The sequence below is a fragment of the Methylophaga sp. UBA2012 genome (genome assembly GCF_002335235.1).
GTDB lineage: Bacteria > Pseudomonadota > Gammaproteobacteria > Nitrosococcales > Methylophagaceae > Methylophaga > Methylophaga thalassica.
In genome coordinates this window covers 1-57,671 of record NZ_DDCG01000008.1, presented here as the reverse complement: position 1 = coordinate 57,671, position 57,671 = coordinate 1, and the positions used below count along the sequence as shown (strand labels likewise).

The following is a 57,671-nucleotide window of genomic DNA, read 5'->3' as shown; positions in this document are numbered from 1 at the left end:
AGTCCTCAACCCTTTGTGGTACTTACCATTTCGTTTCTGGCCTGGCTGAATTACCGCGGCGTGTTTATGACGCTGACGCTGAATTTTGTCATTACCTTGTTTGCCTTTCTGGCGATTTTGGCCTTATTCATTGGGGCTGATCCGCTTAACCCAGGGCATATTCTGAAACACAGTGATCTGTTAACAGAATTACCGTATGGCTGGATTGGGGTCGTCGCTGCATTGCAGTTTGGCATGTGGTATTACCTCGGTATTGAGGGCACATGTCAGGCAGCGGAAGAGGTGAGAAGTGCTGGTCGGGCGATTCCACTGGGCACGATTGGTGGCATTTTGACCTTATTAGTGGCAGCGACACTGACCTGGTATATCTCGACGGGTCTGATGCCATGGCAATATTTAGGTCAGGCGACCACGCCGTTATATGACGCTGCTTCGATTATTGGTAATCCGGTATTACAGGTCGTGTTGTTTATCGGTACCATGTTTGCGGCCATTGCTTCAGCTAATGGCTGTATTAATGATGCGGCGCGTGCCTGGTTTTCCATGGGACGGGATCGCTATATGCCAACCTGGTTTGGAGCGATTCATCCACGCTACCGTACGCCGTTCAGATCAATTATTTTCCTGATTCCCATTGCCGTGTCATTTGCATTCACAGGTTTATTGGATCAAGTAATCACCTTCTCGATTCTGTCAGGCCTGCTGGGTTACACCTTCATGTCTATCAATATGGTCAAGTTCAGAAAAATGTGGCCATTGGATGTGATTAAGCGAGGTTATATTCATCCTTTCCATCCTATTCCGGCTTATACCTTGTTGGGTTTATGTTCGCTGGTCTATTTCGCGACCTTTCTGGGTTACGGTGCGTCGTTACTGTCGATTATGGCGTTTTACATCGTGGCCTCGATCTGGTTTGTGAAACGACGTTATCAGTTCGTGAAGCGGGGTGATCAGTTCACCATGCCCTGGCCACGGCCCAAAGGTTATTAGGAGGAAGCAGCATGAAACATATTTTATGTGCAACGGATGGATCTCATAGTGCGATCAAGGCCGTCGATTTTGCTGTGGATCTGGCGAAATCGGTCAATGCTAATCTGACCTTTATCCATGTGGTCAGACCGACCAGTGACGATATTTCACATAGCTATTTTTGGGATTCGAGCATTCTCGATGCCGCTGATGCGCAAATCCAACAGGAATTACGCGAAGCCATGGTACGTGCCACATCTCAGGGACTAGAGAATGTGTTTTGTATCACGGCAGCGGGTCATGATATTGCTAAAGCCATAGTTGATTATGCTGAGAAACATGAGCATGACCATGTGGTAACAGGATCCGTTGGCCGCAGTGGTATTGCAAAAGTGTTATTAGGATCGATAGCGCAGCATATCGTGCAGCGATCTCACTGTCCGGTGACCGTCGTCAGATAAGCCTTAGTCCCGCAGTACTATCATGGCTGCGGGACTCTTTTTCTGAGGGAAAAGAGGAATATTGAATGAATGTAGATGCTATATACGCCATGATTTTTGTGTTGTTAGGCAGTACTTGCTTGCTGCTTCTATATCGCCATCATCATCGTCATGTCTTGGTATCAAGACAGCAGGTATTTGATGATTGTCATGAGGTTGTTCAGATGACGTCATCAACGCTTGATGGACAAGGATATGCCTCTGTTTTTGCCGATTGGAATAATGCCAGGGTAAAGCTTTCAGTCGAGGTGGATAACCTCACGGCAAGAAAGTTACCAGTGATGTGGATGCATTTAACCTTGTATCGAGCACATAAAGACAGCAGTGGCGCGACACTCGATATTTTAGTCAGACCACAAAATACCGAGAGCTTCAGTCCGTCATGGCAGTGGATAAAACCGGTGATGCCTTTAGCTGGCTGGCCGCAACATGCCCGTTATATGACAAAAACCCAGCCGCCGCCATTAGCAGGGATAGATCAGGATATTAAAGACTTGTTTGCTGATTCTCGCTGCAAAGAGTTACTGATTACCCCGATGGCGATTCGACTTACTTGTTTAGCTAAGCAATCAGACCGCGGCCATTATTTATTACTACGAGCCATTAATTTTGATGACAAACCCATTGAGGCAAGCTTGGTAGCTGGTTTATTACACAAGTTAGATAACTTAGTGACTCACCTGGATGAGGTGCAAGATGAAGCAGCCTAGTCGCTTATTGCAGGGCCCCGTCCATCCCTATCTGGTGCTATTGATTGCCATTGTGTTGCCTGGGGTGGGGCAGGTCGTGAATCACAACCCCATGCGTGGCCTAACGATGCTGTTTTTTATGTTGGTATTAGGTGTGGTGACCTATCAAATGGCCGCACCGGGTATTTCGGTGATAGGCCAGTTCGCTGGTGGAATTTTTATTTATGCATTATCGATTATGGATGCCTATATGTGGGCCAGAATTCGTTGGGAGCAAGCTAATTTCTCTCAATAGGTATGGGTATAACCCCAAGGTAGTAATCCTTCTTTGGAATTTTTTTACCCCTGAAACTAAGCAATACTTAACCTGAAGTTGGTTTTTAGATGAAACCGTTTCTTCATGGTTATCCTCGGACTCTTTGCGATTTGAGACCTTTGGGTGAATGACTGATCAGATTCAGTCATTCACACCATTTTTTCAGTTGATTCAACCGATGTGTGAATCAAAAAAACAAGGATACATAATGAATCTGCCTTTAACACATCGACTTGAAGATGTTCAAAATACGCCAGACAAGCGCCAACTCATCATTGATAAAGTCGGTATCAAGTCACTGCGTTATCCGGTTTTATTCCAATCAACGACCGAAACACCCATACGTGTTGTCGCCGAATTTAATATGTATGTGCATTTAGCTGCCGATGTCAAAGGCACGCATATGTCACGTTTCATCGAATTACTGGAACGCCCTGATTCCGTTTTCAGCCTAAGTAACATGCCTGCGTTTATGACCGATATGCTGGAATTATTAGGCGCGAAACAAGGTCACGTCAGCTTACATTTTCCGTATTTCATCAGCAAAACCGCACCAGTTTCAGGTGTGAAAAGCTTTATGGATTACGACATTACGCTGACAGCCGATTACAAAGACAAACTGGAACTGACCGTCAAAGCTGAGATCCCTGTGACCAGCCTTTGCCCATGTTCTAAAAAGATTTCAGATTATGGTGCGCATAATCAACGTTCACTGGTTACTGTTGAAGCGCGTATTAGTGAAAATATGACGCTGGATGCCCTAATTCAACTGATTGAAGAGCAAGCTTCTAGTCAGCTCTATGGCTTGTTGAAACGTCCAGATGAAAAGTATGTGACCGAATTTGCTTACGACAATCCGAAGTTTGTTGAGGATTTAGTCAGAGATATTGCTGTCGCATTAGCTCAGCAGAGTGATGTGTCGGGTTTTAGAGTAGAATGCGAAAATTTTGAATCCATCCACAACCACTCAGCTTACGCCGTTATTGACCAGTTATAAGGAGTTTTATACTCATGCCAGAATCCACGTTGAAGTCATGTTCTCAAGTATCACACATCGCTACGACTGAGGAGATTATTGAGGACATTCGACAAGGCAAAATGGTCGTCTTAATGGATGATGAAGACCGTGAAAACGAAGGCGACTTGTTGATGGCTGCCAGCCATGTGACATCCGAAGCCATTAATTTCATGGCAATGCATGCTCGCGGCTTAATCTGCCTGACTCTGACTGAGCAACGTTGTGAGCAATTAAATTTACCCTTAATGGTTAAGCAAAATAAAGCCGGTTTTGAAACAAACTTTACTCTGTCAATTGAAGCGGCTGAAGGCGTGACGACAGGTATTTCAACACAAGACCGAGCTGTGACTATTCAAGCTGCAGTCGCGGCTAATGCGACCGCTGATGATATCGTTAGTCCTGGTCATATTTTCCCTGTGATGGCGCGAAGTGGCGGTGTGTTAACACGTGCAGGGCATACCGAAGCAGGGTGTGACTTAGCCGCGATGGCAGGTGAAGAACCTGCTGCTGTTATCTGCGAAATCATGAATGAAGATGGCACCATGGCTCGTTTACCCGACCTGATTGAGTTTGCTAAACAACATGATTTGAAGATTGGCACCATTGCTGATCTTATCGAGTATCGTCATCAGCATGAACAAAATGTGGTTCGTCTGAGCGAGCGTGATATGCACACCATGCTGGGTTCATTCCGTCGTCATGATTATCTGGACAAAACAACAGGCATGAAACATCTGGTACTGGTTTACGGCACACCTGTCGCTGGTGAAGAAACCTTAGTTAGGGTTCACGCGCCGTTTAACACGATGGATCTACTGGATGATGACCGTCACGGTCACACTTGGAGCGTCGCTGAAGCCATGCAGCATATTCAACAAGAGGGCGCAGGTGTTCTCGTGTTACTTCATGGTGATGAAGGTGAATGGGAGCGACTGATTCAGTCAGATCGGAATTATGCTGAAGAGTATGTGCTTAAACACTATGGCGTCGGTGCTCAGATATTAAGAGATTTAGGCGTTACAGAAATGCGTCTGATGACATGGCCGAGAAAATTACCATCGATGAGTGGTTTTGGCTTGAGCGTGACTGATTATGTGTTGCCGGATGATCTTGCTGAAAAGTTAGCGACATCAGCCGTCGTCTGATTACGATGACAGCATCGGCTTCATATTTTTAAATTAACGAATGAAATACAAGGGCTGTTTATGGCTTGGCTAGCATTAGTAGTAGCGGGATTACTGGAAGTCGTCTGGGCGGCGGGATTGAAATACTCAGAAGGTCTGACCAAGTTAGGGCCCAGTCTGCTGGCACTGGTCACCGTTGCTTTGAGTTTGTGGTTATTGGGTGTGGCCATGAAAACATTACCACTAGGCACCGCCTACGGTGTTTGGGTAGGCATCGGTGCGATTGGTACCGTGATTTTCGGTATCGTGTTTTTATCCGAGCCAGCCACGATAGCGCGTATATTCAGTATTTTATTAATTCTATCGGGCATCATTGGGCTGAAAATTTCTCACTAAATATTGGGTGACAGGCTGTTTTATAAACTCACCCAGTGGCGCTTTACCCGCGTTATCCTTAACCATCACAGATACTAGGATGCGTGGTATGTTACTGATTGTTTTGATTGGCAATGGTGTCATCAGATATTAGGTGAGGTTGGGACGGTGGAAAACAACGCGCGGCAGCCGATAACACTTTCTCTCTACAATCGTTTTTCATTACATCGCAGTATCGACTGGACCGGTGCTTTCTGGCTGGCCAGTGGTGTGCCAGCACTGGTGTTATTTTCGATGGGGGCGATTGCCGCCACTGTGGGTAAACCTGCCTGGTTAATCTGGATTGTCTCGATTTCTATTGGGCTTGTTCAAGCTTTCACCTACGCTGAAATTGCCGGCTTATTCCCTCATAAAACCGGCGGTATCTCCGTGCATAGCTCGGTTGCCTGGGCAAATTACAGTAAATGGATAGCCGCCTTATGTATCTGGTGTAACTGGGTCGCATGGGGGCCTGTTCTGGCTATCGGCTCTGCTTTAGCTGCCGGGTATATATTGAATGTCACCTATCCACCAGATGCGGTGATTAATACTTGGCAAATCACTTTGCTGGATCTCAGCTTTCTGAAAGCCGGACTCTGTCTGCGAATTAATGCCGTCTTTATTATCGGTGCAGTGTTGATGGTGTTGGTCTTTGCCATTCAAAACGGCGGCATTTTACGCTCCGCCAAAGCCATGATGATTATTGGTTTATCTGGTCTTGCACCTTTAATGTTGATTGCGATTGTGCCATTGATTACCGGTGATTTGGCGATGGGTAACTTCTACCCATTAGCACCGCTTGCCTATGACACAGATGGCTACGTGGTGCCGGGTGTATGGGATATTAAAGGCTGGTCTTTAGTGGCAGGCGCTTTGTTTATTGCGGCCTGGTCAACCTATGGTTTTGAAACAGCCGTGTGTTACACCCGTGAGTTTAAAGATCCCAGCCGTGATACTTACCGCGCTATTTTATATTCCGGTTTATTGTGTTTATTTGCCTTTGTGCTGATTCCCTTTACTTTTCAGGGCCACATGGGCTTAGGGCAGATGATTGAACCGCAGCACTTTAATGCAGCAGGTGAAGTGATTCAGCCAGCGCAATATGACGGCATGTTAGCCGCGGATATTTATAGTGGCATGGGTATCGCCAATGCGCTTTATGGCATTTTAGGTAATAGCGGCATTATGGTGGATATGTTTGTGGTGATGTTGGTGCTGGCACTAATGTTATCGATTATGACCACGATGTCCGGCTCGTCTCGTACGTTATACCAGGGCTCAATTGATGGTCTATTGCCTAAATACCTGTCACAGGTAAATCAGCACGGTGCACCCACTAGTGCAATGTGGACTAATCTTATCGTTAACCTGATGTTACTCAGTCTGTCTGATTACGTGTTTTTGCTTGCCGCATCTTGCGTCAGTTACATCATTTTTAACTTTCTGACCCTCAATGCCGGTTGGATTCACCGCATCGACAGGCCCAACTGGAAACGCTCATATCGAACCCCAAAAGTCTTATTTATCGCCGGTATCGCCATGGCCTTTTTGAATATTACCTTTATGGCACTGGGAGCTAATATCTGGGGCGGTGGCACATTGATGAGTGGTTTGATTCTGGCCAGTCTGAGCATTCCTCTGTTTTGCTGGCGGCATTACTTAATCGACAAAGGCCAACTACCGTCATCGATGCAAGAAGATATTCAGGCTGGCAACACCACTGAAACTTCCCGTAAAGCAGGCCGATGGCCTTATCTGGTTTTACTGTTCAGCGTGCTACTGGTGGGCGGGATTCAGTTTTTAGTTAGTTAACTATCGGCTCGAAAGATATAAGGCATAAAAATTATTTATCCATTTTGCGCATTCCCTTGATTTCACTGATTTCTAAGTATTTCTATAAAAGCAACTTATATGTTTCATTATGAATTCACTACTCGACCAGATCAAAAAACGCCGTATCGCATTGGAACTCAAGCAGCACGATATGATGCTGCGCGTTGGTATATCGCGCCAGCAATATCAGCGGTTGGAATCCAAAGGCAATCCACGCCTTGATACCCTTGAACTTATTGCCAAGGGGCTTAAAAGTGAATTACTGCTGATACCACAGGAAAAATTAAATGCTGTACTGGCTGTACTGGCTGTACTGGCTGTATTGGCTGTATTGGCTGACGATAACTTGTCACCAACTGGGGCACCAACCGAGCCAAATAAGACGGACAAAGAAAAAAGTAGCTCATTGGCCGATGATCCATGGCAGGGATTACTGGGAGAAAATGAATGAGCACAGACAGCAATGATGAAGTAAACGAAATCAAATTCTCTGACCCTTTTAATTCTGAATTATTTATTTCGTACGTTTTTTACCAAGAAAGAATTATTGGGTCCACGTTTAAGTTCGAATAAGTCAATGGCTTTGAACAAGCTGCTAAGATTCTTAAAGCCATAATTTCGGGTATCAAATGAGGTTTTGTTAGAAATATTTGAGCCTACTGGTCCAAGTGCCGCCCAGCCTTCTTCGTCTTCTGTTGCCTCAATGGCCTGTCTTAGTAAATTAATTAACCTAGTATCCGATTTAATATTCTTCGGTTTAACGGTTGTTTTGGTTTTTTCTTTTTCTTCATCCAGGAAAAGAAACTTAGAGCAGGCGTTTACGAATGCTGCTGGCGTTTTTCTCTCACCAAACCCCAAAACCACCTTTCCTTCAGCTAATGCTCTGGTCACCATCGGCGTAAAATCACAATCCGATGATACAAAACACATTACATCAATTTGCTTGGTATACATCACATCCATTGCATCAATCACCAGTGCAATATCCGACGCATTTTTCCCCTTGGTTAAATCATATTGCTGTATGGGTTGAATGGCATATTCATGTAGCAGATCTTCCCAGGCCTTTAACGTAGGCGACTTCCAATTACCGTAAGCCTTACGGATAGTAACTACACCATAGTTGGCAACCTCGCTCAGGACATCTTCAAACTTACTTGCAGGCGCATTATCAGCATCAATAAATAGTGCTATTTTTTGTTTTAATTCATCCATGTGAGTACCTTAAGATAGTTTTGGTTTATATATAATTCAGTAGGGTCAGATTATCTAATTAGGCCAATGAATGCTCTAAACTTTGTAATTATCAAGTTGGGTATCTCCTTGAGCCCTGCTGGGCTGACTCGTCAATTCTGTCAGTCTCCTTGATTCTGCCTTGATTTCTGTAAGTCCTTTTTCAGTATGAAACCGCAAAGCCCAAAAATACAAAATACAGACAACAGTACAATCCCAAAATCAACAGAACTGGCAGATTCTAGTAAGAGGCTGCTGGTGTATATCATCAATAAGAGGAAAATGAATGAAAAAATAATATATGTAGTAAATCCCCAATATTTTTTCCAGAGAATGCCAATGCCTGATAATGATGACAATGCAGCCATTGCGAATACGAGTATAGTTAACGGCAAGGTATATTCGTTAATGAGCATTGCGTAGAGACTATAAAACCCCCATGCTAGTAAAAGTAGTCCAATTAGTACTGATACGCTTCTTTGATTGATCATATTTTTTCTATTGCTTTAATCTGTAATCAGATGAGTTAACATTATCAATAAAGCATTTTTGAATTATGGATTCATATTTTTAACGTCCTTATAAATTACTGAAAGAAGTAATCAATAGAGGCGGAGTTTTTGATTTGATTGACCTCATTGATTTTTCCTTGTAGTTGTCAAGCTGGCTGACGCCATGATTTAGTCTTGAGTATCTATTTGAATCTCTTCCACAATAAATCCTAGGTTTCCTTTCAATCCAAATAACGTTGCTTTTAGGTTTCCTTCTGGAAATTTATTATACGAATGCTCAGAAATACTGAATCGAAAGAGAGGAATGGGAGGACTATCGATAAGTCGCAACTCGTAATGATAATCACGAAAGAAGCTCCTTCTTCCGTGACGAGTCTTAACTTTGTGAACCTGTGTCTGTTCTTCAAAATCTTGTCCAGTTATTTTGGTTAACTGATAAGGAATGACTGAAGCAAGAAGCATCCAATAAGTAGCAATTAAGAGGATGGGAAGTATCAGTATAGAAGCTAACTTATTTCTTAAAGGCATAGTCTTCACAACTGTCCCGACACTTTGCTTTGCCTTTATTTTTAAAATAATGATTGCTGCACAAAATAACAGGGAAATTGCAAAGGCTATATAGAATGAAAATAAGCTGACTGTTGGATCGGGTATAAAATTGTCCACACAGACAAATTGTATGAACGCAATACAAAACGAACTGAGAAAAATAACTCCTAGGATACGTTGCTCACGAGGAGTGTCTTTTTTCCAAAAGTGTTCTCTATGCTTCATTGTCTATGAGCCAGGATGAACACTCACTCAATGATAATATTGAAGTGTTGTTGAGAGTTAAGGTTGATATGCAGAATTCCTTTTCAGTCTGAAACACGGTGTTACCTCAATCCTTTGTTACTGTATATAAGTTAATCGATATGAGCGTTTTTCAAAATCAAATGCTCCTACCCTATTGATTATTATGTAAATTCACCTACAGCCATGTTTAAACCTACCATGATCAAAAAAATGGCTGAAATAAGATATGAAATTGAGACTATCGCATAGCTCAACTTATTGATATCCATAGAGCTAAATTTAGCCAAAGCGACTATTCCAGACGCCAAAGTGAATGCAACTGCCGATAATGAAACTATTACGAGATGCAGCATAATAGAATCTATGTCTTTGCCTTTTACCTCGGCGGTGTGAATCATAAAATAAACAGCTGCTAGCATGACAGTGGGTATTGCTAATCTTTTATATGACTTTTCCAGCTCACTTAATATCTGATCTACTTTATCCATGTGATATCTCCAAATATTTCATAACTCTGAGTAAAGTAGTGTCTCGACAGAGACGTCCTTTACTTGCGACTTATTAGCTAAAAACTCCGAAACGTACTACTAGAAAATCAATAGGGTCGAAGTGTTTGATTTTACTGACCCATTGATTCTTGGATTGTTGTATTTGTTATTCATACAGGACTTCGGTTAAAAGCTGAGCGAATCAAACCTATACCTGCAACGGCAAAAAGCGCAGAGGCAATGCCGTTTATCCAACGGCTTATGCGCTGATAAATATTCATCACACCGGTAAATGAAAAAACTAAAGAATACATAGCGTTTACTGAGAACCCAACAAAAACGCATACTAAAACACCTGCAATTAAGGCATGTATGTCGTCACCAGCATCCAGACCAACGGAAAGTGCTGCTAACCAAGCAATAACAGTCTTGGGATTAGAGATATTAAGGATGAACCCACGGATAAACCACTTTTTTGCAGTTGGAATATTGCTAGGGTCATTGATGTCCTCTACTTGAGGATTGAAAGCTGACTTTCCTGATAGATAAGCTAACCGCAGCAAATAAAGCCCACCAAAGACTTTAAGAAGCATCAATAGATAGACAGAACTTTGGAGGATGGCCCCCATGCCACTTGCAGCTATCACACCCCAGAATACCAGCCCAAACGATAAGCCTGCACCATAGATTAGGCTTACTTTTCTTCCTCGTCTCATAGCAATTATTGCATTTGAAATATTGGCAGGACCGGGCGTTACAGCAACTACAAAAAAGGAAAGGCCAATCATGAAAAGTGAAAAAGGATCTAACATTTTTTCCTCTCCCTCATGTTCTTCTTCTCCGATTCAATTAACCTTATTAAGTTGGCTGACACCTTGATTCCTTGATTCGTTATGAACTTCTGCAAGGTTACTCAAATCTCCTAGATTCAAGAATTTGAAACCGTTTGGTTCTTCACCATTCTGTGGCATCCATAAGAATCGATATTCTCTTTGATATGCGAATCTAAAATTTTTTGACATCGTAGCGTCAAAATACTCGTTTTTTGCTCTTTCATAAGGATCAAAGTATTGAATAGGATTATGATGAAAGTACCATCCAGGCAACCTAGAAGTTGCGGCATATTCTAGCCGACGCGAAAATTCTTCGACGTTTTTGATAATTAAGCATGCATCTCCATCAAAGGCGGGGAAGAGACCCTGATCCCAGTCACAAGACATGCAAAAAATATAGTAGTTGGGCATAGTAACCATCCTTTCTACATCTCCTGTAATTGGGATGGAAGTTCCATTCTCGGTCGTAATGCGCGTATACCCTCCGGGAAGGTAGTGCTTTTTTGATCTCTCCTCATCTTGTCGAGCAATGTTATGCTCACTAGCTTGAAAATCTGATGCAGGTCTAATTCTGATAATTCCTTGATTAACAATATTATCCAAGTGCTCTCGTTTGTCGTAACGAAAAAGTACATCGCCAGAATTAGGATGTTTTGGCCTAACTATAGAGTCAATCGGCACATTATTAAAGGTAATGTCTAGGGGGACTGAAGATGGCAATTGCAAACCGCGAAGATAGAATTCAAAACGTGTTTGATGTTCTTTTCTAAACCAATACCAAGAACTCAAAAAGCTTTGTATTGGAATAATGTGTTTGTCTTCACTAACTAGAGCTCGCATGTTTTTCAATATATCCGCATACCTAGTGAGCAATGATTCGTCTGGAAGGCGTTCTAAATATCTGTAGGTTTGATACTGAAATTCCCAGAACTCAGCCTCATAACTATGCTGATTATCTTTAAATGATTTTATAGCCTCAGCGTGCGGAAGACGTTGAGGAAGCCGAAGTACGGGAATTTTTGTTACTTCCATGATCCAATTCTAGAGCCGATTATAATGAACAGCTTTTTCCGTTCGTTAAACATTTTAGTTTTGTGTTTGTAAATGTCAGTAAAGATCATATTTTTAGCCTATTCCCTCGGTGACCTAATAAAACTAAACAGGGAGCAGTCACTGTTTTTCATCCTTCCTATGTATTTCATAATTACAAGTTTCCTCAATTTAATCAATTGTTTAAATAACTAAAGTTCATATGCTTTGGTGTGATTAATGGACGAGCACAAACACATTCCCAAAGTATCAAAGCCTAACTTATCCTTGGCTATACTCCCTAAAAAGCAGCTCCCTCTGAGATTCGTACTACCTAGGAAGTAAGTCCTCTTAGTAATTGTTGAGAGGGGCTGTGGAACTGAAAATAGCGTTGCCAATACTCATAAAATAGGGAGAAATATAATGGCACGCGATCCTAAGCACGACATACTTTTTGAGCCAATTCAGATTGGTCCAAAAACATTGCGTAATCGGTTTTATCAGGTTCCCCATTGCATTGGTGCCGGTTCAGATCGACCAGGCTTCCAGGCAGCACATCGTTCGATGAAAGCGGAAGGTGGTTGGGCAGCGATGAATACCGAATACTGTTCAATCCATCCAGAATCAGATGATACCCATCGTCTCTCAGCACGTATCTGGGACGAAGGTGACGTACGTAATTTACGTGCGATGACGGATGAAGTTCATAAATACGGCGCTTTAGCAGGTATCGAAATGTGGTATGGCGCCGCTCATGCACCGAATATGGAAACCCGGGCAACGCCACGTGGCCCAAGCCAGTTTGCCTCAGAATTTGAAACATTAAGCTACTGTAAAGAGATGGATCTTGATGATATCAAGATGGTTCAGCAGTACTACGTGGATGCCGCTTATCGTGCTCGCGATGCTGGCTTTGATATCGTCTATGTGTATGGTGCTCACTCTTATTTGCCACTGCAATTCCTTAATCCGTATTACAACAAACGCACTGACGGCTACGGCGGTTCATTAGAAAACCGTGCTCGTTTCTGGGTGGAAACGCTGGAAAAAGTGCGTAAAGCCGTGGGTGATGATTGTGCGATTGCAACGCGGTTTGCTATCGATACGATTTATGGCCCTGATCAGATTGAGGTTGAAGAAGACGGCGTTAAGTTCATTGAAATGGCCGATGACTTTGTTGACCTGTGGGATATCACGGTAGGTGATATTGCTGAATGGGGTGAAGACGCTGGCCCATCACGTTTCTATCAGCAAGGTCATACGGTGCCTTGGGTTGAGCATGTTAAACGTGTTTCGAAGAAACCGGTTCTGGGTGTAGGCCGTTATACCGATCCAGAAAAAATGACGGAAATCGTCACCAAAGGTGTGGTAGATATTATCGGTTGTGCTCGTCCTTCTATTGCTGATCCATTCTTACCGAAGAAAGTGGAAGAAGGCCGTTATGACGATATTCGTGTCTGTATCGGCTGTAACGTCTGTATTTCGCGTTGGGAAATCGGTGGTCCTCCAATGATTTGTACTCAGAATGCGACGGCTGGTGAAGAGTATCGTCGTGGCTGGCATCCTGAGAAATTTGCTAAAGCAGGTTCTGAAGATTCGGTGCTGGTGGTGGGTGCAGGTCCTTCTGGTTCAGAAGCGGCTCGTGTATTGATGGAACGTGGTTACACCGTTCACTTATACGATAAGGCTGAAAAAGTGGGTGGTCATGTCAATCAGGTTGCCACATTGCCTGGACTGGGTGAGTGGAGTTATCACCGTGATTATCGTGAAACGCAGCTGGATAAGCTGGTCAAGAAAAATAAACATAATGTGATTGCACTGGGTCAGAAACCACTGACCGCTGATGATGTATTGGAATACGGTGCAGATAAAGTGGTTATCGCTACCGGTTCACATTGGAATACGGATGGCACTAACTGTCTGACACATGCACCGATTCCAGGTGCGGATGCCTCTCAACCTGAGCAATTGACACCAGAACAAGTGTTATCGGGTGAGAAGAAAATTGGCAAACGTGTGGTTATTTTGAATGCAGACAGCTATTTCATGGCACCAAGTCTGGCTGAAAAATTAGCCACAGAAGGCCATGAGGTTACTGTTGTTTCAGGTGTTCATCTGGGCAACTACATGCACTTCACTTTGGAATACCCCAACATGATGCGTCGTCTGCATGAGCTGGGTATTGAAGAGATTGGTGATCACTTCTGCACACGTATCGAAAAGAATCGCCTGGAAATCTACAACCTGTGGGGTGATGGTTCCAAACGTAGCTATCGTGGTCCTGGTGTTTTCCCACGTGAAGAAAACAAAACTCACCGTTGGTTGGAATTTGATTCTTTAGTACTGGTTACGGGGCGTTCTTCTGACAATGCTTTGTACAAAGAACTCAAAGAGCGTCAAGCAGAATGGGATGAAAACGGCATCAAAGGTATTTACCTGATTGGTGATGCTGAAGCACCGCGTCTGATTGCTGATGCCACATTTACTGGTCAGCGTATCGCAAGGGAAATCGAGGAAGACAATCCTCAATATCCATTGCCGTACAAACGCGAAACGATTTCTTGGGGCACACCACATATGCCGGGTGGTAACCACGAGATCGAATACAAGATCTAGACCGGAAAAGGAGTGTGCTGTCGATAACGGCAGCACGCTTTTCCAACCTCAGCAATCACTTATTCCTATTCCAAAAAAGCTTGCAGGTGTGTCATGAACGAAGCACAAGAGATTACTCGGATTTTATTTCAAGGTTTTCAGACCTCATCCATTTACCTTTTTTATGCGTTTGGTTATTCCGCAATCGCCGTATTTATTTATGGTTGTTACGTGCAGGTAAGAAAATACCGTCGTGGTAAACCTGATGCAGCCTGGGGCGAGTTTCTGGCGAGATTCGGTGAGATGCTGAAAACCATGCTGACGCACCGTACGATTAAACGTCGTGACAGGGCGGCTGGCAAAGCACATGCAGGTATCTTTTTTGGCTTTGTTTTGCTGTTTCTCGGGACAGCCACCATCACACTTGAATACGATATTTTAGAGCCATTATTTGGCTTTAAATTCTGGTATGGCGACTTTTACCTGTGGTTTTCATTGGTACTCGACATTGCCGGAACAGCCGTTATCGCTGGCGTTTTATACATGATGTATCGCCGAAAATGGCTGAAATTACCTAAACTTGATTACAAACGTCCCGATCGTGAACCGACCGATCCTGACTACGACCGCAGTGCTTATCGTCGTGAAGACTGGGCATTTTTATGGGGCTTTATCATCATTCTGATCACGGGCTTTTTGCTTGAAGCCTCGCGTCTGATTTGGCTGATGAATGATCCCACCGTCTGGGACTACCGCTGGTGGTCACCGATGGGCGCACTGATTGCCAATGTCTTACATGGACTGGGGATGGGGCCGGAAGCGGCAGGGCATTTCCGTACCGGACTCTGGTGGTTCCATGGCTTTATTGCCTTGACCTTTGTGGCGCTGATTCCTTTTACCAAAGTGAAACATATCTTTACGGCATCTGCGTCATTGATGTTTCGTGACCCGATGGCCGGTCGTCGTTTACCGATGGTGCCAGAAGAGCAGGAAGAGATTGGGGTTAAAACCATTACCGATCTGACCTGGAAAAACTTACTGAACCTGGATGCCTGTACCAAATGTGGTCGTTGCCATGAAGCCTGTCCGGCCAATGCGGTAGGAGCGCCATTATCACCACGTGATGTGATTCTGTCATTGCGTGAGTTTGCCAATAACACCTTACAGAAAAAAGCGTTACCGGACGAAGCCGAGCTGGATGTGCATGGTAAAGATATCGGTCAGGTGTTTATGGAAACGCTGTGGTCATGTCGTACCTGTCTGGCCTGTGTGGAAATCTGCCCGGTGGCGGTTGAGCATGTGCCGATTATTGTGCAGATGCGTCGTAAATTAGTGGATGAAGGCAATATGGAGCCGATTCTGCAAAAAACGCTGCAATCCGTGCATAAAAACGGCAACTCGATGGGCGAGTCCAAACGTAAACGGGCGAAATGGACCAAAGATTTACCTTTCGCGATTAAAGATGCCCGTAAAGAGCCGGTGGATGTGATGTGGTTTGTCGGCGACTACGCCTCTTTCGACCCACGTAATCAGGTAGTGACGAAATCGTTTGCCAGATTAATGCGTCAGGCGGGTGTGGATTTTGGTTTGTTATACGAAGCCGAAATGAACGCCGGTAATGATATTCGGCGTGTGGGTGAAGAAGGGCTGTATGAATTTTTGGCAACCTCAAATATCAGCACATTAGAACAATGTGATTTCAAATCGATTGTGACCACCGATCCACATTCATTTAACACCATCCGTAATGAATATCCGGATTTTGGTGGTGAGTTTGAAATTAACCACTACACCACGGTGATTAAACAGTTGTTAGAACAAGGCAAATTGAAGCTGAAAAAACAGCTGGATCTGACGGTGACTTTCCATGATCCATGCCACTTAGGCCGTTATAACAAAGGTTATGACGCCCCTCGTGACATTATCAAAATGCTCGGTTGTGATCTGGTGGAAATGGCACGTAATCGTGATAACTCATTCTGCTGTGGTGCGGGTGGTGGGCGTATCTGGATTCCTGATCCGGTTGGCATCCAAAAACCATCTGAAAACCGGATACATGAAGCTGGTGAGATTGAGGATCTGGACGTGTTTATCGTGTCGTGTCCAAAAGATCTCACCATGTTTGAAGATGCACGTAAAACCGCCGGTTATGAAGGCAAGTTTGAGGTGAAAGAGCTGATTGAGCTAATCACTGAGTGTGTTGAATTTGACGATGAGTCTGTTGATGAAGATGCTGACGCAGCTTAATGATTCGATGCCGGGCTCTGCGGCTGAGTTAATCTCAGTCGCGCTCGACAGTGGCGACATTTACAGCGCGGCTGCGGTGTATGGCTTGGCAGATTTTCATGACAAAAAATTGCTGGCAGAGCTGATAACGGCACAGCGTCGTGATGTACTTAAACTGGCACGCTGGCAGCATACCCCTGCCGATGTGCTGGCTTTGCTGGCTGGCCTTGAAGATGATGCCGTACGTCTACGTCTGGATAAAAATCCGGCGACCCAAACCCAGACCTTAAGCAATTTATACCGTGATGAAGTGGACATCAGCTTCATCACTCTGATTGCCAAACATGCTCACACCAGTGCGGAGGTGTTGTGGCAGATTTTGCATACCACTACGGCAACAGATTTGGTGAGAGCTGTGGTGAAAAATCCGAATGCGGATAGCAAGACTTTAGCCTTGGTTGCAGAAAAGTTTGCTGATCAATTTGATGCTGAACTTGCCAGTCATCCAGCGACATTGGGTGATTTATTAATGACGTTGTATGCGCGTGGTAATGAGTTTGTTCAGGCCGCTGTTGTGGCTCATAAAGCGTGTCCGACCGCTATTTTTACTATTGCCGCGAAACAGGAAAGCAGTCTTATCCTGCGTCATTTAGCGACCAATCCACATATTGATAAACGACTCAGCGCCCGTCTGGCTTTGGATAAGGATTATTCCGTCAGGCGAGCCGCAGCGAGTCATAAAAATCTGCCGGTATGGGTTTTAGAAGAGCTGGTTGAAGATCAGTCGGAATACGTCAGACGCGTGGTAGCCGCCAGAGAAGACCTGACGCCAGAGATGATGAATTGTTTGCTGGCAGATAAGGATCACTGGGTCAGACAATGGCTGGCACTCAACCCAAAACTCACGGAATCACAGTTGTACAGCTTAGCTCAGGATGAGCATAAAGAGGTTCGCCGTGCTGTGGCCAGAAATCCGAAAACCAATTCGGCATTACTGAGCCAACTGGCTACTGATCAAGAAGTCTGGGTACGTGCTGGGGTAGCAAATCAGCCTAATACGCCGGCCAGCACCTTGATCATCCTTGCCGAGATGGACGATATCGACGTGCTTGGTGGTGTCGCCTCCAACCCAAAAACACCGCAGAAAGTACTGCAGCGCTTGAGCTATTCCATCAGTGCTGATGTCAGGCGGGCGGTCATTCTCAACAATAAGGCGATTCGTCAGACCTTACTGCCTCTGCTGGATGACCCGTACTACCTGAATCGCATGATGCTTATCCAAAGCAGAGCACTTAGTGCTGATGACAAATGGACCTTATATGACGATCCGGACCCGGCGGTTCGGTTCAGCCTTTTTACCTGGTTTTCCAGGCAATACCAGCAGTAACTCACTGCAAATAAAGCTGATGTAGACAGCAATTTAGGAGAAATAGCATGAAAATTTTAGTTGCAGTCAAAGAAGTCGCTTCACTTGACGATGACTTTGAAATTCGTGACGACCAATTGGACGTCGATGAGGACTTTCTGCTTTATGACCTGAATGAATGGGATGATTATTCCCTGGAAGAGGCCATGAATATTAAAGAAGCCTCGGATTCAGAAGTGGAAGTGGTGGTGGTGTCTGTTGGTCCCGATCGGGTTGAGGAAAGTCTGCGTAAATGTCTGGCTAAAGGCGCAGACCGAGCTATACGCGTGTGGTCGGATGAAATGGAAGGTTCTGACTCCATCACCGTGGGCCGCATTCTGGCCGCGGTCGCCGAACAAGAAAAACCGGACATGATTTTTGCCGGTGTGCAGTCGTCTGATGATGCGAATGCCTCGACTGGTATTTCTTTATCGTCTTATCTGAATTGGCCTCATGCCGCCGTGGTGGCTGGATTGGACTATACACCCGGCAGCAATAAAGCCGTGGTCAGTCGTGAGCTGGAAGGTGGGATGGCACAGGAAGTAGAGATCAGCTGCCCTGCGGTGCTGACTATTCAACTGGGGATTAATACACCGCGTTATGCCTCTTTACGCGGTATCAAACAAGCCGCTGCCAAACCTATCGAAGAAATCAGCCTGAGTGATTTGGGATTAAGTGCCGAGGATGTCGGTGCCGATGCGAGTTTTGCACGGGTACGTCGTATGTATATTCCTGAAAAAGGTATGGCGACCATGATTGAGGGTACGCCCGCAGAACAGGCTGCAAAACTGGCTGAGATAATTAAAGAATACAGAGGAGAACTCTAATGAAAACGATTTTGGTGATGGCGGAAACCCGCCAGAATGAATTACGCCCGAACTCTCTGGAAGTGATCTCAGCTGCCCAGGAATTACGTCAGGCGGATGACAAGGTCATTGTGGCGGTGACAGGGCAAAATGCCGACAACTACACCAGTGCATTATCGCTGGCAGGTGTTGATGAAGTCGTGGCGGTGAAAACAGCAACAGAAGATTTTGATGCCGATATTCAGGAAGCCGTTGTCTCTGAATTGATGGAACAATACGCGCCATCTGTGGTATTGATGCCGCATTCTGTGGATAGCCTGGGTTACGCACCAACGCTGGCTCGTAAAGGCAATTATGGTTTTGCCAGTGATGTATTCGGGCTGGCTTATGATGGTGACGATCTAGTCGCAACCCGTGCCGCCTACAATCAAAAAGTGAATGTGGAAGTCGATTTTCCCGGCAAAGATTGTGTGCTGCTAACGATTCGTCCAAGTGTGTTTAAACAAGCGGAAGACGCAGGGTCACCGGGGATTTCATCTCTGGATATGACTTCGCTGACCAGTCGTAGTCAAAATTTGCGTTATGTTGAACCGGAAGGCGCAGATGATATTGATATTACGGGTGTGGACTTTATTATGTCTATCGGCCGCGGTATCGCAGAAGAAAATAATGTGGATACCTTCCGTGAATTATCTGAGCTGGCGGGAGCAACATTATGCTGCTCGCGTCCGATTGCTGACTCAGGCTGGTTGCCAAAGTCACGTCAGGTAGGGCAATCTGGCAAGGTAGTCGGTGCTTGCAAGCTGTATGTGGCGATGGGAATTTCCGGCTCAATCCAACATATGGCAGGGATGAAACATGTGCCCAGTATCGTGGCGGTGAACACCGATCCGGGCGCATCGATATTTAATATTGCCAAGTACGGCATTGTGGCGGATATCTTCGATATTGAAGAAGAATTGCGCACACACTTTGAATAACGTTATTTTATTCGGCATCGGGTAAGACTCTGACTTACCCGATGCTATTTATTTATATGAGGAAACAGATTTGGCAGATATACATGGGGCAGGTGTTCGCGACGATATTGACGGCAATGGCTTTCGAGTAGGTATCGTTGTCTCGCGGTTTAACTCTGAGATTTGCACGGCACTGTTAAATGCCTGTGTTGACCAGTTAAAAGCCAGCAACGTTCAGGAACAGGACATTCAGGTATTGTCTGTGCCAGGTGCATTGGAAATTCCGATGGTTTTACATGAACTGGCATTAAAAGGTAATTGTGATGGTCTGGTCGCATTAGGCTGCATCATTCGTGGTGAAACCTATCATTTTGAGATTGTGGCCAATGAGTCAGCACGTGCCTGTACCGATATTCAGATTGGCACAGGAATTCCGCTGGCCAATGCGATTTTGACCACAGAAGATGAGCAACAAGCAAAAGATCGCATGATTATCAAAGGCCGTGAAGCGGCATTAGTGATTATTGAAATGATTCAGACACTAAAGTCTTTGCACGCAGAGTAAATTTTTCTTAATTATTTTATTTATTATCAATGGATTATAAAAGGTAGAGCATAAAAAATCAGATGGTTTTTACCCATTAAGGAGTACTCCATCATGAGAATTTTTATATGCGGCTGATTTCGGTAAGTTTTTTACATTGAATTCGTTCTATGTAACCGGAGTTAGACCATGAATAATCCACTGCCCAAAGAAACTACCACACGGAACTCAGTACTCAATGTTCGCCATAAAGAACTTGGGTCAACACTGGATGGCGAAACATGGAATGGCATGCCCATTCCATGGAGCTACCATTCGGATGTGAATGATGAGGTTGTTGCGGTCCGTACCCGGGCAGGTCTTTATGATGTGTCTGGTCTCAACATTGTTAATGTATCGGGACCAGCCGCATTAAAAATTATCGACAAGCTGGTGACGATTGATGTCACTAAGCTCGAACCAGGTACTTCCCGACTTGCCGGTGAAGTGAATGAAGAAGGTGCGCTGGTCGATGACATCATGGTCATTTGTGATGATAAAGAACATTACCGTTTATCTCATGGCAGTGGCGCCACACAACAAACCTTAGCCGAACTCGCTAAAGGTGAGGATGTCACAGTTGAACAGGATTATGATGTACATATCCTGTCGCTGCAGGGCCCTCGTTCTATCGATATTCTGGATCCGGAACTGGATTTCGACCTCGCCGGATTACCTTATTTCAAACATATCAAGACGACCTTATTCGGTCGTGAAGTGATCCTCGCTCGCGGTGGTTATTCCGGTGAGCGCGGCTACGAAGTTTATTGTTCCGCGGCTGATGCTGTGTACCTGTGGGACATGATTCTGGAAAAAGGTCAGCCCTATGGCTGCATCCCGGCATCATGGGACTCACTGGATCTGACACGCGTTGAAGCGGCCTTACTTTTCTTCCCATTTGATATGCCTGAAGGCGATACCACACCGTGGGAAGTCAATATGGACTGGTGTGTCGATGAAGACAAACCCGGTGATTACATCGGTAAAGAAGCGGTGCTGAAGTTAAAAGGCAGAGAACGCTTCAAACAAATCGGTCTGGAATGTCGCTCAAAGCAAGCGGTAGAGGTCGGTTCTAAATTATTCATTGATGGCAAAGAAGTCGGTGTGGTGACCAGCTCCAGCTACAGCCAATATCTGATGAAGTCACTGGCAATGGCACATATCAAACCGGAATACAGTCAACTTGGCACCACAGTAACAGTGGCCGACGGTGATGAGGTCAAAGCGACCATCGTCAAGATGCCTTTTTATGATCCTATGCGTGTTCGCACTCACCCTGAGTAAATTGAGGAATAGATGATGGAAAAAGGTTACTCAATTACAACCAAACCTATTTACGGCACCTTGGTCTGGCAAAAAAAAGCGACACATCATGTGGTGATCGTTGGCGGTGAAGGTGGTGGTAAAGCCTTGCTGAAGTTATTCCAGCAAATGGTGCCAAAACAACCTTTATCAGTGTTTTATCTGGCTGATGATGCAGCAAGTAACAAGTATGTGAGCATCGTTGAAGAGATGTCAGGTGAGTCAATTACTGTCTGCGACTCACAGGAAGCATTAACGGCGGCGATGAAGACTGAGCTGGACAATTGCTATATGGGCACACAGTTCTACGTTGCTGGTGAAGAAAAACTGATTTGGCCGGTCGCCAAGTTGCTGACTGAATATGGCGTCGATGATCGTAATATTTTTAAAGAACAGACAGGTTCTTTAGCCAGACGCGTGTTCTGCGTGCATTGCGAAACGATTAATGAGGACGTTCACCACAACATTCATCAATGTGTGAACTGTGGCCTGAATTTATTCGTTCGTGATCATTTCTCCCGTCATTGGGGGGCCTATATGGGCTTTATGGTCGATGGTGAAACACCCGGCGAGATTCCACCAGCACAGGAGGTTTACCCATGAGTGCTTTAAAAGTCAAAGTCACTTCCGTTGAGCAAGTGGCTGAACAAATCAAACATTTTACGATGGTAGCCGAAGATGGCAGCCCACTGCCTTATTTCTCTGGTGGCAGCCATGTGGTTGTATCGATGGATATCGATGGCCGGACCCATCGTAATGCCTATTCCTTAATGGGCCCAACCAACGATAACAGTGCCTACCAGATTGCGGTGCGTAAGCAGGAAAAATCACGTGGTGGTTCAGTGTTTATGCATGAGAAAGTGGAACCAGGCACCTTATTAGAAATATCGATGCCTACCAATTTATTCTCGATTCATCGTCTGGCGAAAAAACACATTCTGGTGGCCGGTGGTATTGGTATCACGCCTTTCTTGTCACAGATTACCGATTTAAATCGTCTCGGTCATGACTACGAATTACATTATGCTTATCGCAGTGCTGAACATGCGGCTTTCCGCAAAGAAATTGAAGCCTTATGCGGTGATAAAGCGTTTTTCTATCCTGAAAATGAAACCGGCCGACTCAATATCACTGAATTATTGAGCAAACAGCCTTTGGGTTCACATGTGTATGTGTGCGGTCCGGATCCAATGGTAAATGGTTTGGAATTGATCGCTTCCGAGCTGGGCTGGCCAGAAACGTCTGTACATAGTGAGAAGTTCTTAGCACCAGCTAGTGGTGCGCCATTCACTGTCAGCTTATTGCAATCCAATACCGAGGTCGTTGTGCCTAGTGACCTCAGCATGCTTGAAGCGCTGGAAGAAGCAGGTATCGATGCGCCTTATATGTGCCGTGGTGGTGCCTGTGGTCGTTGTGAGGTGGAAGTCGTCGAATGTGACGGTGACTTAGTTCATCACGATGAATACCTATCTGACGCTGAGCGTGTCGCTGCTAAGAAAATTTTACCTTGTGTCTCGCGTGCCAACTGTACACGCATGGTCATCAATTTGTGAGGAATAAACGATGAATATGGCATTTAATGAAGAAACATTTCGTGGTGATTTCACGTTTAGAAACTCGCCGGAATCAGTACGCCGTTTTCCTTACCCGTTTGAAGAAGACGAGTATATGTATAGCGTCAACATTGAGCAGCACACCCCGGGTGCGCCTGGTTCTGTGTTTGAACACCCGATTGATGTCGACGAACACTATGTGGCCGAATGTAAAGAGCGCGCCATTGTATTAAGTGAGGATCACACACGCTGTGTTGCTTTGCCTCATATGATGGATGCTCAATGGGACACACTGGAATTAGTGATGACATCACTTTCTGAAAGTTATCCGTCTGAGTTTCAGTTAACCATTGATGGTGATAACTGGCACTGGGTCAATAAACCACTGGGTATTGAAGATCGCTTTGTGTTTGGTGACGTATCGACCTTACCAATGGAGCCATTCGAATACGTGATGCGTCAGGTTCAGGGTGACTGGGTCATCATGGATCAACGTGATAATGATCTCTATGCCGATCTTGGCATGGTAACCGGACAGGCGGATTGGTCGGTCGCATTTGATGCAGGCATGTCATTTAAAGAATGGCACGCACCGGTGCCTCATGCGCCTGAAATGGGCATTTTTGATCGTGCCCTGAAATACCTTTTACATCTGCAATACGGTAGCCCGGTTCGTCGGACTAACTGGCGTATGTGTGTTAACCCACGACTCGATACGTCATCAGAAACCTATGATGTCTGGGGCACGGATAACGTCTCGGCCACCAAAGAAAACGCCGGTGACAAAGTCTTTTTACGGGTAGAGCTGCAAGCCTTGTTCAGACTGCCACGCAGTAATGCGATTGCCTTCAGCATCCGTACTTATATGGTGAGTCTGGCAGACTTGGCGACTTACCCACGTTGGGCAAAACGTTTAAACCGCGTATTACGCAGCCTGCATCCGGATCTGGCGGAATACAAAGGCTTGAATAGCTTTAAACAACCGGTACTGGATTGGCTCGAACCACTTGATGATGGCGCCTTTTTGGAAAAAGGAACGCATCCGGAATAACACTAGATTAGGGGTAATCATTTAGTTAAAGGAAGGGAAGATGAAAAAAACAGTTTTGATGGTGGCAATGGCGGCAGCATCAACGTTCTCAGCAACTAACACCCTGGCAGAAGAAACATCACCTCATAGTTTTAGTTCCAACGTCGGAATTTTTAGCCAATATGTATTTCGTGGCATTACTTACAGTGATGAAAGACCTGCATTACAAGGTGGTTTTGACTATGCTCATGATAATGGGCTCTATGCGGGAATATGGGGCTCGACGTTAGAAGAGGACGACAACTCCGGTAACAGTCTGGAAGTGGATTTTTATGGTGGTTATTATCATCAATTAACAGACGATATTGGGATTGATGTCGGGTTGCTGCAGTTTTATTACCCTGATCACAAAAAGTATAACGGTGAAAATATTGATACCACCGAAGCCTATCTTGCTGCGACCTGGAAATGGTTTACAGCAAAATACAGCCGGACATTAACCGACTGGGGTGGTGTGAATAATAAATCAGCCGGTATTGATGGTTATGCTAATGGTGATACCAAAGGCACTGAATATATCGAGTTGAACTTCGCCTACCAATTACCGTGGGAAGTGAATCTGAATTTGCATGTAGGTCACCTGGATGTGAAAAACTACAGTGATTTCAATTACACCGACTATATGATTGGTTTGAGTAAAGACCTGACTATCGGTCAGTCAGAAGGTTGGACGGTGGGGATTAACTACACCGATACTGATGCGGATAAAGACTGGTGGACAGGTGTAGATGGTGATAACCGTGGCGATAATCAGTTTATCGGCTATATATCACGATCGTTTTAAGCGTTTCATAAGCGGCAGCAGAGGGTCAAGGATGACTCTCTGTTATTGCTCTGAAGTCATCTGTTCCAGTCCATCCATCATTGATTGATAATTCTCACTACTGATATCAATGATGATGCCTTCCAGAGTTAATAACTCATCTGTTCCTGAAAAGACGCCTTTACCTCGTTCCATGACCCATTTGATTTTATTACTACGCGTCTGGATGCGGTAAATGATTTGAAAGCTGCGCTGTTGATTAACTTGTTGTTGGACATATTCCCAAACACGTTGTTGATCAGCAGGATAAATCAGCTGCATATAGTTGAAATGGAGGGAGTTGGTAATTTCATAAGGCTGGTATTCGGTTACTTCCAGGCAGCCGTCACTGACATAGTCAAAAGTCCAGTTACGATCATTTTTACAGCGATATAACATGCAAGGCACATTCGGCATAATCATATCGTTAGCGAGTCGGGCACTGGCTTTCAGGTCGGCAGATGTTTGCTTGATACGACTGATATCGGTCAGTGTGCCCATCACGCTGCTGCGTTCACTCTTGAGTCGGGATGTGGTGGAAGCACGCATTTCAAACCATTGCGAGCGGCCATTTTTTGCAATGAGTCGTAATTCGAACTGACTATGGTGGCGTTTGCCTTCAGTCAGGGCATTTATCCGAGCTTCTGCTAGTGGCAGATCTTCCGGGTGAATGAATTGGAATAAGGTTTTTTGCATGCACTCCTGCGGCGTGTAGTCGAGCATGCGCTCCCAGGCAGGATTGAGAAAAATGATTTTTTGATCAACATTCATTTGAAACACGATTTGATCAAGTCGATCGATAAGATAACGGTAGGTGTGATCCACATCCAGTTTGGTTGAGGTCGGTTCGGATGATGACGTGGTGGTGAACTGCAACAGAAACTGGCCATGTTGCTGCAAAGAGTTGAGAGGAGACAGTGATATCTGAGCCGGGATGGTTGTGCCATCCACATACAGCATGCGTAACATCATGGTCTCGCTGGAACGTTGATTATGCTGACGGCTGATAAAGTCTGTCATTTGTTGGTGTGAGCTGGGGTGAATCAGATTGGTGAGCGGTAGGTCGGTAATCATATCGCGCATACCATTCATTCCCAGCTCTTTTAGAAAGGCATTGTTGGCGAATTTAATGTTATAACCATCAATAACAGCAGCAGGTGTAGATAGCTTGCTGGAGAGATCCTGGCCCCAGATAACATCATCAAAGGCGATGGGGGATTGGGGTTGAGGACGACGTTTTAAACGAGGATAGAGCGTCATGGCTAATGTGGCGGATAAAAACATAGCAAGCACTGCAGCGAGCGTGGATATATGTACTTTAAACGGGGCGGTGCTATCCCACCAGAAACCCAGTACCAGTACAAAAATACTGCTTAACATGACCAGACTGAACAAGATGATATTCATGTTTATATCCTTATTTTATTGCCCAGCTTTTGATGAAAAGTTTGCAGCATGATGAAATTAAAACAGCGTCTTAGCGAAATTTTCTGCATTTTTTCCCGACGCACACTCTATACAAAGTGGGTGGTTTTGCTGATATGTATTGCTGCGACTATCTCATTGATGCAGGCTGGGATTTTCTTCCTTTTGGATTATATGCCTTCTGTGCAAATAGCTCTAGCCAAGGTTAATGAACAGAAATATTACTGGGAAAATCAATTAGTTCATATTGATTTGAAGGACAGCCAGCAGTCACAACGATTGTTCCATAATATGCAGTCCCATTTTCTCGATACACAAGATCCTGCTGTGATGTGGATGTTACGTCAGAAGAATGATGACATCGCCGAAGCGGTCAGGCTGATCGAGTCAGAACAAGCCAACTTTTCTCAATTGGCAACATTAAACCTCCGCGCGGCGGTGCAGTTACGCGGAGCAGATCGTTTAGCCTCGGCCTATAAAAACCTTGAACAGGCCCTGCATAAAGATATTGAAATTAAACGAGCGGTATTAACACTGCTGGAATCCGTCAGCCTGGTATTTGTGCTGAGCTGTATTTTGCTGTTGGTGCTGAGTACCAGAAAGGTCTTGGTTGAACGGCTGGATAGACTTCTGGCCTTTATCTACGCCAAAAATAGTGAAAACAGTGAACTGGATGTGGATGATGAGTTTGCTTTGCTGGAGCATCGGGTTTCAGAGTTATCCGCCAAAATGGAAAGCTTTGAGACGGAAGTCGCCTGGGCACACCGAACCAGTGAGCACATTCGTGTATTAACCCGTGCCCAAAGTTTTTTATTACGCTTTATTGAAACCGTATCTGAAGATGTTTTGAGTGAAAAAACATTACTTAAGATGCTGTATTCACTGGAGCGAACCATGGGCTTTACCAACACCGCTCTTATTTATACTGACGATGCCGCAGTCATTTCTACCGAACAAGTGATTTATTCACATCACGAGCCTAACCCGATATCAGACAAAGTATTTGATGAACTGATCATGTCGGGCACGGCCTCATTTCTGTCGCTTAATGCCGAATCAGAAGAAGTGGAGTGTTTGGGACTCAGTTTTTCGGGGAGTCGCAATGAGGTTGGTGTGCTGGTGGTAGAAATGCAAAAAGGTCGCTTTCTTGAAGATGCTGAAATTAAAGTGCTGGAAATCACGGCGAAATTACTCAGTATGGTCACCAAGTTTCAGAGTCATGATGAAGAAGGGCGACGTCTGGCGATCCTCGAAGAGCGTGCGGCGATTGCCCGTGAGTTGCATGATTCACTGGCTCAGTCATTGTCATTTATGAAAATACAGATGGCCAGACTGCAATCCAATGTGATTGATGATAAGCAGCGAGAAGTGACCACCGAACTCAGGGAAGGCTTAGATAATGCCTATCGTGAGCTAAGAGAGTTGTTAACCACGTTCCGGGTTCATATGGACTTACGCGGACTGGGGTATGCCATTCAGGCCACTATTGATGAATTTTCACAGCGCTCCAGTCTCGCTATTACTTTAGATAATCGCTTGGTGAATTGCCGGTTAACGGTCAATGAAGAGTTTCATATTCTGCATGTTGTACGCGAAGCATTATCGAATATCGTCCGCCATTCTGGCGCCAAGCATGTGTCAATTTTGATGCTAGTGAATAACAAGGGGGAATTAGAGTTAACCATCGATGACGATGGGGTGGGGATGAGCAAACTATCTTCCACCTATGATCATCACGGGCAGGCAATCATGAAAGAACGAGCTAAGACTCTAGGTGGAGACATTGATGTCATGGCCAGACGTTACGGAGGGACACGGGTACGCCTGAAGTTTGTACCCAAACTGACCGAATAACTCGTCATAAAATTAAGAGAGAGAAATGAACACTATAATAAGAATATTAATTATCGATGATCACCCCTTATTCAGAAAGGGAGTAGGTCAGATTATTTCCGATGAACCTAACTTCGAGGTGGTGGGTGAGGCGGCATCCGGGCTGGAGGGTATTGAACTGGCTCAACAGTTAAACCCGGACTTAGTGTTACTGGACTTAAATATGAAGGGCATTGATGGCCTGGAAACACTGAGAAGGCTGAAACAAATGGATTTGAAATCACGTTATGTGGTGCTCACTGTGTCAGATGCTGAAGAAGATTTACTGGAAGCCTTAAAATCGGGGGCTGATGGTTATCTGCTCAAGGACATGGAGCCGGAAGATTTACGTTCCAATCTGGTGAAGGCAGCTTTAGGTGTGACGGTATTACAGGATAGCCTGACAGAAGTACTCAAAAAAGCGCTGATCGAACCGGATACCAGAACGACCGCATCAGATGTGAGTCTGACTGACAGAGAAACAGAAATTCTGGATTGTCTGGCTGAAGGGATGAACAATAAAAATATTGCCAGGAAGCTGGGGATAAGCGACACCACCGTGAAAGTACATATTAAAAATATCCTACGCAAACTCAATTTAACGAGTCGACTTGAGGCGGCTGTTTGGCGTCATCAGAATAGATAAAAAAATCGGTAGGCGATAAGCCTACCGATTCTTGAGCCTTTTAAACGCTTTGGTTTAGAGTGGTTTGCGTTGCCCCACAAAGAAACCAACACCTCTGGTCGGTGTGGTGAAGGTAATGGTTTCGCCATTGCCAAAATACAATACGTCACCCACTTTGGCGTGGACTTGTTTGCCTGATTCGTCGCTGATAATAAATTCACCTTCAGCCACATACTTCATTTCTTCATAATCGTAGGTATAAACCAGCGGTTTATCACTTTTATTTAAATGAAAGAAGCCAGCACAAATAGTTTTATCTTTGCTGTCTGAAATCACTGTATCGCCAAATGTGGCGTTGACACCGTCAACACCCATTGATGGTTGTGGGTCTTTTACAGCTTGTTGAATATATTTCATATCTTGTCTCCAAATAGTTTTGTGTAAAAACACACAAGCTATTAAATCGACATGATGCAATGGCAACAATTATTAAGAAGGCTTAATCAAAAAGAAGTACAGACCCTGTGAATAAGCGATAAACACTGGCTTTAAGATAGTAAAGCAACAAGCCATGTTGAAAATAGACAGAGTTATTTTCAACGCAACATTATTTAGTGTGTGTGGCTATGGGGTAACGGCTTTAAATCTAAGCCATTACATAGAATAGATTGGATAAGCGAGTATCTGGGCGGGCTGATTAATGTTGTCAGCTAACGGTGAAGACAGCTAAAAACCACGCATTTATAGGCATGTACCACTTAAGTGTTAATTTCTAGGAAGAATAGACGGATAAAAAGGCAGGGAATAGATTCCTCTGTATGTGACTGAATTAACAGGCACATTTACTATGAGGACTGAAAACCATGTCGTTTGATATAACTACACAGTTTGCAGAGCAGGTGTCGCTGGCATCTCTTGTGCAAAACCTTGTTTACGCCTCTGGCACCGTTGGGGCAATTTTTGTCGTAATAGGACTGCTCTTAATTGATGCAGGCGGTGTTAGGAGGCGTAATGCATTTAATGCAACTATAGAAAAATTAGTGGGTTTTTTTATCGGCTTTACCACCTATTTTGTAATCGGCTTTGCGTTCTGGGCTGCCCAGTACTATGTGATGGTCGATTACACATTAACCGATAGTATTAAGGATTGGTGGGCAGGTGGCGTTTTAGCCAATGAGCTTGCTCAAAATGTGGATCCGGCAGTTTTTCCGGGCCTGAATAACTTCCAGATCTTTATTTTCTTCCTGGCGTGTTTTGCTGGGATTATCAATGTCTTATTACACTTCGCGGTGTCTGAAAGAATGAAGTCTTCGGCGTATTACATTACGTCATGTGTCGCGACTTTAGTGTCTTCTGTATTGAGCTGGTGGACATGGGGCTCTGTCGGCCCACTCACCAATATGGGATTCCATGACTTCTTTGGTGTGGGCTTTGTCTATTTGTTCCCTGCGGGTATGGCGATGGTATTCGTGAACAAGTTAGGGGCCAGACCGGGTATGTTCTCTGCTCATTCAAAAGTTGAAGAATATCGTGTTCCCAGTCTTGCTTTAGTTACGGTGGGTGTATTTAGTGTGTTTGGCAGCTTGCCGATGGTTATCCTGTCTTGCCTGTTTTTCTTTGATCCGGGCGCGCATGCAGTCAGCGTCACTATGGCTGATACCAGTGTTGGTTTAGCGTTTAACAACTACGCAGCGGCCTGGGCTGGCGGTACTTTGATGGGCGCAATCCTGGCTTACTCAAAACGTAAATACAGTTATTTACTGTTAGGCCCATTTGCCGGTTATGTGTCGGGCGCATCGGGTTTTGATGTCTATATTCCGTGGCAGATGTTCCTGGTAGCTTTTGGTTCACCGCTAGTGGCTTATGTTATCTATGAATTCCTGCAAAGACGGGAGATCGATGAGCATAAATTATTGCCATTATTTGCTGGTGTCGGTTCCTACGGTCTGATTATGACAGGCTTGCTGCATATCGGTATGCCACGTGGTGGTTATGTCGGCATCACTGAAGGTGCCTATGCTTTCCAACACGGTGAAATTGGCGTGCTGATGCAAATCGTCGGGATTGTTGTCTGTCTGGGTACAGGTATTGTGACCGCGTTTATCCTGTCATTTATTCTTGAAAGAACGATAGGTATGCGTATTACCGATGAAGAACAGGCGATTGGTCTGGATAAAGTCCATTGGGGCCTGGATTCAGATGTATCACCTGAGGTAGAAGCAAAATAAGGCTTTTCTATTTCTTTCCCTGGCTCGTAAGATCGTTTAGTGGCTTATTCTTCTGGGTAAGCCACTTTTTTATTTATTAATTTCCCTTTCGCCATAGTTAAATTACGTGCGACAAATAAATAAAAATCTCGTTTTGGCAGGTGAGCCTCAATTCCTGATCTGAATATAAAAGTCTATTCAGCGTTTTCTGTTTCAATCACCCAATCCCGTTCACCTGTTGGACAGCAACGTGGTTCATCCGGTTTATGCATGGTGGTGGTGAGTGTAATTTGCCCTGGCGTCATCACGACATTACGTGGATTACCGCCAAAGACATTGTCAACGCTCCGATAATAGCTTAGCTGACCGTTTTCATAACGGAATAAGGCGACATCAAGGAAATCACTATTACCGCCGCTGGGATAGAGAATCCAGGCGAGAGCGTCATCCATACCATCCCCGGTAAAGTCGCCATAAAAAATTTGTATAGGCTGATAGACACTATGCCCGTGTTGTTGCTGGGCCCAGGCAAGAATAAGGTTATTTGAGATGGATTCGTGGCCCTTGTGACACGGAGTTTCAGCCTGAGCACTAGTGATTACCCATACTGTGATAAACAAACCGAGCATATTAAGTTTTAGCATGGCGATCTCCCTTATCCGGATAGGGTTTGGCTAATTTCATCTCTGGCTTTATTTATATCGTTTACTAGCGCTGTAGCACATTCCAGAGTCAGGCCGCCTGCAAGAACATAAGGCTCACTGTTACCCTCGGCTCTTATTTCCACACAATAATCGCGTTCAGCCTGTCGATGTCCCCAGTGTCGGCCTAACATGGAAGAAACGGGGACGCCATTGGGTCCAGGCATAATAGGATCTTCTGCTACAACCAAGCCGTTATGAACGACCTTAATTTCAGCGATAGAGGCTAGTGGCAGGCTAAAGTCATTACCTTCGATACTTTGTTTGGAAACGGACACCCGTGCTGGTTTTCGGTAACGTGCTCCGGGTAAAACAAAGCTACAGCCGACGCCGATAAAGATCAGCGACAGAATATAAATCCATACGGATGAAATCAGAACAAAGCTGAACAGGAAAAACAGACCCACAGCAAATAGAAAAATGGCTGGCGTGCGTGTCGCTCTGGCAGGCTGAACATCAAACACATAGCCACCAGTTGCTGGATCTTCTCGGCGGGTAAAGACGGATACGGATGGATTGCCCCAGGTTTGCAGAACGTTCTTTAAGTGCCAGCGCCAGATTGGAATGGCGAGCGTGACACCTGCCAGTATTAACACAAAGAGTTTGCCGAAATATCTGCCGAATATTTCAAACACAAAAAAGAGGGTGACGCCAACGGTGTTGAATAAAAGAAAAATGATCACAAGCCACAGCAAAAGACGTTGCCAGAGGGGGCGATCTTTACTCATCAACTTATCGATAAATTCACTCATGAGCTAGCTACCTATAACGAGTCTGTTGGATTATTTAAAAACGCTGATAGAGCCGTCTTGTTTGAATATCAACACCGCAGGCAAAATGAATTCTCCCGTTTGGACTTTGTTTTTAAGCACATCGGCTTCGGCCCAATCCGCGGTGATTTCACGGTTAACAATCACTTTTACTGGAATTTGCATGCCTGGTTTGAAGCCATCGTCGGTATCAGGCAAACCTTCAACATCTTCATAGCGTTGCGTGCCATAACAGAAATGACCTTCATTAGTGGAGTATTTCAATGCTTTTTCGGTCATGGTGTAGATGTATTCTGAGCCCGAATTCGTTTTTGATTTCCGTTCCTCCATATCCAGAAGGCCATCATCTACCATTGGTTGGAGCCAATCGCGTGGCTTAGGTCGTGCTACATAAGGGAACTGTTTGAGTTCTTTAAAACACAGATTGCTATCGAACTTAGCGGCTAAAGCTTCATCAATCTGGCTTTTCTGACCATCGCCGCATGCGCTTAATATTAGAGATGAACTGAGAACGACAAAACCTACCAAATTCCTTGTATGCATTAGAGATTCCCCCTCAAAAAACTCTAAAGATGATTAATGTCAGTTGGGTGTTGCGTTAGAACGTCCTTTTTGTGCGATAAAAAGACTGAGTCAAGCTTAGTCAGTGTTTGTGTGTGAATGAATATTTAACGGATTTTTTTAGTTTAATCAATACTTTGTTTGTTGTTGGCGTTGATTCGAAGATGGATAAACACTTTGTTGAATATGGCGTTTATCTGAGGTGTCATGTCGAGGGTTTGAATGCGGCGTTTCTGTGATTCAATATGCTTTATCAACGCTATATAGAGCCACGGCAGAAGCTGACTCTATAAGCTATGTTCCGACATTATGGAAACAATATTTGTGGCTGATCGGCATGCCATTGTTCGTATTTTGTCATCACACTGGCAAACAACTCACTTTGTAGAAAGTGATTTAACCAGTCTCTGACGAGAGGATAAGGTGCTGTGTTAAACCAGTCGTTATCAACTAAAGCAAACTGACGAACGAAGGGCAGCAGCGCGATATCTGCCATCGTCCATTTTTCACTCAGCAGGCAACCATTTTCTGTTAATAACGATTCCAGATTTTGTAAGGTTTTTTCACCTTGCTCACGGTAATAGCTTTCTGAATGTTCTGGGTAACGGTCTGCATATTTATAGCGATCAAGGTAGTACTTAAAGTCACCATCATTATTGGCAATCAGTTCATCGCATTGGATTTGTTGACGCCGATTGAGCGTTTGATACCAGTTTAATGGATCGCGTTTATCCAGTGCCCAACGCATGATATCAATACTTTCATCAATCACTCTGCCAGTTTCAGTTTGTAAAACAGGTACGGTCGCTTTGGGGGAAACAGCCAATAATTCTGCGGGTTTATCTTTTAATACCACTTCACGAAGTTCGGTTTTTATTCCGCTGGCGGCTAGTGCAAGCCGGGCCCTCATAGCGTAAGGACAACGGCGAAAGCTATATAAAGTGGGATACTTCATGAACAGATTATTTCCAGCTTGAACAAAAACTCAGTATAGACAATCAGCGGTGATAAATGTAAATTAGCAAATGCTAATATTGATGTTGAGATTACCATGGAACATTCATTTACTAGATGGATCGTCATTTTCATACTGCTTTTTCCTGTGAGTTTTACTGTTCAGGCGGAAGCGCCACCCCACGCTGAGGCGGTGTTCAAAAACTTCGCTCAGCAATGGACTTTTGATGGCAGTATTGAAGCCGTTAATCAGGCGACTGTCTCTTCTCGCGTTTCAGCGCAAGTGGCTGAGATCTTTTATGACGTAAATGACCGGGTGGAAAAAGGTGCGCTGATTTTACGGTTTAATGATGAAGAAATTAAAACCCGTCTATGGCAGGCAGAAGCGAATCTGCTGGCCGAACAGGCGCAGTTAAAAGAAGTTCAGGCCAGATATACTGAAGCCGCTGCTGAAGCCAAACGTATTAATGATTTGTACCAACGTAAACAAGTGACCCGTTCCGCTTTAGATAAAGCAGAAGCGGATAAAGCGGCGACGGCAGCTCGGGTCAATGTATTAAATGCCCAAATAAAAGCGCGGCAAGCGGAAGTCGAGCAGGCTAAAGTTGAGCTGTCCTATACCGAAGTGCGAGCACCTTATGCTGGTGTGATGACCAAGCGCTGGATTGAAGTTGGCGAGATGGCAACACCTGGACAGGCATTGATGTCCGGTTTATCACTGGATGATTTACGCGTGGTGTTTACCGTGCCACAGAAACAGTTAACTGAAGTGATGGCGGCCAAGCTGGATGTGCTTTTACCTACAGGCGAACACTTAACACAGCTTGATAAAACCTTAATTCCAGCTGCAGATACACAGACTCACAGTTTTCATATCCGTTTGGATTTACCACAAAATCTCAATGATATTTTCCCTGGCATGACGACAAAAGTCACCGCTTCTGGCAGTGAGCAGCCGGTACTGGTGATTCCAAAACATGCGCTGGTAAAACGGGCTGAAGTGGACGGGGTTTATGTGCTAGCGCAGCAACGGGTTGTATTCCGACAACTCAGAGTTGGGACGGAATACGATGATGGCTGGGTTGAAGTCTTATCCGGTATCGATGCCGGAGAACAAGTGATTACTCAGCCAGATATGGCTTTATTGTATTTGCAGCAACAACATGACTGATATTAAGCCAACACTGGGAATATCCGGCCGTATTGCCGCGTTATTTCAGGACAATGCACTGACGCCGTTGATGGCATTGCTGGCTTTATTGCTGGGGTTGTTTGCATTGATGGTGACGCCGCGTGAAGAAGAGCCGCAGATTGATGTCACCATGGCAGATATTTTCATTGCTTATCCTGGTGCGTCAGCCAAGGAAGTGGAGAGTTTGATAGCGACACCAGCGGAGCAGGTGGTCAGTGAAATTTCTGGTCTGAAACATGTGTATTCAGTATCGAAGCCAGAGTTGGCTATCATCACTGCCCAGTTTGAAGTCGGCGAGAACCGTACCGATGCGATTGTACGTTTGTACAATAAAATATATTCCAATCTGGATTGGCTGCCTAAAAACTTAGGTGTGTCACAACCTATTATTAAACCCAAAGGCATTGATGATGTGCCTATTCTGACGCTGACCTTATGGCGTCGGGGCCAGCAGGATTCAAATCAGTTAAAACAGTTGGCGCAGTCCTTGGAAGTGGAACTGAAGCGGGTTGATGGAACACGGGATATTTATACTGTTGGCGGCGCTGATACCGTAGTGAATATCACCTTAGATCCAGAGGCAATGACGGCTTATCACATTGATAGTCATCGTTTGAGTCAGGCATTGTCAGCCGCTAACCAATCTGCTGAAGCTGGGACGACAGTACAGAATAATCAAATGACAAGCGTTCAAGCGGGTCAGTTTATTGTTTCCGCTGACACGCTGAAGTCATTAATTGTCGGTGTATTTAATGACCAACCGGTGTATTTGACGGATGTGGCTGATATTGCTCTTGGTCCAGAACAACCCCGTCAGTATGTGTGGTTTGGCACCGGACCTGCAGCTGCAGACAAACAGATTAAAGCTCAGGGTGAATATAATGCCGTCACCATCGCCATTGCCAAACAGCCCGGAACCAATGCCGCCGATATTGCCGATGCCGTTCTGCAGCAGGTAACAGCATTAAAAGGTGTGATGATTGCGGATGATGTGCAGGTGACCGTCACGCGTAATTATGGTGAAACGGCGGATCAAAAGGCCGATACGCTGATCCATAAACTTATTTTTGTCACGGTGGCTGTGGTTTTATTGGTGTTATTTGCACTGGGCTGGCGAGAGGCCATTATCGTTGGCGTAGCGGTGGTGATTACTTTATTACTGATGTTATTTGCCTCGTGGGCATGGGGCTTTACTTTAAATCGGGTGTCGTTATTCGCCTTAATTTTTTCTATTGGCATTTTGGTGGATGATGCGATTGTGGTGGTGGAGAATATTCATCGTCATATTCAACAAGGAAAATTAACCTTAAAGCAAGCGATTCCCATCGCTGTTGATGAGGTGGGGCAGCCAACAATATTGGCGACTTTAGCCGTGATCGCCGCCTTATTACCCATGGCCTTTGTCAGCGGTTTGATGGGCCCGTATATGAGCCCGATTCCGATTAATGCCAGTATGGGCATGCTGTTGTCATTAATGGTGGCCTATATCGTGACACCATGGATGGTGTTGAAGATGCTTTCACATTCTCGTTCGGCCAATCATGAGCAAGTCGCCGAGTCCCAATATAACGCCGTTTTTCAGCGTATTTTGAGTCCCTTTCTATTACATGAAAATGCTGCCCGCCGCCGAAAATTACTGTGGGGGGGACTTATTTTGCTGGTCATTGTGTCTGTTGGTCTGGCAGCAATGAAACTGGTTATTCTGAAAATGCTGCCGTTTGATAATAAGTCTGAAGTGCAGATTGTGATTGATATGCCTGAAGGCTCGCCATTAGAAAAAACAGCAGCAGTCACCCGTGCATTGACAGATTATCTGTCGACCGTTGCCGATGTGACCGATTATCAGGCCTATGTCGGCACAGCTTCGCCGATTAATTTTAATGGTCTGGTGCGTCAGTATTATTTGCGTGAGGGCTGGCATCAGGCAGATATTCAAATCAACCTCAGAGATAAACATCAGCGTGATGAACATAGCCATGCCTTAGCACTAAAGCTAAGAGAACCACTGACAGCGATTGCTAAGAAATGGGATGCGCGTATCAAGGTCGTTGAAGTGCCGGCGGGGCCACCTGTGTTATCACCCATTGTGGCGGAGTTGTATGGCTTGAATGAACAACAGCGACAAAATCAGGCATCACAACTTGTTAAGGTGTTTGAGCAAACCGATGGCATTGTCGATATTGATAGCAGCATTGAGGCGAAAGCCGACAGACAGATCATTAATGTAGATAGAAATAAAGCGAGCTTATTTGGCCTGAGTCAGCAACAGATTGTTGAAGCTATTCAGTTAGCGCTGACTGGCGAGGATGTGGGGTATCTGCACGATGATAATGTGAAATATGCCATACCATTGCGGTTGCAATGGTCAATCGAGGATAAAGCGAATCTTGATGCCGTATTGAATATGAAGCTCATCAATCAACAAGGTGAGCTGATTCGTTTATCTGACGTCGTCAATGTGGTGGATGGTGAACATCAGCAAACGCTTTACCACAAGGACTTACAAGCCGTGACTTACGTCACAGCGGATATGGCTGGCAAGGTCGATAGTCCATTATATGGAATGTTTTCGGTGTATCAGCAATTAGAGAATATGCCGATTCAGCAATATTTGGTTTCAGTGCCAAGTCTGGCGCTACAAGATTCACTGAAATGGGATGGGGAATGGCAAATTACCTATGAGACGTTTCGTGATATGGGCTTAGCTTATGCCGTGGGCATTATTCTGATTTATCTGCTGATTGTGGCGCAGTTTCGATCTTATTTATTACCGTTGATTATTATGGTGCCGATTCCGCTGACCGTGATTGGCGTCATGCCTGGGCATGCTTTATTAGGCGCACCTTTTACAGCAACATCGATGATTGGCATGATTGCGATGGCGGGGATTATCGTGCGTAACTCTATTTTGTTAGTCGACTTTATTCGTCATGCGATGGCTGAAGGCATGACGGCTGAGAAGGCAGTGATTGCCGCTGCTGCAACCCGTGCCAAGCCCATTATTCTGACTGCGCTGGCTGCGATGGTAGGGGCGGTATTTATTCTCGATGACCCCATATTTAATGGCTTGGCTATTGCCTTGTTATTCGGAATTCTGGTGTCGACCTTATTAACCTTATTGGTCATTCCGTTGCTGTATTACAGCTATATCAAGACTCGATAAGGGTCATAGCGCCTGTGAGCTCACCTTCGCGTAAACGTTCGGCCTGACGTTTTAAGGTGTGGCGAATGAGGACATTACGATCCATTTCATCCATATGAGTGAAGGCCATACGTAATAAATAAGGTGTTTCAGCGGGGGCTTGTTCGATTTTGTCACAGCCAATCACCGTCGCCAGAGTGTGAATAGTACTGGCTGATGGCACTAACTGCATAAAGAGTTCAACATAATCTCTTGGTGGAATAGGGGTGGCCACTAATAAAGCAACGCCACCCCCACTTAAGTTAACGTCTGTCAGTTTGTCAGGATTGATCGGATTGTTATGACGCTCGATTCGCTGCGCTATCAGATTTACTTTGTCATCCAATAATCGTAGGGCACGTGCCATTTCACGATCATGCTGGCTGATTTGGTCCAGTAAATGTGAAAACACGTTTTGCATTGTGCGTAACTGTGCCCGTTCAGAATCACCATCATTATCTGATGATTGTGAAATACGTTTTGCGACTTCACCAACGTGTGTTTTTTCTACTGGTTTGAACTCAATCACCACCGAGTCATTGATTCGAAAAAATTCACGTCTGTCTGAACCTGAATGTTGCATCACTCTCTACCGTTATCCTTGAAAACCTAATGCCACTTAATCGGCCTGAATATAGGATTCTTTATATCATGTTCCGATTAAGTTGCCAGCATTAAAGGTTTTCGGAGGCGTAATCAGCCAGTCTTGAACGTTCACCTCTGAGCAACGTAATGTGACCACTGTGCTGCCAATATTTAAAGTGATCAACCACATAGGTCAGACCTGAAGTCGTCTCACTCAAGTACGGAGTGTCAATTTGAGCGATGTTACCTAAGCAGACAATTTTAGTGCCTGGGCCTGCGCGGGTAATCAAGGTCTTCATCTGTTTTGAGGTTAAGTTTTGCGCTTCATCAATAATTAAAAAGCGGTTCAGGAAGGTTCGGCCGCGCATAAAGTTTAATGAACGGATTTTGATCCAGCGCTGTAATAGATCGTTGGTAGCCTGACGACCCCATTCACCACCTTCTGTTTTATTCAGCACTTCAAGATTATCCATCAACGCGCCCATCCAGGGCGTCATTTTCTCTTCTTCGGTACCTGGTAAGAAACCGATATCTTCACCGACAGGCACGGTGACACGGGTCATGATGATTTCACTGTAACGTTTGTGCTCAACAGTTTGTGTTAGCGCTGCGGCTAATGTCAGTAGGGTTTTACCAGTACCTGCCTGACCAAGCAGAGTAACGAAATCAACGTCCGGATCCATTAATAGATTCAGGGCAAAGTTTTGTTCACGATTACGGGCCGTAATGCCCCAGATAGCGTGATTTTCTTTGCGGTAGTCATGTACTAACTGGATATCAGCACTCGTTTCAGTGACCGAGCGAACGACAGCTTCAATATTGTGATCTTCACCGGGCGAGTAAATAAGCTGATTGGGATACCAGTCTTTAACCACATCGCCTTCAACTTCATAAAAGGTCTGACCATCGGCTGTCCATGATTCCAGGCGGTTTAAGTCATCCCAAAAGTCCGCATTCAGTTCGCTGGCACCGCGATAAAGCAGATCCACATCATCCAGGACTTTATCGTTGTAGTAGTCTTCGGCACAGATACCTAAAACGGTGGCTTTGATGCGTAAGTTAATGTCTTTTGAAACGAGAATAATCGTGTGATCTTTAATCGCTGCCTGTAATGCAATTGCCACACTTAAAATGGCGTTGTCACCTTGATGACTCGGCAGCTCTTTGGGTAACTCCTGCTCCATTTGTGTGGTCTGGAAAAACAGGCGACCACTGGCATTAGGCATATCACCACTGTTCACGCTGGGTAGAGGTATACCTTTGCTAATGGCTTCATTATCTTCAGCTTGTAACAATAAATCATCGAGGAACCGGCTAACTTGACGGACATTTCGTGAGACTTCAGATAAGCCTTTTTTACCACGATCGAGTTCTTCTAATACAACCATGGGTAAGTAGATATCATGCTCATCAAAACGGAATAAAGCCGTTGGGTCATGCATTAACACGTTGGTGTCCAGAATAAACAGACGTTTACCTTCGGCGGGACGTTTGATCATTGGTTCGAGATCCTCTTTGGTTAGTTGGAGACCTGAGGTTGATTATGGTGCAAGAAATCATTACTGCAAAGAGTGAGCAACGATTATTTTGCCAATGCTATTCATATAAACCGCAAGCCACTTCACAACTGGTTAATTAGTGTTAATATGAAAAGCCTTCCCCGAATGATTTATCTTCGAACGTTTAGCCATTATTCTGCTTTTCCAGGTCGGTATTCCTTTTGGGATGATCCCATTATCTTGTTGATTAATAAGCAATCGATATCGTTTTTATCTGATATGACTGAATTGCTCAGCCCATAATGATTGACCGCTTTGCTCTGACTTAAAGACGGTTTTCTCCTCCCGAAATAACGGCAAAATTTTTCTGTTTTCCCAGCAAACTGATATCAAAAACAGAGGCTTTTGCGATATCACTACATCACCGCATTAGGAGTCAGTCACAATTATCACTAGGACATCTTGTTCTGTCTTACCAGCAAGATTAGTGTTGTCGAACGAGTTAGGCGGGTGTTATGAATATTGATGAAGTAATGAATCCTCCTATATCTACGTAGACATCTAAGGAGGGTGATTCCCCATGAAATTAAAAACAATTTTGGCAGTACTGGCAGGCCTATCTATATCCAGCATGGCTGTTGCGGAAGTAACATTCGATGATTTAATTGGCACCTGGTATGCCGAAACCGATCATGACGGTGAAACTATGAAATGGTTGGTCAAACGTGAAGCGGATCAGAGTTACGCCGCTTTGTTTCTGGTCTGTGACGGTGAAAATCTTTCCTGGGTGCAAAAAGAAAGAGGCCAGTGGAAGATGGAGGGCAAAGAGTTACACACGGTCATTGCGGCCTTTCAGGATATGAATGGAAATTCTTCTGATCAGATCGGTAAGCAAATTCATTATGAGAATCTGGAATTAGTTAATGACGAGTTGAACTATGAACAGAAAGGTAATGACAACACTTACAGCTTTAAGCGAGTGAAAGATGGCTATCAAGTCAGTTGTCAATAATCGAGGAAGGTCAGCCTGATTCAGGCTGACCTTTTTTATAATTTCAATGATTCATCGTCGGCGTTTCCTTCGCTGACATTGTGGTCGTCATTTTCAATCAGTAAAAAGGGGCGAGGATTCGCCCCTTTTTTTATGTCTAATTTGCTCCTGATAGTCGATTCCAAGCGAATAATGACGAAGCTTTTTATAACGACAGTACTGCTTTCACACTCACATCACTGAACAATTAATTTACTACTCAAATGAAGCAAAGCGCTAATATAAACATGTGATTATACAAATCAGTTCAAGGACACTAATTTGTTTGTTGATGGAGTAAACAACGATGTTTGTAAGGCCATTTAAATTAAGCAGACGGGTCAAAGCATTAACCACAAGAACACGTTTGGAATTATTTTTGTTTACTCTGATGATCTCTGTTGGTATTGCTAGCAGTCTGATTTTTTTTAAACACCATATAGAACACGTCAATAGTGAAGTATCCGATACGCACGAAACGACAGTTAAACTGTTTAGGCAATTTCTTGAAGCAGATGCGGTAGGTCTGGCCAGAGCAATTACTGCACTTTCCGGTAATCAAACATTACTCGAAAAAATGCAATCAGGGCAGCGCGATACGATCTATGCTGAATTTGAAGATGATTTTGAGCGCTTAAGAAATCAAACAAAAATCACCCACGCCTATTTTATCGGTCCCAATGGCGATGTTATTTTGAGAGCTCACAAGCCCGACCAGTTTGGTGACCGTTTATCTCGCACTACCTACCTTAAATCTGCCAGAACACAGAAACTTGCCTGTGGCATTGAAATGGGCATGAATTTTTATTCTCTCCGTTGTGTTCAGCCGGTTTATCTAGGAGAGTCACAGGAATTCATAGGTTATATTGAGTTAGCCGAAGAAATCGACCATATCTTTCACGAATTAAAAGAGGCCACGGGTAATGATCTTGCCATTTTATTAGTGGATGACTTTATTACTTTCAGTGAGGCTGATATCCAAGGTCAGGCGTTTAGTCATTACCAGCTGATTTATTCAACCGATTCATCGCTGATGAATGCTCTTTTGCCCAAAGTGAACCTAGATGCTGGATTTATCTCTACAGCAAATAATTTCATTAATGATAAAGAGGAGAAATATGGTATCAGTGTAAGCCCGTTTGAAGATATTACTGGGCAGATATCCGGTGTATTAGTGTCGGTTGAGAACATCACTCGCCTTTATAAAAGTGCCATAAACGAGCTGTGGATCAATGTCGTCGGGGCACTGCTTATTATTTTGCTCACTATCATATTGTTTAGCATCGCCATTAAACGTGCTTTTAAAGCTATGGAAGAGGCGCTGGACGAACGCACGCGCCAGATTGAGTTTATGGCTTTGCATGACGAGCTTACTCAACTCCCCAATCGTGCGATGTTCTGCAAAATGGTACAACATCAGATTAATGAAGCTAAGCGCTATGATCGTCAGTTCTCGCTATTATTCATGGATTTAGATGGCTTCAAGGCGGTGAATGATAATTTGGGTCATGATGCTGGCGATGAATTACTCAGACAAGTGGCTGAACGATTAAACTTGAGTATTCGTGACAGTGACGTAGCCAGTCGTATTGGTGGTGATGAATTTATTGTTCTACTACCCGAAGTATCTGGTGAGGAAGAACATAAACATGTAGATGTGGTTGCTGGCCGAATTCTGAATGCTATTGCTGCCCCATTTATGCTCAAAGACCAAGTCATTCACATCACCGCAAGTATTGGTATCAGCTGTTATCCGGAGCATGGTGATAATGAAGATGAGCTGACTAAACATGCCGATGCCGCTATGTATGCTGCAAAAGAGTCAGGTAAAAATGGAATTCAGCGTTATTCTGCAGAGCTTCACAAACAATCTTTTGAGCGCAGAGCATTGGAAGCCGACTTAAAGAACGCCCTACATAACCATGAGTTCGAGATGTTTTACCAGGCCAAGCTGGATTCACAAAGCGTTGAAATTATAGGTATGGAGGCACTCATCCGCTGGCATCATCCTAATTTAGGCTTGGTTGAACCCGTTGACTTTATCAGTATTGCAGAAGATACCGGGTTGATTATTCCCATCGGTAAATGGGTCATAGAAACGGCTTGTCGTCAAAATATGCAATGGCTAAAAAATGGCAATAGATTATTACCCATTGCGGTTAACTTATCGCCGAAACAATTTAATGACGAACGTCTTTTGGATGATATTCTCAAGATATTGTCCGAAACCCAGATGCCAGCAGAGTATTTAGTGGTTGAAATTACCGAGCGTATCGTGGTCGAGGATGCGGTTAACGCTAACAAAGTTCTCAGAGCCTTGAAAGAACTCGGGGTCGGATTGGCTATTGATGATCTAGGTGTCGGCTATTCATCATTCAGCAGCTTAGAAATTTTCCCTGTCGATAGCATCAAGATTGATCGATCATTTATCCATGGACTGCCGGAAAATCAGAGCAATAGTGCCATCACGGAGGCGATCATTAACATGGCTGATAGATTAGGGCTTAATGTGATTGCAGAAGGCGTTGAAACCATTGAGCAACTTGAGTTTTTAAGAAAATATCAATGCCCGCAACTTCAGGGATTTTATTTTAATAAACCGATGCCAGCAGATGAGTTTGAGAAATACTTGAATAATTCAAAGCAGAGCTTAGCTTGATGGCCGTTCGAGATACTGTGGTATTGGCAAATAAATATGTTGAGCCTCTCACCCACATAGCGTGAGAGGCTGATTCATATTAATTTTTAGAAGATGTTTTTCTTCTTAATCCACACAAGCCTAGCAAGGCTGAACCTAATAACCAGAAAGCTGCCGGAACTGGGACGGCTGAAATATTGGCACCATAGAGATATTGAATACCAGCAATATCATCAGCTTGAAGACCTGTCAGAACAGGGTTGTAATAAGGCCCCATGATAGCGTTAGATTCGTTTGAATGACCCAAGCCCAGTGAGTGGCCAATTTCGTGTAAAGCTACCCAGAAGATACTGATACCGTCTACGAGGCTATCAATACTCCATGTTTCTGAGGTATCAAAATGCAGAGCACCTCCAGCAGAAAAATACCAGTGGGTATCGGGATAAAACGCATGGGCTAGTACGCCGCTTGGTCCATCAATCGTTTCACCACCAATGCGGATATCGCCTGAAGTGGTTAATGTATTAAAGTTAGCGCCATCGTCTGCAACTTCAATAAAATTGAGGTTGGCGACACTGCTCCAGGCATTAAATGCTTTTTTGATTTCTTGCTGAAACCCCAATGGCATAAAGCTATCTAACGCAGAGCAAGTAGATGTATCGCATTGTTCTCCACCCATCATAAAGCTGTAACTGATCGTTGCACCCGTGCCGAGCGTGGGATCTCCCCATTTCTGTATTGGGCCAGAAGATAGGGTGTAAGCATTGGCTGTTGATAAGAAAAATAAACAGAGTAAGGCTGTGAATGTTTTCACTGAAGTCATCCTTGTCTTGAGTTGATAAAGTAGCGGTTTAGTTAATGTGAAATTTATCACATTTTTTAACCTTGTCGCTCAGCTTAATAACACAAAAAAGTCCTTTGTTTATCGACAAAATAAATGAATCAACGTCTATACTCAGCACAATGAACGAACTTGATACCATGATATGGCATACCGTTGCCGATATACCTTTCGGAAAAGTGATGACATACGGACAAATTGCTAAGCATTGTGGCTATCCAGGATATGCTCGTTATGTCGGGACGGTATTAAAAAATTTACCTCCTGACACAGAATTACCCTGGCATCGTGTTATTAATGCACAAGGGCGATCTTCTTTTCCTGAAGACAGCGATAAATACGCTATGCAGATACAGTGCCTTCGCGCAGAAGGGATTGTCATCCATAACGGAAAAATACAATTATCGGTCTACCAGCACCATTAATATGCACCGTAACTCTCTGATAAGGGGAGCTAGCTGATAAGTGTTTATAGCCGTTTGTGTCACTGATACCATATGTATTTAAATTTCTGAGAGCACCATGCAAGGTCTAATCTTAGCCATTCTGGCTTATACCATCTGGGGTACTTTTCCACTCTTTTTCAGTTACCTGAGCCACGTGTCACCTATTGAAGTGACTGCGCATCGGATTATCTGGTCACTGGTGGCTACCTTAACGGTGGGCTTATTGCTAAAACGAGGTAAGCACCTCTGGGAAGCATTGCATAATAAAACGACCTTATTGTGGCTGGGCGCGTCAGCGGTATTTATTGCCATTAACTGGTTGGTGTACATCTGGGCCGTAGGTCAACATCGGGTGCTTGAGGCCAGTTTAGGTTATTTCATCATGCCTTTGGTCAGCTTGCTGATGGGGCGACTCTTACTCAAAGAGTCTTTGCATCCGTTACAAGCCATCGCGGGAGGAATTGCGTTTCTGGCAGTGCTTTGGGAACTGTGGTCGTTTGGCAGCTTGCCATGGGTGGGCGTTGTTTTGTCATTTGCTTTTGCCTTCTACGGACTTATCCGTAAAGTTCATCCGATTGATGGTATTAACGGACTCACCATAGAAGCTTTGTGGTTAATGCCTTTTGTTATGCTGTGGATTGGCTGGCAGGCCAATGCTGAGCCGTCAATATTACAATTTGGCGAGGATGCAACGACAACCGTTTTGTTGATTAGCTCAGGCTTTTTGACGGCATTACCTTTGGTTTTATTTGCTATGGCAACCCGACGTATCAATCTATCGATTGTCGGTTTTATTATGTATATCAATCCAACAATACAATTTCTGATTGGAGTGTATGTCTTGGATGAGCACTTTCCTCAAGCCAGATTAGTGACATTTATTATTGTTTGGTTAGCGATGCTGTTGTTTATGGCTGGGATGTGGCAATTACAAAAACAGAAACAACCCGCTATCAGAACTGATTAGCACTGGCTTTATCCCATAATTTCTGCCACCTGACTGGAACGGTTTGTTGAGTGACCAAACAGCCTTCGGTCAGAGCAGGACCATATAACTCGCTATAAGTCACCGCTGGAGCATCATCGACACGATGTTCTATGTGTTCGGGCGTTAATTCGTCCGGTGAGGTCAGCCCCATTGCTGCAGTTAACTCTAAAAAAGAGGTAAGTGTAGCATCATGGTATCGCTGAACACGCCGCGCTTTCCCATGGACATTAATGGCTCTGGAACGTCGCTCATCCTGTGTAGCAATACCTGTTGGACAATTATTGGTATGACAACGACGCGACTGAATACAACCGATAGCAAACATATAGGGACGGGCAGCATGGAAAAGATCGGCGCCTAAGGCTTTTTTGACAACCATGTCATAGCCTAGTGCAACTTTACCACTGACGATGAGTTTAATCTGATCACGTAAGCCCACGCCAACTAGGGCATTATGAACAAAATACAAGGCTTCATTAATGAATAAACCCAGCCGATCAGAAAATTCTGTTGGTGCAGCACCTGTGCCGCCTTCAGCACCATCAATCGTTATAAAGTCAGGCAGAATGTTTGTTTCCAACATGGCTTTACAAATGCCTAAAAACTCATGTTGGTAACCAATGCAGAGTTTAAAGCCAACTGGCTTGCCTCCTGACATTTCACGTAATTGTTGGATAAATTGAAGCAAACCCTCTGGTGTTGAGAATGTTTTATGGGCAGGGGGAGATAGACAATCTTCACCCATTGGCACATCACGTGTTTTTGCAATTTCCTCGGTAATTTTTGAGGCGGGTAACAAACCACCATGAGCAGGCTTGGCACCTTGTGATAATTTCAGTTCAATCATTTTTACCTGATCGGACCTGGCGGAATGCTCAAATTTAGCCGCAGAAAAACCACCATTTTGGGTTCGACAACCAAAATAACCGGTACCAATCTGCCAGACCAGGTCACCGCCATGCTGCTGATGATATGGGCTAATGCCTCCTTCGCCTGTTACTTGGGCAAAACCACCTTGTTTTGCACCCAAATTAAGCGCTTGAATGGCTTTACCTGAGATAGCCCCAAAACTCATAGAAGAAATGTTAAAACGCGATGAATGATATGGCTGACCACATTGTGGTCCACCGATAGTGACACAGCGGTAGCTATCATCAACTTGTTTAGGGGATAAGGAGTGGTAACTCAGATCATAGCCGGCATGTTCAATATCATTGACGCTGCCAAACGGCATCGCATCACTCACACCGTCAGCACGTTTGTTGATAATCTCTCGCTGTTCACGATTAAATGGTCTGCCGCTGGACTCGGATTCAAAAAAGTATTGGCGTAATTCCGGACGGATAAATTCCAGTAAATACCGAAGGTGTCCAATGACCGGATAGTTGTTTAAAACGTTGTGACGGCAGCGTAAATCGTAGATGCCGAGTCCCGTTAGCATTACCCATACAGCCAGTAGCCAACTGCTTGACGGTATGAGCCAACTAAGAAAAATGAAAAAACACAGACTCAGAACAACAAGTAGAAAGAAGTGCCGGCGATACATATAACCTCACTGTGAATATTTCTATATCCGACTCAACGAGCGCTTATTGGTTGCATTAGCCAACAGGCAAAGCCGTGGTTTTAATTGGCGACTTCATCACAAAGGAAGTGTGAACACCGGTGACACCTTCAATCCGGGTTAATTTATTGAGCAGAAATTGTTGATAGGCATCCATATCCTTCACAATGACTTTTAATAAATAATCTGCCGATTGGCCGGTGATCAGATGACATTCGAGGACTTCAGGGTAGCTGGCTAGTGTCGACTCAAGTGCTTCGAATCGTTCCGGTGTATGTTTATCCATACTGATACCAATAAAGGCCATTAAGGTCAGTCCTAATTTTTTGGCGTTGAGTAAAGCAACATAACCATCAATTAAGCCTTTTTCTTCCATTTGTTTAACCCGGCGCAGACAGGGCGAGGGTGAAAGTTTGATGGCTTCGGCTAATTCCTGGTTGGTGATACGTCCGTCAGTCTGTAATTTTTGCAAGATCATGACATCGTATTTATCAAGTTGTTCAGACATGAAATATTCCTGTTAAATTATATTGTGGTTATATATTTCAATATTTAATAAATATAAGCAATATTATTCTTTTGTTGTTTGATTTTGTGCAAACTTAGCAATTTAATTCTATTAACACTTCTTTATACTATTTCACATGGCTGGAACTGATAGCTCATGCGCCAAAAGCGCGGCTGGCACGATGCACGGACATGATCAAAAGTCATGAACGGTACATCGGAAAAGTATCAATTAACCCGATTGATATGGTGAGTCAGGCAAATTTGTTTCAGCATCTTTTGTGTCATTAATATGTATTGTCAGGAGTCAGACATGATTAGTCAGCCCGCTCAGAAGTATCGCCGCTTTGATGCTATCCAATTGCCGGATCGGCAGTGGCCTAATGTGGTACTCGATAAAGCCCCGATCTGGATGAGCACCGATTTACGTGATGGTAATCAGGCTTTGATTGATCCGATGTCTGTCGATACTAAAATGCGGTTCTTTGTAGCCTTGGTGGATATGGGCTTCAAAGAAATTGAAGTTGGCTTTCCATCAGCTTCGGAGACGGACTTTAATTTCGTACGCCGGCTGATTGAAGAAAATCGTATTCCTGATGATGTCACCATTGAAGTGTTAACTCAGGCCAGAGAAGACTTAATTGCCCGAACAGTGGAATCCTTAAAAGGCGCAAAGCGTGCCATTTTGCATATGTACAATCCGATTGCACCGGCATTTCGTGAGATTGTCTATCGCACAGACAAGGCGGGAGTCAAAGAGATTGCAGAACGAGGCACACGCTGGGTGAAAGAAATGACGGCAAAGCAGCCTGAAACTGAGTGGATTTATCAATATTCACCTGAGACATTTTCCAGTGCTGAAATTGAATTTGCTAAAGAAGTCTGTGATGCAGTAACGGCGATCTGGCAGCCGGCTCCAGAACATAAGATGATTATTAACTTGCCGGCAACCGTGGAAATGGCTACGCCGAATACTTATGCCGATCAGGTGGAATGGATGCATCGACATTTAAATCAACGCGACAGCATTATTCTGAGTGTGCATCCACATAATGACCGTGGCACAGCGGTAGCAGCGGCAGAGTTAGCTGTAATGGCAGGTGCTGATCGTGTGGAAGGCTGTTTATTTGGTAACGGTGAACGCACCGGTAATGTGGATTTAATCACCTTGGCAATGAATTTGTATTCGCAGGGAATTCATCCTGGTGTCGATTTCACCCAGATGGATCAGATCCGTCAGTTGTTTGAAGAAACCACACAATTGCCTGTACATCCTCGCCACCCCTATGCAGGAGAGTTGGTGTTTACCGCATTTTCAGGTTCACACCAGGATGCGATTAAAAAAGGTTTGGCTGTGCAAAAAGCTGATGATTACTGGCAAGTGCCTTATTTACCAATTGATCCAGCGGATGTGAATCGTAGTTATGATGCGGTGGTTCGGGTGAATAGTCAGTCGGGTAAAGGTGGCGTGAGTTTCTTGTTACAGCAGCATGCTGGATTTGAATTGCCACGACGTTTGCAGATTGAATTCAGCAAAGTGGTACAGAAAGTCAGTGATAGCAGTGGCCGCGAAATTAATGCTGACAATATCGCGACCTTATTTGATAAAGAATATGTTCAGGTGAATAGTCCATATCAATATATGGGAAGCCATATTGTTGATGAAGAGAGTCATCAGGTGTTGAGCCATGTGGTGGTGAAATATCAGCAACAACGTATCGAATTAAAAGGTCAGGGAAATGGCCCTTTGGATGCGGTAGCAAAAGCGATATCTGAACATATCGGTGAAACGGTCACCGTTGCTGATTATCACGAGCACGGTATGAGCGCCGGGTCTGATGCGACAGCAGTCAGTTATGTTGAAGTTAAGGTCGGTGAACATGCAACAGTGTTTGGTGTTGGTCAGGATCAAAATATCACTACCTCGGCGATAAAAGCCTTGTTGAATGGTGTGAATCGTTTTATCAACGGTACTAACCCAGAGATAGTTGAGAACGTCGCGGCAGGATAATCAGTCATTTCCCGAGCGTGAGTTAAGGATTCCCTGACTTGTTGCTCGGGATTGTTCTTGTTCCAATGTTATGTTTCTTAGTTATTGATTTATAAGGTGAAAATATTTCCCCATGATTTGAATTCTATCCATTAATTCGTTAGGGTAGGAAACAGTCCTGAATATATACGTATCTGTTCAGGTTCTTCTCACCGATGTTTGATGAAATCAAACAAAGGAGAAAATCATGTTAAAAACACAACTAACAACTTTATTATCCGTTGTAATGCTGGTTTTATTTAGCTCAGGTGCAGCCTTCGCAAATGAACATGAGTCGTCCCATGAGGGAGCAAAACACCCGGCTCATGAAATGGGTGAAGAGCTGGATACCATCAAAGATAAAAAACACAGCGAAGAATATAAAGAAAATATGGAGGAAGCAGAGGACTCTGCTAACTCACCGCATCCAGCACATGAGATGGATGAAAATGAAGAAGTTCAGGAACGCGGTCAATAATCTGCATTCCTGAACGGACACTGCGTCCATAAGCTTTAAGAGGCGCCGCGCTTTTGGAAAAAGTGCGGCGTTTTTTTTGTGACCTTTCAATTTAATCTGTCTGATAAGCTTGAATTAAGCGTTTCAGGGCATCATTTGTACTAAGTTATTCGATTTTAGATCATCACAGGAGCATTCAATGCGACACTTTCGCTGGGTCATTCTTTTTATCATGACTTATACCTTATCAGCATGCGCTACATTGTCTCCTCAGTTCGAACAGCCGCAGGTCAATATCACCTCCTTCACTTTGGCACCTCAATCAACAGCTTCAACACCGACATTTCTTGTTGGCCTAAAAGTCATTAATCCCAACCGGAGTGCACTGCCATTGAAAGGTATGAGCTATTCCGTTGAAGTTGATGGCTATCGTATTTTAAGTGGTGCTGAACCTGACTTGCCTCGTGTCGCAGGCTACGGCACTGAAGAGTTTACAATCAGGGCTGTGCCAGACTTGATTGGCAGTGCGAAGTTAATCAGTCAATTGATGAGTAATAACAAAGATTCATTTGATTATCGATTTAAGGCGCGTCTGGATGTCGGCAGCCTTTTACCTTTTATTGATATTGAAGAGGCCGGGACATTTAGTTTAAAAAATCCCTCATCACCCCGATAAATTCACTGTCATTTCGTGCTCTTCCGAGCATTTGTTGCTATGTTTATGACATAGCTCATATTTAAAAGCGCCCCTATGAATTCGATAAGTATGTTGTTTCTGTTAAGTGGTTCCCTGATTGCTCTCAGCATTCTGGCTAGCCGCTTGTCGTCATTGTTTGGTCTGCCTCTACTGATTATCTTCCTGGCTTTAGGTATGTTGGCTGGGGAAGACGGCGTTTTAGGTATTCAGTTTGATAATTATTCTGTGGCCTTTGTCATTGGTCATCTGGCATTAGCAATGATTTTGCTTGATGGCGGTATGCGTACTCGCCTGAAAACATTCCGTGTAGGTTTTAAACCTGCCTTATCTATGGCCACGGTTGGCGTATTTATTACCAGCGGCGTCGTTGGTTTAATCGCAATGTGGATTTTTAATCTGACATTGGTTGAAGGGCTGTTGATCGGCGCTATTGTCGGGTCAACGGATGCGGCCGCTGTATTTTCCATGTTGCGCGGCCAAGGGATTAATATCAACGAGCGGGTTGGTGCTACCCTTGAAATTGAATCGGGTACTAACGATCCGATGGCTATTTTCCTCACCTTGATGTTTATTCAACTATTGATCAGTGATGAAAATACAGTTTTAGGCAATGTCTTATTTTTCCTGCAACAGTTTGGCTTTGGCATTGGGATTGGTCTTTTAGGTGGTTGGTTAGTTAAGCGTTTATTGAGCAAATTAGAGCTGGTACCAGGCCTGTATTCTCTGCTGGCTTTAGCACTCGGCTTTACAATTTTTGGATTGGCTTCTTGGGTGGGAGGCAGTGGTTTTTTGGCGATCTACCTTTGTGGCTTAATGATAGGCAGTGAAAACACGCGTCAGTTACAGCACATTTTACCTGTGTATGACGGCCTGGCTTGGTTAAGTCAAATTGGCTTGTTCCTGGTACTGGGTATGTTGGTCACGCCAACTGAATTGATGAAATATGCTTTACCGTCACTGGTTATTGCCTTAGCCCTTATTTTTGTTGCCAGACCGCTGGCTGTCGTGCTCTCAGTAAAACCGTTCTTTAAGTTCCGCTGGCGGGAAATCGGCTTCATTTCCTGGGTTGGATTGCGTGGTGCTGTGCCGATTGTGTTAGCGATTTTCCCTGTTATCGGCGGAGTAGATAATTCGTCAATGTATTTCAATGTGGCGTTTGCTGTGGTCTTGCTATCGCTATTAATTCAGGGCGGAACATTATTGCCGATGGCAAAATGGATGCGGGTACAGATCCCTAAAAAAGCCAGCCCAAGACAGCGTGGATCTCTGGGGATTTTGCCCGAGCGTGATTATGAAATGTTTGTCTATAAAGTAGAAAATCATCGCCTTGATGAGCAACCTATTCGGTTATTACGCTTTCCATCAGGGGCAATGATTTCTGCATTATTCCGTAATGAAGAGATGATTCATCCTAAAGGTAGTACCCGCTTAAAATTAGGCGACATTTTATGTGTGATTAGTCGCGAAGAAGATTTAGATAATCTGAATGAGTTATTTAATGGTGATAATCAACTTAACCAGAAACAGTTAGCCTTTTTTGGTTCTTTTGTACTCAATGGCGATGCGATGCTGGTAGATGTCGCTAAGGCCTATGGCTTAACCATCAGTCCTCAGGAAGTCGGCGTCAGTCTGGGCGAGTTTATTGCTCGTCGGGTAGGTGGCCACCCTGTTGTGGGGGATGATATTGATTGGCACGGTATTCATTGGGTAGTGAATGAAGTCGATGGCGATACCGTGAAAAAAGTGGGTATGAGGCTTTATTGAGAAAGGGATATGTGACTGAATCCATGTTTCCTCTCATTAAACATTGTTTTCTATTTCGCTTTCTGTCATATTTTCCACATCATCATTTTTTGGTGACCTGTCATAACTTATAGAACACAATCTGAGCATTGTTTAATGGAGAACAGTTAGCTGAGTTTGTCGCCTGTTTGTGTGCACTTTTCAGTGGAGGTTTAGCTTCATTCATTAGCTAACAAACATGATGCGGTTTTGACTGGTAGCCGTTTTCTATGGAGTTAAAATGAATTTATCTATTCAGCAACGCTTTAGCTTGTGGGCTGGACTGAGTCTGTTATCCATTGTGCTCGTGACAGTATTGGTCTCGATGTATAATTTTGGAAAAATTAATCAATCACTTTCTGAATACAGCAGTGAATTGACAAAAAAACAGGCGGAATCATACCTCGAATTACTCGCTAGCGATACCAGTGCCAGTCTACTGGTTCCTCTCGAAAAAGCATTGAATGTTGCCACTTCTTCAGCCATGTCTATGCAGTCTCTTGCCGAAGCTTCAAACACCATTGATAAGCGTGAATTAGCGTTAGATATTCTAAAAAAGACATTAAATCTGAGCCCTAATTTCTTAGGAACGTATGTCGCATTTGAACCTAATCAACTCGATTTTTCTGATGGTCTATTTCGTTCAACGACTGGTAGTGATGAAACTGGTCGCTTTTTACCGTATGTGATTCACGGTAATGATGATGGTTTTGCTGTTGAGAATCTGGTTGGACTTGAAGACCAGAGCCTTGACGACAATGGTGTCAGAGCCGGCGAATATTATCTATGCCCGAAAGATTCCAACAAAAGCTGTGTCATTGACCCTTATATTTATCCGATTAATGGTAAGGATGTCTTATTGACCAGTATGGTCGTGCCGGTGAATAAAAACGGTAAATTCATTGGTATGACGGGGATAGATATCAGCGCCGACTTTTTACAGTCTAAAGTGATAGAAGTCGACAAACAGCTTTATGAGGGCGCGGGCCAGATGCTGTTATTAAGCCCCAAGGGTGTGATCGTTGCCGATAGTGAGCATCCGGAATTAGTGGGTAAAAACCTGAAGTCGGTTGATGCTGGTCTGGTTGAAAAAATTAAAGCGGTGTCTGCTTCAGGGGAAGGCAGTATTTTTGCTGATAATAAAACTCTGAACGTACTAAAGCCTTTTAACTTGGCTCAGGCTGATAAGCCATGGATTGTCTATATTTCGGTGCCAGAAGCGGTTATCTATGCAGATATCAGACAACAGCAAGAATTTATGGATAATCAGCAATCTCACTTCATCAGTCAGACAACTTTACTCGGCATATTATTTGCCGTTATCGGTGTGCTCGTTGTTTGGTTCGTCGCCAAAAGTAGTGTGAAGCCTTTACATGATATGACAGGTATTGTTGGCAAACTGGCCGGTGGAGAAGGTGATCTGACGCAACGGATTAATGTGACTCGTCAGGATGAAACCAGTAAGCTGGCAAACCTGTTAAATACTTTTATTCAGAAGTTGCAGACTCTAATTAAAAATATGCTGCCTATAGGTAATCGTATAAGTGACTTGTCAGCTCAGGGTAAGCAAATTAGTCAGCAAACCAGTGAGCAGATGAATGAGCAAAGCAGTTTATTAGATCAGATGGTGTCTGCAGTGACTGAAATGTCTGCCTCTGCACAGCAAATTGCGGGTAATGCTGAACGTACAGCGACACTGGTGAGTGATGCACACCAATCAACCGAAGCCGGTGCCGATCTTGTCAGTCAGAATGCACAGTCAATCAGTGACGTGAAAAACAGTGTTCAACTCTCTGAAGCGGCGTTGGACCAATTGGTCAAAAATAGTGGTGCCATTGCCGAGATTTTGGTTGAAATTCAGGGCATCGCAGAACAAACCAATTTGTTGGCGTTAAATGCCGCGATTGAGGCGGCCCGAGCGGGTGAAAAAGGACGTGGTTTTGCTGTGGTGGCAGATGAAGTACGTGCATTGGCTAACCGCTCTCAGTCAGCGACCGTAGAAATCCAGAATCGTCTTTCATTATTGAATCAAGGTAATAAAGAAGCCTCTGAAGCGATGAAAAAAAGCGGTCAACAGGTAGAGCATAGCGTGGAATTAGCGCATTCAGCTGCCAGTGCCTTAATGAAAATTAAAACTGCCATTGATGAAGTCTCTGAAATGACTTTACAGATTGCTTCAGCCACTGAAGAGCAGAGTAATGTCTGTGAAAACGTCAGTGAGAACTTAACCCGTATTTCTGATCTGGTGCAGCAAACGGCGGAAGGCGCAAAACAATTGAGTCAGGTCGGTAGCGATTTGGATGCCACAGCCAATGAGTTGCAAACCGGCTTATCGTCATTCAAGGTGTAAGTCAGTGTTCAGCCAGCAGCAATGCTGGCTGAACTACATCCATCAGAGTTAAAAAGTCACGGTGAGTATCTGGTATAATCGTGCGATTTTTATAATCGCTTTACCAGATGGGAAATCTGCTTTAAATGACTGTGCTTCAACAAATTAAATCCTTACTCGAACAACGTATCCTGATTCTTGATGGTGGCATGGGCACGTTGATTCAAAGCTATAAGTTGGAAGAGAAAGATTTCCGTGGAGCACGGTTTGCTGATCATCCTTGTGATGTTAAAGGCAATAACGATCTTTTGTCTTTGACCCAACCACAGATTATTCGCGATATCCATCGCGCCTATTTTGAAGCCGGTGCGGATATTGTCGAAACCAATACTTTTAATGGCACCTCTATTGCCATGGCTGATTACCAGATGGAAGATCTGGTGTATGAGTTAAACAAAGTCTCAGCAGAATTAGCCAAAGAAGTGGCTGATGAGTTTACGGCCAAGAATCCAGATAAACCGCGTTTTGTCACTGGGGTGTTAGGTCCAACTAACCGCACGGCCAGTATTTCTCCTGACGTAAATAATCCTGGTTTTCGTAATGTCAGTTTTGATGAACTGGTTGAAGCCTATCTGGAAGCCATTCGTGGTTTAGTCGATGGCGGTGCGGATTTATTGCTGGTGGAAACCGTTTTTGACACATTAAATGCCAAAGCGGCTCTGTTTGCGATTGATCAGTTTTGCGAGCAAAACAATGTGCATATTCCGGTCATGATTTCCGGCACCATCACGGATGCCAGTGGCCGCACGCTTTCTGGCCAAACCGCCGAAGCGTTCTGGAACTCACTGGCACATATCCAGCCGCTGAGTATTGGTCTGAACTGTGCGCTGGGTGCAGAGCAATTACGTCAATACGTAGAAGAATTATCCAATGTGGTGACTTGCCACGTCAGTGCTCACCCTAATGCGGGTTTGCCAAATGAGTTTGGTGAATATGATGAGTCACCAGAAGTCATGGCGGTGCAAATTAAAGAATGGGCACAATCTGGTTTCTTAAATATTGTTGGTGGCTGCTGTGGTACCGCACCTGCACATATTAAAGCCATTGCCGATGCAGTGGCAGGCATTAAACCACGTCAGCCAAAAGCTAATTTACATCATTGCCGTTTAAGTGGTTTAGAACCCCTGAATATCACTCCTGACAGCCTGTTTGTGAACGTCGGTGAACGAACCAACGTCACGGGTTCCGCCCGCTTTGCCAAACTGATTAAAGAAGGTGACTACGACACCGCTTTAGAAGTCGCTCGTCAGCAAGTGGAGAATGGTGCTCAAATCATCGATATCAATATGGATGAAGGCATGTTGGACTCGAAAGAGGCCATGGTGACCTTCCTCAATTTACTGGCTGCTGAGCCCGATATCAGCCGCGTACCGGTGATGATTGACTCATCCAAGTGGGAAGTTATCGAGGCCGGTCTGAAATGCATTCAGGGTAAAGGCATTGTTAACTCCATCAGCCTGAAAGAAGGCGAAGAAAAATTCATCGAACAGGCCAAGCTGGTTCGTCGCTATGGTGCGGCAGTGATTGTAATGGCGTTTGACGAAGTCGGTCAGGCTGATACTCGCCAGCGTAAGCTGGAAATCTGCAGACGCTCTTATGAAGTGTTAACTGAAAAAGTGCATTTCCCACCCGAAGACATCATTTTCGATCCGAATAT

The 57,671-nt window shown here is 44.4% G+C and carries 51 protein-coding genes (1 of these 51 running past the window's edge); 35 read left to right on the top strand and 16 right to left on the bottom strand.

What is annotated here, in order from left to right:
* The 9 genes from B2248_RS06875 to B2248_RS06835 all read left to right on the top strand — a co-directional run.
* Positions 1-990, top strand: the 3' portion of a protein-coding gene (locus B2248_RS06875; RefSeq protein WP_273179646.1) for an APC family permease. It extends 405 nt beyond the left edge of the window; 990 of the gene's 1,395 nt are visible here — the last part of the coding sequence; the start codon falls outside the window, past its left edge; it ends in the stop codon at positions 988-990.
* An 11-nt stretch (positions 991-1,001) separates the two neighbouring features.
* Positions 1,002-1,430, top strand: coding sequence for a universal stress protein (locus B2248_RS06870; protein WP_273179647.1), 429 nt, complete (start codon positions 1,002-1,004; stop codon positions 1,428-1,430).
* Between the two features lie 65 nt (positions 1,431-1,495).
* Complete coding sequence (locus tag B2248_RS06865) at positions 1,496-2,179, top strand: hypothetical protein (RefSeq protein ID WP_273179650.1); 684 nt, start codon at positions 1,496-1,498, stop codon at positions 2,177-2,179.
* The gene (locus B2248_RS06860; RefSeq protein ID WP_007146744.1) at positions 2,166-2,453 is read left to right on the top strand and encodes a hypothetical protein; all 288 of its coding nucleotides are present in this window, start codon (positions 2,166-2,168) and stop codon (positions 2,451-2,453) included. Before B2248_RS06865 ends, B2248_RS06860 begins: the two co-directional genes overlap by 14 nt.
* A gap of 229 nt (positions 2,454-2,682) precedes the next feature.
* On the top strand, positions 2,683-3,471 hold the full coding sequence (gene folE2, locus B2248_RS06855; RefSeq protein ID WP_273179653.1) for a GTP cyclohydrolase FolE2: 789 nt from the start codon (positions 2,683-2,685) through the stop codon (positions 3,469-3,471).
* A gap of 14 nt (positions 3,472-3,485) precedes the next feature.
* Entirely contained in the window at positions 3,486-4,637 is a 1,152-nt protein-coding gene (ribBA, locus tag B2248_RS06850; protein WP_273179656.1) for a bifunctional 3,4-dihydroxy-2-butanone-4-phosphate synthase/GTP cyclohydrolase II, read from the top strand.
* 60 nt (positions 4,638-4,697) lie between these two features.
* On the top strand, positions 4,698-5,012 hold the full coding sequence (sugE, locus tag B2248_RS06845) for a quaternary ammonium compound efflux SMR transporter SugE (RefSeq protein WP_273179659.1): 315 nt from the start codon (positions 4,698-4,700) through the stop codon (positions 5,010-5,012).
* A gap of 147 nt (positions 5,013-5,159) precedes the next feature.
* Entirely contained in the window at positions 5,160-6,842 is a 1,683-nt protein-coding gene (locus B2248_RS06840) for an APC family permease (RefSeq protein WP_273179661.1), read from the top strand.
* A gap of 109 nt (positions 6,843-6,951) precedes the next feature.
* A complete protein-coding gene (locus B2248_RS06835) occupies positions 6,952-7,314 on the top strand; it encodes a helix-turn-helix domain-containing protein (protein ID WP_273179664.1) in 363 nt (120 codons plus the stop codon).
* 59 nt (positions 7,315-7,373) lie between these two features.
* Here the strand turns inward: B2248_RS06835 and B2248_RS06830 are convergent, their stop codons facing one another.
* From B2248_RS06830 to B2248_RS06810, 5 genes are all read right to left on the bottom strand, one after another.
* A complete protein-coding gene (locus tag B2248_RS06830; protein WP_007146738.1) occupies positions 7,374-8,078 on the bottom strand; it encodes an NYN domain-containing protein in 705 nt (234 codons plus the stop codon).
* 698 nt (positions 8,079-8,776) lie between these two features.
* Positions 8,777-9,382, bottom strand: coding sequence for a hypothetical protein (locus tag B2248_RS06825; protein WP_040576620.1), 606 nt, complete (start codon positions 9,380-9,382; stop codon positions 8,777-8,779).
* A 182-nt stretch (positions 9,383-9,564) separates the two neighbouring features.
* Positions 9,565-9,891: a hypothetical protein gene (locus tag B2248_RS06820; protein WP_007146737.1), complete on the bottom strand. Its 327-nt coding sequence runs from the start codon at positions 9,889-9,891 to the stop codon at positions 9,565-9,567.
* 170 nt (positions 9,892-10,061) lie between these two features.
* A complete protein-coding gene (locus B2248_RS06815; protein WP_007146736.1) occupies positions 10,062-10,703 on the bottom strand; it encodes a LysE family translocator in 642 nt (213 codons plus the stop codon).
* Positions 10,704-10,736: 33 nt separating this feature from the next.
* Entirely contained in the window at positions 10,737-11,756 is a 1,020-nt protein-coding gene (locus B2248_RS06810; RefSeq protein WP_273179669.1) for a hypothetical protein, read from the bottom strand.
* Positions 11,757-12,176: 420 nt separating this feature from the next.
* Here B2248_RS06810 and B2248_RS06805 point away from each other — a divergent pair, with 420 nt between their 5' ends.
* The 11 genes from B2248_RS06805 (at position 12,177) to B2248_RS06755 (ending at position 25,056) form a co-directional block, all read left to right on the top strand.
* Complete coding sequence (locus B2248_RS06805; protein ID WP_007146734.1) at positions 12,177-14,369, top strand: FAD-dependent oxidoreductase; 2,193 nt, start codon at positions 12,177-12,179, stop codon at positions 14,367-14,369.
* Positions 14,370-14,462: 93 nt separating this feature from the next.
* Positions 14,463-16,595, top strand: coding sequence for a heterodisulfide reductase-related iron-sulfur binding cluster (locus B2248_RS06800; RefSeq protein WP_273179673.1), 2,133 nt, complete (start codon positions 14,463-14,465; stop codon positions 16,593-16,595).
* Positions 16,573-17,961, top strand: a complete 1,389-nt coding sequence (locus B2248_RS06795) for a hypothetical protein (RefSeq protein ID WP_273179675.1) — start codon at positions 16,573-16,575, stop codon at positions 17,959-17,961. Before B2248_RS06800 ends, B2248_RS06795 begins: the two co-directional genes overlap by 23 nt.
* A gap of 47 nt (positions 17,962-18,008) precedes the next feature.
* Positions 18,009-18,806 (top strand): electron transfer flavoprotein subunit beta/FixA family protein, encoded by a 798-nt coding sequence (locus B2248_RS06790; RefSeq protein WP_273179678.1) that lies wholly within the window; start codon positions 18,009-18,011, stop codon positions 18,804-18,806.
* Positions 18,806-19,765, top strand: coding sequence for an electron transfer flavoprotein subunit alpha/FixB family protein (locus B2248_RS06785; RefSeq protein WP_273179680.1), 960 nt, complete (start codon positions 18,806-18,808; stop codon positions 19,763-19,765). The genes B2248_RS06790 and B2248_RS06785 overlap by 1 nt, the downstream gene beginning before the upstream one ends.
* Before the next feature lie 70 nt (positions 19,766-19,835).
* Positions 19,836-20,309 carry a 6,7-dimethyl-8-ribityllumazine synthase gene (gene ribH, locus B2248_RS06780; protein WP_273179682.1) on the top strand — a complete coding sequence of 158 codons (474 nt, stop codon included), beginning with the start codon at positions 19,836-19,838 and terminating at the stop codon, positions 20,307-20,309.
* Positions 20,310-20,477: 168 nt separating this feature from the next.
* Positions 20,478-21,611 (top strand): aminomethyltransferase family protein, encoded by a 1,134-nt coding sequence (locus B2248_RS06775; RefSeq protein ID WP_273179683.1) that lies wholly within the window; start codon positions 20,478-20,480, stop codon positions 21,609-21,611.
* A 15-nt stretch (positions 21,612-21,626) separates the two neighbouring features.
* Complete coding sequence (locus B2248_RS06770) at positions 21,627-22,232, top strand: dimethylamine monooxygenase subunit DmmA family protein (protein WP_273179684.1); 606 nt, start codon at positions 21,627-21,629, stop codon at positions 22,230-22,232.
* Positions 22,229-23,182: a PDR/VanB family oxidoreductase gene (locus tag B2248_RS06765; protein ID WP_007146726.1), complete on the top strand. Its 954-nt coding sequence runs from the start codon at positions 22,229-22,231 to the stop codon at positions 23,180-23,182. Before B2248_RS06770 ends, B2248_RS06765 begins: the two co-directional genes overlap by 4 nt.
* A gap of 10 nt (positions 23,183-23,192) precedes the next feature.
* On the top strand, positions 23,193-24,233 hold the full coding sequence (locus B2248_RS06760; protein WP_007146725.1) for a heme-dependent oxidative N-demethylase family protein: 1,041 nt from the start codon (positions 23,193-23,195) through the stop codon (positions 24,231-24,233).
* A 40-nt stretch (positions 24,234-24,273) separates the two neighbouring features.
* Positions 24,274-25,056 carry a TorF family putative porin gene (locus B2248_RS06755; protein WP_007146724.1) on the top strand — a complete coding sequence of 261 codons (783 nt, stop codon included), beginning with the start codon at positions 24,274-24,276 and terminating at the stop codon, positions 25,054-25,056.
* Between the two features lie 42 nt (positions 25,057-25,098).
* Here the strand turns inward: B2248_RS06755 and B2248_RS06750 are convergent, their stop codons facing one another.
* Positions 25,099-26,481 carry a PAS domain-containing protein gene (locus B2248_RS06750; RefSeq protein ID WP_273179687.1) on the bottom strand — a complete coding sequence of 461 codons (1,383 nt, stop codon included), beginning with the start codon at positions 26,479-26,481 and terminating at the stop codon, positions 25,099-25,101.
* A 48-nt stretch (positions 26,482-26,529) separates the two neighbouring features.
* Between B2248_RS06750 and B2248_RS06745 the strand changes: the two genes are divergently transcribed.
* Together B2248_RS06745 and narL are read left to right on the top strand one after the other, a co-directional pair.
* Positions 26,530-28,353, top strand: coding sequence for a histidine kinase (locus B2248_RS06745; protein WP_273179690.1), 1,824 nt, complete (start codon positions 26,530-26,532; stop codon positions 28,351-28,353).
* Positions 28,354-28,378: 25 nt separating this feature from the next.
* Complete coding sequence (narL, locus tag B2248_RS06740; protein WP_007146721.1) at positions 28,379-29,017, top strand: two-component system response regulator NarL; 639 nt, start codon at positions 28,379-28,381, stop codon at positions 29,015-29,017.
* A 54-nt stretch (positions 29,018-29,071) separates the two neighbouring features.
* On the opposite strand, the gene B2248_RS06735 is transcribed toward narL, so the two are convergent.
* Complete coding sequence (locus B2248_RS06735; RefSeq protein WP_007146720.1) at positions 29,072-29,413, bottom strand: cupin domain-containing protein; 342 nt, start codon at positions 29,411-29,413, stop codon at positions 29,072-29,074.
* A gap of 446 nt (positions 29,414-29,859) precedes the next feature.
* On the opposite strand from B2248_RS06735, the gene B2248_RS06730 reads away from it, so the two are divergent.
* Positions 29,860-31,224 (top strand): ammonium transporter, encoded by a 1,365-nt coding sequence (locus B2248_RS06730; RefSeq protein ID WP_273179694.1) that lies wholly within the window; start codon positions 29,860-29,862, stop codon positions 31,222-31,224.
* A 173-nt stretch (positions 31,225-31,397) separates the two neighbouring features.
* On the opposite strand, the gene B2248_RS06725 is transcribed toward B2248_RS06730, so the two are convergent.
* The 4 genes from B2248_RS06725 to B2248_RS06710 form a co-directional block, all read right to left on the bottom strand.
* Entirely contained in the window at positions 31,398-31,847 is a 450-nt protein-coding gene (locus B2248_RS06725; RefSeq protein ID WP_273179695.1) for a hypothetical protein, read from the bottom strand.
* 11 nt (positions 31,848-31,858) lie between these two features.
* On the bottom strand, positions 31,859-32,656 hold the full coding sequence (locus tag B2248_RS06720; RefSeq protein WP_273179697.1) for a hypothetical protein: 798 nt from the start codon (positions 32,654-32,656) through the stop codon (positions 31,859-31,861).
* Positions 32,657-32,686: 30 nt separating this feature from the next.
* Positions 32,687-33,217, bottom strand: a complete 531-nt coding sequence (locus B2248_RS06715) for a hypothetical protein (RefSeq protein WP_273179698.1) — start codon at positions 33,215-33,217, stop codon at positions 32,687-32,689.
* A 325-nt stretch (positions 33,218-33,542) separates the two neighbouring features.
* Complete coding sequence (locus B2248_RS06710) at positions 33,543-34,190, bottom strand: glutathione S-transferase (RefSeq protein WP_273179700.1); 648 nt, start codon at positions 34,188-34,190, stop codon at positions 33,543-33,545.
* Positions 34,191-34,286: 96 nt separating this feature from the next.
* Between B2248_RS06710 and B2248_RS06705 the strand changes: the two genes are divergently transcribed.
* Complete coding sequence (locus tag B2248_RS06705; protein WP_273179702.1) at positions 34,287-35,360, top strand: efflux RND transporter periplasmic adaptor subunit; 1,074 nt, start codon at positions 34,287-34,289, stop codon at positions 35,358-35,360.
* Positions 35,353-38,544 (top strand): efflux RND transporter permease subunit, encoded by a 3,192-nt coding sequence (locus tag B2248_RS06700; RefSeq protein WP_273179705.1) that lies wholly within the window; start codon positions 35,353-35,355, stop codon positions 38,542-38,544. The genes B2248_RS06705 and B2248_RS06700 overlap by 8 nt, the downstream gene beginning before the upstream one ends.
* Here the strand turns inward: B2248_RS06700 and B2248_RS06695 are convergent.
* A complete protein-coding gene (locus tag B2248_RS06695) occupies positions 38,531-39,145 on the bottom strand; it encodes a PilZ domain-containing protein (protein WP_040576617.1) in 615 nt (204 codons plus the stop codon). The two genes, B2248_RS06700 and B2248_RS06695, sit on opposite strands and share 14 nt — an antisense overlap.
* 91 nt (positions 39,146-39,236) lie before the next feature.
* Positions 39,237-40,646 (bottom strand): PhoH family protein, encoded by a 1,410-nt coding sequence (locus tag B2248_RS06690; RefSeq protein WP_273179707.1) that lies wholly within the window; start codon positions 40,644-40,646, stop codon positions 39,237-39,239.
* Positions 40,647-41,226: 580 nt separating this feature from the next.
* Between B2248_RS06690 and B2248_RS06685 the strand changes: the two genes are divergently transcribed.
* Together B2248_RS06685 and B2248_RS06680 are read left to right on the top strand one after the other, a co-directional pair.
* Positions 41,227-41,658 (top strand): hypothetical protein, encoded by a 432-nt coding sequence (locus B2248_RS06685; protein ID WP_273179711.1) that lies wholly within the window; start codon positions 41,227-41,229, stop codon positions 41,656-41,658.
* Between the two features lie 325 nt (positions 41,659-41,983).
* Complete coding sequence (locus B2248_RS06680; RefSeq protein WP_273179713.1) at positions 41,984-44,335, top strand: bifunctional diguanylate cyclase/phosphodiesterase; 2,352 nt, start codon at positions 41,984-41,986, stop codon at positions 44,333-44,335.
* A gap of 79 nt (positions 44,336-44,414) precedes the next feature.
* Here B2248_RS06680 and B2248_RS06675 read toward each other — a convergent pair whose 3' ends face one another.
* A complete protein-coding gene (locus B2248_RS06675) occupies positions 44,415-45,128 on the bottom strand; it encodes a matrixin family metalloprotease (RefSeq protein WP_273179715.1) in 714 nt (237 codons plus the stop codon).
* Between the two features lie 149 nt (positions 45,129-45,277).
* On the opposite strand from B2248_RS06675, the gene B2248_RS06670 reads away from it, so the two are divergent.
* Both B2248_RS06670 and rarD read left to right on the top strand, forming a co-directional pair.
* Positions 45,278-45,580 (top strand): MGMT family protein, encoded by a 303-nt coding sequence (locus B2248_RS06670; protein WP_349676132.1) that lies wholly within the window; start codon positions 45,278-45,280, stop codon positions 45,578-45,580.
* 97 nt (positions 45,581-45,677) lie between these two features.
* Complete coding sequence (gene rarD / locus B2248_RS06665; RefSeq protein WP_273179718.1) at positions 45,678-46,568, top strand: EamA family transporter RarD; 891 nt, start codon at positions 45,678-45,680, stop codon at positions 46,566-46,568.
* Here rarD and B2248_RS06660 read toward each other — a convergent pair.
* Both B2248_RS06660 and B2248_RS06655 read right to left on the bottom strand, forming a co-directional pair.
* Positions 46,555-48,135: an FMN-binding glutamate synthase family protein gene (locus tag B2248_RS06660; RefSeq protein ID WP_414673467.1), complete on the bottom strand. Its 1,581-nt coding sequence runs from the start codon at positions 48,133-48,135 to the stop codon at positions 46,555-46,557. The two genes, rarD and B2248_RS06660, sit on opposite strands and share 14 nt — an antisense overlap.
* Before the next feature lie 55 nt (positions 48,136-48,190).
* Entirely contained in the window at positions 48,191-48,661 is a 471-nt protein-coding gene (locus B2248_RS06655) for an Lrp/AsnC family transcriptional regulator (protein ID WP_273179723.1), read from the bottom strand.
* A 312-nt stretch (positions 48,662-48,973) separates the two neighbouring features.
* Here B2248_RS06655 and leuA point away from each other — a divergent pair, with 312 nt between their 5' ends.
* From leuA to B2248_RS06625, 6 genes are all read left to right on the top strand, one after another.
* Positions 48,974-50,671: a 2-isopropylmalate synthase gene (gene leuA / locus B2248_RS06650; RefSeq protein WP_273179726.1), complete on the top strand. Its 1,698-nt coding sequence runs from the start codon at positions 48,974-48,976 to the stop codon at positions 50,669-50,671.
* A 226-nt stretch (positions 50,672-50,897) separates the two neighbouring features.
* Positions 50,898-51,167 carry a hypothetical protein gene (locus B2248_RS06645; protein WP_273179730.1) on the top strand — a complete coding sequence of 90 codons (270 nt, stop codon included), beginning with the start codon at positions 50,898-50,900 and terminating at the stop codon, positions 51,165-51,167.
* 178 nt (positions 51,168-51,345) lie between these two features.
* Positions 51,346-51,822, top strand: a complete 477-nt coding sequence (locus B2248_RS06640) for an LEA type 2 family protein (protein ID WP_273179733.1) — start codon at positions 51,346-51,348, stop codon at positions 51,820-51,822.
* A gap of 75 nt (positions 51,823-51,897) precedes the next feature.
* Positions 51,898-53,607, top strand: coding sequence for a potassium/proton antiporter (locus tag B2248_RS06635; RefSeq protein WP_273179734.1), 1,710 nt, complete (start codon positions 51,898-51,900; stop codon positions 53,605-53,607).
* A 259-nt stretch (positions 53,608-53,866) separates the two neighbouring features.
* Complete coding sequence (locus B2248_RS06630; protein ID WP_273179737.1) at positions 53,867-55,975, top strand: methyl-accepting chemotaxis protein; 2,109 nt, start codon at positions 53,867-53,869, stop codon at positions 55,973-55,975.
* A 125-nt stretch (positions 55,976-56,100) separates the two neighbouring features.
* A partial coding sequence (locus B2248_RS06625; RefSeq protein WP_286722507.1) for a homocysteine S-methyltransferase family protein occupies positions 56,101-57,671 on the top strand: 1,571 nt, incomplete at its 3' end.

Excerpts from the sequence above, each read along its gene's own strand:
- B2248_RS06870 (WP_273179647.1), top strand. The coding sequence starts at position 1,002 with ATGAAACATATTTTATGTGCAACGGATGGATCTCATAGTGCGATCAAG.
- B2248_RS06865 (WP_273179650.1), top strand. The coding sequence starts at position 1,496 with ATGAATGTAGATGCTATATACGCCATGATTTTTGTGTTGTTAGGCAGT.
- B2248_RS06860 (WP_007146744.1), top strand. The coding sequence starts at position 2,166 with ATGAAGCAGCCTAGTCGCTTATTGCAGGGCCCCGTCCATCCCTATCTG.
- folE2 (WP_273179653.1), top strand. The coding sequence starts at position 2,683 with ATGAATCTGCCTTTAACACATCGACTTGAAGATGTTCAAAATACGCCA.
- ribBA (WP_273179656.1), top strand. The coding sequence starts at position 3,486 with ATGCCAGAATCCACGTTGAAGTCATGTTCTCAAGTATCACACATCGCT.
- sugE (WP_273179659.1), top strand. The coding sequence starts at position 4,698 with ATGGCTTGGCTAGCATTAGTAGTAGCGGGATTACTGGAAGTCGTCTGG.
- B2248_RS06835 (WP_273179664.1), top strand. The coding sequence starts at position 6,952 with ATGAATTCACTACTCGACCAGATCAAAAAACGCCGTATCGCATTGGAA.
- B2248_RS06830 (WP_007146738.1), bottom strand. The coding sequence starts at position 8,078 with ATGGATGAATTAAAACAAAAAATAGCACTATTTATTGATGCTGATAAT.
- B2248_RS06825 (WP_040576620.1), bottom strand. The coding sequence starts at position 9,382 with ATGAAGCATAGAGAACACTTTTGGAAAAAAGACACTCCTCGTGAGCAA.
- B2248_RS06820 (WP_007146737.1), bottom strand. The coding sequence starts at position 9,891 with ATGGATAAAGTAGATCAGATATTAAGTGAGCTGGAAAAGTCATATAAA.
- B2248_RS06815 (WP_007146736.1), bottom strand. The coding sequence starts at position 10,703 with ATGTTAGATCCTTTTTCACTTTTCATGATTGGCCTTTCCTTTTTTGTA.
- B2248_RS06810 (WP_273179669.1), bottom strand. The coding sequence starts at position 11,756 with ATGGAAGTAACAAAAATTCCCGTACTTCGGCTTCCTCAACGTCTTCCG.
- B2248_RS06805 (WP_007146734.1), top strand. The coding sequence starts at position 12,177 with ATGGCACGCGATCCTAAGCACGACATACTTTTTGAGCCAATTCAGATT.
- B2248_RS06800 (WP_273179673.1), top strand. The coding sequence starts at position 14,463 with ATGAACGAAGCACAAGAGATTACTCGGATTTTATTTCAAGGTTTTCAG.
- B2248_RS06795 (WP_273179675.1), top strand. The coding sequence starts at position 16,573 with ATGAAGATGCTGACGCAGCTTAATGATTCGATGCCGGGCTCTGCGGCT.
- B2248_RS06790 (WP_273179678.1), top strand. The coding sequence starts at position 18,009 with ATGAAAATTTTAGTTGCAGTCAAAGAAGTCGCTTCACTTGACGATGAC.
- B2248_RS06785 (WP_273179680.1), top strand. The coding sequence starts at position 18,806 with ATGAAAACGATTTTGGTGATGGCGGAAACCCGCCAGAATGAATTACGC.
- B2248_RS06775 (WP_273179683.1), top strand. The coding sequence starts at position 20,478 with ATGAATAATCCACTGCCCAAAGAAACTACCACACGGAACTCAGTACTC.
- B2248_RS06770 (WP_273179684.1), top strand. The coding sequence starts at position 21,627 with ATGGAAAAAGGTTACTCAATTACAACCAAACCTATTTACGGCACCTTG.
- B2248_RS06765 (WP_007146726.1), top strand. The coding sequence starts at position 22,229 with ATGAGTGCTTTAAAAGTCAAAGTCACTTCCGTTGAGCAAGTGGCTGAA.
- B2248_RS06760 (WP_007146725.1), top strand. The coding sequence starts at position 23,193 with ATGAATATGGCATTTAATGAAGAAACATTTCGTGGTGATTTCACGTTT.
- B2248_RS06755 (WP_007146724.1), top strand. The coding sequence starts at position 24,274 with ATGAAAAAAACAGTTTTGATGGTGGCAATGGCGGCAGCATCAACGTTC.
- B2248_RS06750 (WP_273179687.1), bottom strand. The coding sequence starts at position 26,481 with ATGAATATCATCTTGTTCAGTCTGGTCATGTTAAGCAGTATTTTTGTA.
- B2248_RS06745 (WP_273179690.1), top strand. The coding sequence starts at position 26,530 with ATGATGAAATTAAAACAGCGTCTTAGCGAAATTTTCTGCATTTTTTCC.
- narL (WP_007146721.1), top strand. The coding sequence starts at position 28,379 with ATGAACACTATAATAAGAATATTAATTATCGATGATCACCCCTTATTC.
- B2248_RS06735 (WP_007146720.1), bottom strand. The coding sequence starts at position 29,413 with ATGAAATATATTCAACAAGCTGTAAAAGACCCACAACCATCAATGGGT.
- B2248_RS06730 (WP_273179694.1), top strand. The coding sequence starts at position 29,860 with ATGTCGTTTGATATAACTACACAGTTTGCAGAGCAGGTGTCGCTGGCA.
- B2248_RS06725 (WP_273179695.1), bottom strand. The coding sequence starts at position 31,847 with ATGCTAAAACTTAATATGCTCGGTTTGTTTATCACAGTATGGGTAATC.
- B2248_RS06720 (WP_273179697.1), bottom strand. The coding sequence starts at position 32,656 with ATGAGTGAATTTATCGATAAGTTGATGAGTAAAGATCGCCCCCTCTGG.
- B2248_RS06715 (WP_273179698.1), bottom strand. The coding sequence starts at position 33,217 with ATGCATACAAGGAATTTGGTAGGTTTTGTCGTTCTCAGTTCATCTCTA.
- B2248_RS06710 (WP_273179700.1), bottom strand. The coding sequence starts at position 34,190 with ATGAAGTATCCCACTTTATATAGCTTTCGCCGTTGTCCTTACGCTATG.
- B2248_RS06705 (WP_273179702.1), top strand. The coding sequence starts at position 34,287 with ATGGAACATTCATTTACTAGATGGATCGTCATTTTCATACTGCTTTTT.
- B2248_RS06700 (WP_273179705.1), top strand. The coding sequence starts at position 35,353 with ATGACTGATATTAAGCCAACACTGGGAATATCCGGCCGTATTGCCGCG.
- B2248_RS06695 (WP_040576617.1), bottom strand. The coding sequence starts at position 39,145 with ATGCAACATTCAGGTTCAGACAGACGTGAATTTTTTCGAATCAATGAC.
- B2248_RS06690 (WP_273179707.1), bottom strand. The coding sequence starts at position 40,646 with ATGATCAAACGTCCCGCCGAAGGTAAACGTCTGTTTATTCTGGACACC.
- B2248_RS06685 (WP_273179711.1), top strand. The coding sequence starts at position 41,227 with ATGAAATTAAAAACAATTTTGGCAGTACTGGCAGGCCTATCTATATCC.
- B2248_RS06680 (WP_273179713.1), top strand. The coding sequence starts at position 41,984 with ATGTTTGTAAGGCCATTTAAATTAAGCAGACGGGTCAAAGCATTAACC.
- B2248_RS06670 (WP_349676132.1), top strand. The coding sequence starts at position 45,278 with ATGAACGAACTTGATACCATGATATGGCATACCGTTGCCGATATACCT.
- rarD (WP_273179718.1), top strand. The coding sequence starts at position 45,678 with ATGCAAGGTCTAATCTTAGCCATTCTGGCTTATACCATCTGGGGTACT.
- B2248_RS06660 (WP_414673467.1), bottom strand. The coding sequence starts at position 48,135 with ATGTATCGCCGGCACTTCTTTCTACTTGTTGTTCTGAGTCTGTGTTTT.
- B2248_RS06655 (WP_273179723.1), bottom strand. The coding sequence starts at position 48,661 with ATGTCTGAACAACTTGATAAATACGATGTCATGATCTTGCAAAAATTA.
- leuA (WP_273179726.1), top strand. The coding sequence starts at position 48,974 with ATGATTAGTCAGCCCGCTCAGAAGTATCGCCGCTTTGATGCTATCCAA.
- B2248_RS06645 (WP_273179730.1), top strand. The coding sequence starts at position 50,898 with ATGTTAAAAACACAACTAACAACTTTATTATCCGTTGTAATGCTGGTT.
- B2248_RS06640 (WP_273179733.1), top strand. The coding sequence starts at position 51,346 with ATGCGACACTTTCGCTGGGTCATTCTTTTTATCATGACTTATACCTTA.
- B2248_RS06635 (WP_273179734.1), top strand. The coding sequence starts at position 51,898 with ATGAATTCGATAAGTATGTTGTTTCTGTTAAGTGGTTCCCTGATTGCT.
- B2248_RS06630 (WP_273179737.1), top strand. The coding sequence starts at position 53,867 with ATGAATTTATCTATTCAGCAACGCTTTAGCTTGTGGGCTGGACTGAGT.